Raw genomic sequence first — 56,337 nt, 5'->3', positions numbered from 1 at the left:
GTTCATCGACAATCAGCCAGCCGTCCTGATTCGGACGGAGAACCAGTTTTTTCCACCCCTTATCACTATACCCGGAAGAATCCGAATATTCCTGCTTAAACACAGCTTCCAACCCCTTTGGATGCTCACGCAAAGAAACTTTTCCAAAACCGACAGAAGAAGGACTGCGCTCTTTCCAGATGGTAATCTTATTCTTCTTAATGAAATCAGCTCCTTTCCTGCGTCCTTGCCGCGCACGGGGATCATAATGGGAAATATATTTATCCGGGTCGGCAGAAAGCCAGCTCTGCTTCCATTCATCAAGGAATTTTTGGACTCCGCCCTGTTTTGTAGCAAGATATTTCTTTTTCAGCGAACGGATAGACGGCCCGTATTCACGGCCTACGATCTTCCATTGTCCATCAACTTTCTGCCAGTAAAGACGTTTTGAGGATGAAGAGGAAAGCCTGCCGGACCGATAGTACTGGTCAAACCATGTAACCCAATAATCAGGACCACGCAGGGCGCGCAGGTTATAAATTTCAATATCAATCCATCCGGCACGGGAAAATATTCTTTTTTTCCTATTCTCAAAGGCTTTGAAAGAACGATTCTCAGACTTGGCAAACAGGTCTGGCGCATAAGCCTCAAAAAAACCAAGATCCCGCGCTTCCCAGTCTGACACCCATTTATAAACCAGTTCTTCAAGCTCACGCGAATCAGCGGACTGGGTTTCTCCGACATTATCCCAGCTGACCTTCTGCCCGATAATGACAGGAGCGCCCGGCCTGATGGTTTCGTCAAGGTAATTCATGTCATCATTAACCAGTGCCACGCATCCCTTGGTATCCATGGGCACGAGCTTCTTGCCGCGGCCATGAATCCAGATGCCGTAACCGGTCTTACCTTTGATGCGGTCCACAGGATTCGGAAAGTCGAGTGGGAAAGCCATTTTTCCATAAAGCTCAAAATCTTTTAGCCCGGTTCTTTTGCCTGTAGTGAAATAAACGCCTTCAGGTGTTTTCAGATCGCCTTCGATTTTTTTATCCCCGGCGGCCTGTCCGGTTGCGCAGGTAAAACTGGCTTCAGCGTGTAAGGGGCTTTTATGGATCAGCAGGTGAAGTTTCTGTGATTCCTTATCCACGGCAAGAATATAATCGGGAACCAGCGGGGTCGGCTCTATTACAGGCTCCCATCCCTGCGCATGCACAGTGGATGTAAAACAAGTAAGCAGAACACATACTGCAGTAAAAAATCTAAAAACATCTATCATATGAGCCCGATACCCCATCACCTGCAAAGGCAAAAGACTGAATTAAAAACATTAACAGAATTAAAACAAAACAATCTAAACGCAAAACCTGATTCATCAATCAAATCAAGCTAATTGCATTACATAAAAAAATGTTATTTCAATCAGCTTCCATACAACACTTTTCGAATATTAAAAAGAGCCTTTTTAAGGTCCTGATATTATGACAAATGATTCACAAAGAAGAAACCCCGGTGCTGCACTGAAAGCAACACCGGGGTTATAACCAATTATTAACAGCCGAACTGAAGCTGCTAGCCAAATACTCTTTCAAAAATCATCTCTTCATAGCGTGTGTAGTAGCCCATATCAAAGGCTTCATCCAGAACACCGCTATCAAGGTGAGAGTTAATGGTTTCATCCTTGCGGACTTCATCCGGGAAGGAAACCTTGTTCTCCCAACAGCGCATGGCCACTTTCTGAACCATCTCGTATGCCTTCTGGCGTTCAAGACCGGTCTCGAGCAAAGCAATGAGTACACGCTGAGAGTAAAAAAGACCATAAGAGGCCATGAGGTTGCGATCCATGTTGTCGCCGTTGATTTTCAGTCTTTTGATTACTCCGGTCATGCGGCCGAGAATGTAATCGGCAAGAATGGTGGAATCAGGCATGATAACCCTTTCCACAGAGGAGTGACTGATGTCACGTTCATGCCAGAGAGGCATGTTTTCCATGGCTACGAGTCCATTGGTACGCAGCAGACGGGAAAGACCGCAGAGGTTTTCAGCGGAAATGGGGTTCTTTTTGTGAGGCATGGCAGAGGAACCCTTCTGGCCCTTACTGAAACCTTCTTCAACTTCCAGAACCTCGGTGCGCTGCAAGTGACGGAGTTCAACACCGAGACGTTCGATACCACCGCCGAGCAGGCCGAGTGCGGTAAAGAAATCTGCGTGGCGGTCGCGCTGAACGATCTGGGTAGAGATGGGGTCCACTTCAAGGCCGAGCAGTTCACAGGTGATGCGCTCAACTTCAGGATCAAGCATGGCGTAAGTTCCGACCGCACCGGAAATCTTACCGACGCTGACGCTCTTCAATGCATCGGCGATACGCTCGCGATGACGGGAGAATTCGGCGTAAAATCCGGCCATCTTCAGGCCGAAGCTGGTAGGCTCCGCATGAATGCCGTGGGTACGGCCCATACACATGCGGCCTTTGTTGGCGTTAGCCATGTCTTTGAGCGCAACCAGAAATTCATCAAGATCGTCCAGAATCATCTTACCCGCACGACTGAGCATAACACCGTTAGCGGTATCCACAATGTCGGAAGATGTGCAGCCGAGATGGATGAAGCGGGAGGAAGGACCTACTTTCTCTTCTACTGCGGTCAGGAAAGCGATGACGTCGTGCTTGGTTTTTTCCTCGATTTCAAGGATACGATCCAGCTCGAAATCAGCTTTTTCACGGATAATTTCCATGTCTTCTGCGGGAATCCGGCCAAGTTTGTGCCATGCTTCGCAGACAGCTACTTCAACTTCAAGCCAAACTCTGAAACGGTTTTCCAGAGTCCACAGTTCACCCATTGCGGGACGGGTATATCTTTCAATCATTTTACCAATTCCGGTTAATTGTTGAGAATACGGGAATATGTTCGAAAACGCTCTGGCCTACCATATTATAAACGGCAGGCCGGGACAAGACGCAGGATTTTTTTTTAAAAGGACAGCACAAAAAAACAGACGGCCCGGAATAAACCGGGCCGTCTGGCCTCTGATCAGCTAGCTTGATGCGCTGTCGGAACTCTTTGCGGAAGAGTCCGAGGAAGTGGATGCACTGGTACCGCTTCCTGCCGGACTGGAGTTACCGGTTTTCCCGGCAGCCGAGTCGGTTTTACAGTACCCGGAAGAATACCAGCCTCCGCCCTTCAAAACAAAAGAGGAATGGGAAAGGACCTTGGTAGCTACACCACCGCAGACCGGACACTCCAGCTCTTTATCTTTAAAGCTTGTCTGCCACTCTTCAAATATCTGCTGACATTCATGACATTGGTATTCATAAATCGGCATAATACCCTCCAATAAAAAAAGGTACGCCATACCTCATATATTGAAGTTGGCGGACCTATCCCTGCCATGAGGGGAGCTGAGCCGGATCAGCCCCGCATTCGCCATCAAAAGCCAAAGCGGGAACTGAAACAGATCAGTAAAATAACTTAGCTGGCTGCTGCAGCCTTTGCTTCTGCGATACGAGCTTTAATTCTTTTAGCTCTACGATGACGTTTACGCTGAAGTTCTTTCTTTCTTTCGATCTTTTTGTGCCTACCCATTTGGAGGACCTCCTGAATATTTTTTTCGTACTTGCTGCACGATTGAATGCTGCAAAGAAAGTGTCAGTACCCTAAAAGACGGACAATTGTAAAGAACTTAAGCTAACACAATTAGCAATCATTTTCCCGGACAATCGCAAAATATTTTTTTCACAAACTAAACCACTAGGATATAGAACAAAAATTTTAGCAGTTAATTTTGGCACTTGACTACAAGCCCTATCATGAACATATAAAACATTCCCTGCCGGAATGGAGTACAAACTTCCCGGCAAAAAGCCTGTGAGGAGAAAACCATGAAAAAAGCAAAACCGAATAAAGCGTTTAACAGAGCTGTCGAAGATATAACTGAAGTATTCATGTTCGACCATTGGGCGAGATTCTACTTCATCTTTGAAGAAGGCAAAAAGCTGATGGTCAAAGTCCCTGAAGAAGTCTGTACCCAGATTGAAAAAGACTACCCCGGCCTGAAAGGACTGGTTGACCTGATGAACGATGAAGAAATCGACCAGCAGAAATCCATGAACACTGTCTGTTCGTTCATCGGCGCACGTTTTGACGGCACCAAATACAGCGACAAAATCGTACCTAAAGTTTTCGACTCCAAAGACTTCAAAATGGAGATGTATCTCTTCAACCTCTGGATCAAAGGGCACGAGTCCTATCTTGAGTCAGAAGTTATGACTTTCAATGACTGGAAAGACCTCTACGCAGGATGGCGAGAGCAGGACGAAGTGAAGAACTACGTCGAAAGACTGGGTAACGCACAAGGCGGTTCCCATATCCAGCCCCCGACCTGTTCCACTGTCCAGTAATTCAATTACAGCAATTAAAAAAAAGGAGAGCCGCTCTAAGCAGCTCTCCTTTTTTTTATTTAATGACTCTTCGCGCACCTATGTAATATTTACGCCAATAACTCTTTTCCATGGATTCCTCACGCACCCTGTGCCCGCTCTTGGGACTGTGGATAAATGAGTATCCGTTCCCGGAATAAATCCCGGTATGCAGACTCTTGCCCTGCCCCGGAATTTTGAAAATCACAATATCTCCGGCCTGAATTCTACTTCTGCTCACCGGAACCCCGACTCTGTCCTGCTGCCATGATACACGGGGAACTTCGATCCCATGCCGCCGGTAGACCCACCAGACAAGCCCGGAACAATCAAAACCTTCTGAAGGTGAAGCCCCGCCCCATTTATATGATTTGCCTATCTGAGCACGGGCGATTTGCACTACCGACCTCTTCACCGCCGAAGAACCGGACACCCCGGCAGGAACGGAAGAGGGTCCGATTACTTTTTTTCCACACCCGGAAACCAGAAACAGCAGACAGAAAAAAAATAACAGCCAAAATATCCGTTTTTTATCGATGCCCCATTTACTCATAACATAGTTTCTATCTCGAATAATCGGCATTAACAATAGATTTAACCACTACCACCAGGAGAGATGGTTAAATTTTTCACAAAATAATTTGTAATTATCAGTAATTTCTATAGGTAGATAAACCCATTCAATCTCAAATAGCTGTTGACTTTTCTTCAAATTTTGAAGACAAATTTTTACAGTTTAGGTGTTAATTGTGAAACATTTTCAAGAGTTACACAAAACCTAAAAAGATAACACGGCTGAGGCGTTTTTTTCAAAATCTGGTACAACATCGCGTTACAGTGAGGTCCGTATGTTGCCCATGATGTTAGTTCTGGCCATCTTGTTGCCCTTGGTGGCTGCTGTCGGCTGCTATTTTCTGCGCGTAAGTGCGATCAGGTCCCTGATCGTTCTCGGCACAGGTGTAGTTCTTGCCGCGGTCTCCCTTGCCCTGCTCGGTCAAGGGACTTTTACCTATTCTCCAGGTACAATTGTTGGAATCAGCTGGGATTCCCTCGTAACCCTGGCGGATTTTGCCCTGCTTTTCGTAATGCTTTATTACGCGTTCAAACTTAAAAACCAGTTGATCAAGATCCTCGTGATCTTACAGATCATCCCGCTGGCTGCGTTTGAACTGTTCTTTGTCGACCATGCTGTCGAGACTCCCGCTATTTTTGCGGACAGCCTCTCGCTGATCATGGTTGCCATCATCTCCATCATCGGATCGCTGATCTGCTTCTTCGCGATTCCGTACATGAAAGAGCATGAAGAACACCTGCACTTGGTAAAATCCCGCCAGCCGCAATTCTTTTTCTTTCTCGTTCTGTTCCTCGGAGCAATGAACGGGCTGGTCCTTTCCAACAACATTCTCTGGCTCTACTTCTTCTTCGAAGTGACCACATTCTGTTCCTTCATGCTCATCGGGCATGACCAGACACAGATTGCGGTCAAGAACGCCACCCGTGCCCTGCTGCTTAACGCACTCGGCGGTGTTGCATTCGTCTTCGGTATGATCTGGGCCTACGCTGAAACCGGTTCCCTTGACCTGCAGGTCATCATTCAGGCCGGACCCATGGGCGGCCTCATGCTTGCTCCTCTGGGCCTTCTCTGTCTCGCCGGATTCACCAAAGCAGCTCAGGTTCCGTTCCAGAGCTGGCTGCTCGGTGCGATGGTCGCGCCTACTCCGGTTTCCGCACTGCTCCACTCCTCCACCATGGTTAAAGCCGGTGTTTACATCGTGCTGAGGCTTGCTCCCGCTTACGCAGGAACTTTCCTTAGCCAGGGTATTGCATTGTGTGGTGCGTTCACCTTTCTGGCCTGTGCCGCAATTGCGATCAGCCAGAGCAACGGTAAGAAAATTCTTGCCTATTCTACTATCAGTAACCTCGGTCTGATCATCTGTTGTGCCGGTCTTAATACCAGTTGGGCCATCACCGCAGCGATCATCCTGATCATCTTCCACGCAGTCTCCAAGGCCCTGCTCTTCCTGTGCGTCGGCACAATTGAGCACGGTATCGGCAGCCGCGACATCGAAGACATGCACGGCCTGTACCTCAAGATGCCCCGCACTGCGGTTATCACCATCGTGGGCGTCCTGACCATGCTGCTGCCTCCCTTCGGCGTTCTGCTCGGTAAGTGGATGGCAATTGAATCCGCATCCGGCGACATGTTCGTCATCACCATGCTCGCTCTTGGTAGTGCAGTCTCTCTGGTCTTCTGGGCCAGATGGGCAGGTATTCTGCTGACCGCACCTCTGCGCGACAAGGTTCCTGCGGAATCACAACCGATTCTGACCAGACTCACCCTTACCGCTCTTGCCGGTATTGCAGTGGTTCTGTCTTTCTTCTCTCCCATGATTTACACCAAGCTCATTGAGCCCATGGTCGGCAAATCCTTTGAAATCACAGCTGGCGTATTCGCATCCCCCATGGGTGTTTTCGCTGTCTACCCCATTTTCATCGTACTCGCCGCCGCGTTCATCTACTCATGGATTGAGACCAAGAAGTCTGCAAGCGATAAAACCTCCCAGACTTACATGTGTGGTGCCAACGTTCCTGAAACAGGTGTTCAGTCCTTCATCGGACCCATGAACGCACCTGTGGAGCTCAAGGCCAGCAACTACTACATGACCGAGTTCTTCGGAGAAGAAAAACTCACTCTGTGGATCAACTTCGTTGCTCTTGCTCTCATCGTTCTTATGCTGGGAGGAGCTCTGTAATGAAAGCAATAATTCTCATCATACTCGGCATCGTCATTGCTCCTGTACTGGGCGGCCTTATTGCCGGTCTTGACAGACGCCTTACCGCGCGTCTGCAGTCCCGCTTCGGTCCTCCGCTCCTGCAGCCCTTCTATGATGTCGCCAAACTGTTCGGTAAAGAAAAAGTTGTCAGCAACTTCTGGCAGGTTTTCTGTGCATGGGTTTACCTCATCGCAGCAGCCCTGTCCGTGGGCCTGCTCTTCGCAGGCAGTGACCTTCTCCTGATCTTCTTTGTTCAGGCTATCGGTGCTGTATTTCTGGTTATGGGTGGTCTTTCCACTCCTTCCCCTTACAGCCAGGTAGGTTCTCAGCGTGAGCTGATTCAGGTCCTGACCTACGAACCCCTCCTCATCCTCGTTTTCGCATCCATCTTCATGGTTACCGGAAGCTTCAGGGTTGACGAGATTCTCGCATACGAACAGCCTCTGCTCGTGCAGCTGCCGCTTATGTTCGTTGTGCTCGGCTACGCGCTGACCATCAAACTGAGAAAATCCCCCTTTGACTTCTCCACCTCCCACCACGGGCATCAGGAGATCGTTAAAGGTGTGCTTACCGAGTTCTCCGGTCCTTACCTCGGCATCATCGAAATCGGCCACTGGTATGAAACCGTATTCATTCTCGGTATCTGCGCCCTCTTCTGGCATACCAGCCTGGTGGGTTGCGTACTCCTGATCGCTTCTACCTACTTTGCAGAACTGATCATTGATAACACTATGGCGCGCATGACCTGGCGCTGGATGCTGAAGTACGTATGGAGCATCGGTCTGGCCATGTCTTTCGTCAACCTCATCTGGCTGTACGCAGGTTAAGCTTATGTTCAAGAAATTCATTGGAAATTCACGCGCCAAGTCTCCGTGGATCATGCATTTTGACTGCGGAAGCTGTAACGGCTGCGATATCGAAGTTCTGGCATGCCTGACACCGCTGTACGACGTTGAACGTTTCGGCATTGTCAACGTGGGTAACCCCAAGCACGCCGATGTCCTTCTGGTAACTGGAACCGTCAACCACAGAAACGCAAAAGTACTGCGCAACATCTACGATCAGATGCCTGATCCCAAAGGTGTTATCGCTATCGGTGCCTGCGGTCTGTCCGGCGGTATTTTCCGCGAGTGCTACAACGTTCTCGGCGGTATCGACAAGGTTATCCCGGTTGACGTTTACGTTCCCGGCTGCCCTGCGAAACCCGAAGCAATCATCGACGGCGTGGTCACAGCCCTTGCCAAGTTTGAAGGCCTTAAAGGCTAAACATTACGAGGGGTAAGATCGTGATTGAAAATCAGATAGATGTAACTCTGGAAAGCCTGGTAGGCGAAGTATCCAAGATGAAGAGTGACGGACAGCGCATGGTCACCTTCTCCTGCACCACCATCGGTGAAGGCCAAGCGGATATCATCTACCACTTTGATAAAAACGAAGTACTCACCAACCTGCGCCTGACCGTGGACATGGACAAGCCCGTGCCCTCCATCAGCGGTGTTTACTTCGCAGCACTGCTCATCGAAAACGAAATACAGGACCAGTTCGATATCAAGTTCGAAGGCCTCGTGCTCGACTTCGGCCGCAAGCTGTATCTCGATGATGAAGTAACCATCGTCCCCATGTGTAACAACACAAAGGCGATGAACGTAAAAAAATAACTCGTCTTCCCGGATGAACCCAAGACGAAAACAACTATAGGGTAAATTATGGCACGTACCATCATACCTTTCGGTCCGCAGCATCCGGTTCTCCCGGAGCCGCTGCATGTGAAGCTTGTCGTGGAAGACGAGATCGTACAGGAGGCCATTCCCGCGCTCGGATACGTTCACAGGGGTCTGGAAAAACTCGCTGAAATCCGCGATTACCACCAGATGATCCAAGTTGTAGAGCGTGTCTGCGGTATCTGCTCCAACATTCACTCAATGTGCTACTGTCAGGGCATTGAAGAAATCATGGGAATTGAAGTTCCCAGAAGAGCTGAGTACCTCCGCACCATATGGTCCGAACTTCACCGTATGCACAGCCACCTGCTCTGGCTGGGCCTCTTTGCCGATGCTTTCGGCTTCGAAGCCCTGTTCATGCAGTTCTGGCGCATCCGTGAACGCATCATGGACATCAACGAAGCAACCACAGGCAGCCGTGTTATCACTTCTGTCAACGTGGTCGGCGGTGTTCGTCAGGACCTGACCCCCGAGATGTGTTCCTGGATTCTTTCCGAAGTTGATACTGCGGTTAAAGAAATCAAAGAAATCCAGAACACCATCCTTAACGACTACACTGTGTGTGCCCGTACCAAGGGCGTAGGCGTTCTGACTAAAGAACAGGCTTACGATCTCGGTGCTGCAGGACCGACCCTGCGCGGTAGCGGCGTCGCTTCCGACATGCGTCTCCTGAAATACGCAGCATTTGATAAACTCGACTTCGAACCTATCGTAGAAAACGACGGTGACTGCTACGCACGTTCCACCGTACGTTTCCGCGAAACCCTGCAGTCCGCAGAACTGGTAAAACAGGCTATCGCAGGACTGCCGCAGGGAGACATTGCAGCTCCTTGCAAGGGTAATCCCGAAGGCGAAATTATTACCCGCGTGGAACAGCCCCGCGGTGAATGCCTCTACTACATCAAAGGTAGCGGCAAGAAGTTCCTTGACAGGGTCCGCATCAGAACACCCACGTTCGCAAACGTACCGCCGCTCCTGGCGATGCTGCCGAACTGCGAACTGGCTGATGTTCCGGTTATCATTCTGTCAATCGACCCGTGCATCAGCTGCACGGAACGCTAGGAGGCCGAGACATGCTTAACATGACTCCCACAGTACTGAAGAACCTCCTTCAAAAAAGCTCCACTCGCATGTACCCTGTCGAGAAGCGCGAGCCTTTTGAACGCTACAGAGGTGAACTGTTCAACAACATTGACGAGTGCATTTTCTGCAAAAAATGCCAGATTAAATGCCCTTCACAGTGCATTACCGTCACTAAAGATAAAGATAGCGGTACCGGAACATGGATCTGCGATCCATTTTCATGTGTCTACTGCTCCATCTGCGTCGACCACTGCCCGACCAACAGCCTGTACATGAAACCTGTACACCGCGCCCCGTCCGCAGAACGCGAAATGATGGAACAGACCGGTAAAATCAAACCGCCTAAGAAAAAAGCAAAGAAGTAATTCTATAGCTTAGTTCGAACTACAAAAATCCCCGTAATCTTCGGATTACGGGGATTTTTTTGCTTATAAAATTGTGAAGACCTAAATTATTCACTTTACAGGTCAAATTTAGATAACGAATCCCCTTTAATTAAATACGATTCCACCACATTCTCATCCATACAAAGCAGTTCCTCGGCATTTAATGAAAAGGGGTCATCTATCGGAACAATATGTCTGGTTTCCACAAAGCAATAGTACTCTTCAATATCCTTAATTCTGCTGAAACCTTCTTCCAAACTAAATGCTTCTGTGCATTGGGCAACCCATGCTTTTTTTACCTTGATTTCATCCTTGGAGACCGAAATTAAGGTTTTGATATTCTTGAAGTGATCATATATCACGTTCCAGTCAGACGGATTTCCCAGCTCTGCATTCCAATTCTTAATTGCTGAAAAATCGATTCCCACCTCCAGTGAAAGCACTTCACTGCCAAGAAAATAACAATCTTTCAGATAAGTGTTAATTACGGTTCTTGTTTCGACCAACGAACTGACAAGCTTATAAAAAGTATTCAGGAGATTCAGCGCAATATCTACTCTCTGCCGGATATCCAAACCACTTCTAGGATTGTGGACATGGTCTGACAAGACTGAATAGTACTCTGAATATGCTTTTGAACGCTCAAAAACATCCAGACCGCATGCTTCATCAAAAATACTGGGACTGAGACCGCCATGTAAATAATACATAAAAACCTTAAGCCTATACGGTTTAATCCCATGCTCATCTGCATACTTACAGGCATCCTTGTTCCAGCAGCATTGCTCAACTTCTTTTCTATCAAGTGGAACCATCCTCTCAATAAGCTCACGCAAGACAGCAGAAAAACTGACATTTCCTAATATCTTGTCTTCAAAAAGCGCTAAGCAAGACATCTCAAACAAAGCCTTGGAATTTCCCTTAAGAAAGCACTCGCATTTCACATAAACATCATTCAAATCACTATATTCATTTAAGTATGCACTTAAATCCATATCAACCACCCTGTTTATTAATAAGAAAAAGAATTAACAATCAGGAGTACATATCACTCATGCCGCAAAGCATCAATTGGATTCATACGAGCTGCACGGCGGGCAGGGAAATAACCGAAAACAACCCCGACCAGCCCCGAAAAAGCAAAACTGATTGCAATAATCCGCATATCAACCACGAAAGGAATGTTCATATAATTGCAGACGAACAGCGGCACGATCAGCCCAAGTGTAATCCCCAGCAACCCGCCAAACAGGGACAACACGACAGCTTCAACCAGAAACTGAATCAGGATATCATTCTCCTGCGCTCCGACGGCCATGCGAATACCTATTTCACGGGTCCTCTCAGTCACTGAAACAAGCATGATGTTCATGATTCCGATTCCGCCTACAAGCAGGCTTATTGCGGCAATGGCACTTATAAACGTTGTAAATGTTCCGGTCTGTTTCTCTACCGTCTTGATGATCTCTTTCATGTCCTCAATAGCAAAGTTGTTTCCGTGTCCCGGCGGAACCGGACGGCGTTCCAGCATTACCTGCTTAAGCTGACGCTTAAGCGTGCTCGAATCCTGCCCCGGTCCACAACCGACCAGAATCATATCCACATCTTTGCTGCCGGAAATACGGCGTTGGAAAAGCTTGAACGGCACAAGCACTACATCATCCTGCTCTTTACCGGCCAAAGACCCGCCCTTTGATTTGAGTACACCGATAACCTGATAAGCGAAGCGGTCTATGCGGATAGAATAACCGAGCGGGTCAGCCCCTTTAAAAAGATTCTTACTGACCTTTTCACCAATTATGCAGACGGATTTGCCTACCTTTTCTTCGCGCTGATTGAAAAAGCGACCGGATTTCACCTGCCAATTCCTGATAAAAAAATAACTGGTTTCTGTACCGGTAACGGATGTCCGGCAATTATTGTTGCCGTAGACAGCAACAGCTGCGGCCTCCGCAACAGGAGCAACCCCTCCACATTCCGGGAACTCACTTTTAAGAGCTTCCACATCTGAATTCTTAAAGGGGATAAGATTGGAAGTTTCCCCGGCAAAACCGACCCCGTTCTCCTCGTCGGGATAAATCATGATCATCTTGCTACCGAGACTTGAAATCTCGTTGGTCAATTTTTTACTGGCCCCCTGCCCGATAACCACTACAGCGATAACTGCCCCAACTCCGATCACAATACCCAGCACGGTTAAACAGGAGCGAAGCTTATTGCGTAACAAGGTGCGAAAAGAAAGAAGCACTGCCTGCAAAAACATCAGTGCCCTTCCTTGATAATTCTGCCGTCACGGAACTCAACGGTACGGGACGCCCAAAGAGCCATTTCCGGTTCATGCGTAACCATAACCACGGTAATACCATGCTCTTCCTGCAGGGAAGTCAACAGCCCCATTATCTCGGCACTGCGCGCGGAATCAAGATTCCCGGTCGGTTCATCAGCCAGAAGCAGGAAAGGATTGCAGACAATCGCCCTTGCAATTGCGACCCGTTGCTGCTGTCCACCGGACATCTCAGTTGTGGTATGCATAGCCCGGTCAGCCAGCCCGACTTTTTCAAGGGCATCATAAGCCATACGCCGACGCTCTTTTTTGCTCAGGCCGCGGTAAACAAGAGGCAACTCCACATTTTCCAAGGCAGTTGTTCTGCTGAGCAGATTAAATCCCTGAAAAACAAAGCCCAGATAATTCTGCCGTAATCGTGCTTTCTGGTTGCGGTTAAGGGAAGTCACTTCAATACCCTCAAACAAATATGATCCTGAAGTGGGATTATCAAGGCAGCCCAGAATATTCATTGTTGTGGATTTTCCTGAGCCGGAACTCCCCATGACCGCAAGGAACTCTCCATTACCAATTCGCAAATCAATCCCGTCCAAAGCCCGTACTTCAGCGCCGCCTGTGTTGTAAATCCGGGAGATATCCTTAAGTTCAATCATGATTCCGGCCCCTATTCCAATGAAAAGAGCATGCTGTTTTCCACCGGAACTTCAACCCGGGAAAGCACGACTTCATCACCTGTGCGAACATTACCATGCAAAATCTCGGTAAAGCGTCCGTTGCTGCTGCCTTTAAGCACAATTACTTTTTGCGGGATACCGTCCCTGAGAACCCATATATTGGCATTTTCAGAGGAAGGAGTGTTCTCTATATCCTCAGGAACGGTATCCAGGGGAGAAAAACGGAAAGCCCCGTTCGGAACAATCAGCTTATCGCAGACCTGCCTGATTTCAACTTTTGCGGCAGCTGTCATGCCCGGACGCAAAAGCTGTTCACTGTTATTTACCGAAAATATTCCCACATAAGTAACCACACCCTGCACCCGTTGCGGAGCATAACGCAGCTTGATAAATTGCGCTGTGAACTTCTTTCCGGCATAAGCATCCACCGTGAACACAGCCCTTTGACCGGGCTTTATTTTACCGACATCAGCCTCATCAATATTCAATTCAAGGCGCATCTCCTTGAGGCTGGTAGCCAGTGTATAGAGTTCAGGGGTACTCATCCCTGATGCAACAGCCTGCCCGGCTTCCACGTGCCGGGTCAGCACCAGCCCGTCGATGGGCGAAGTCATTGAAGTCTTTTGGAGATTGGCCTCGGCTTCATTAAGATTCGCCTCGGCCCGGCGGACCATTGCCTGGGCTTCAGCAAGGTGTGCGGAGGCCATATCCCGCGCTGCTATGGCACTGTCGAGATTCTTCCGGGAAACCGCGTCCTTGCTGTGCAACTTGCCCATACGGAGGCATTCTTTCTTTTTGTCCTTCAGATCAACCTCGGCCTTCCAGACATTTGCCCGCGATGAATCGAGAGCCGCCCGCAACTGGTTGACCCGAGCCTCCAATTCGTCAGTACGCATTCGGGCCAACAATTCGCCCTTTACCACCTTGTCGTTGTAATCCTTGAAAATTTTATCAATTGTCCCGGAAATCTCGCAACCAACGATAACCTTGTTACGCGGTTGTAAAGTCCCGCTGGCTGCCACAGCAACAGTGAAATTGCCGATTTTGGCAAGGCAGGTTTTGTATTCCACCTTTTCACTGCTGCCGGTGCCGAGTGTTACAAACACAGCCCCGGCAGATACTAATAGAAGCAGTATCAGAACCGGCTTCTTCCACTTGCTCTTGCTGCCCCCGCTAAGGGAGGCCGGATCAATTGTTCTTTTCTTGATCTGATTAGCCATTTTAACTCCTCCCGCTTTTATTGATGGGAATGGCAGAACCGGGGGAGGCCGGTTCTGCCGTAGGCCGGGACAACCATAACCCAGCCTGATTAAGGGGAGTCCTTAAATATTTTAATCATCGCCTTCAGCTTTGAACTCGAGAATATCTCCGGGTTGGCATCCCAGAAATCTGCAAATAGCATCAAGAGTGCTGAAGCGGATTGCCTTGGCTTTTCCGGTTTTGAGCACAGAAAGGTTCTGCGGGGTGATCCCCACGGCCTCGGCCAGTTCTTTTGATGAAACCTTTCTTTTCGCCAGCATCACATCGAGATTAATAAGTATTGCCATATCAACCTCTTAAATTGTGAGTTCCGCTTCGTCCTGAAGCTTGCGACCTTCATCCATAACCCACGAAATAGCCAGAATCACACAGGCGACGACGATATTACCAATATTAGCGTCATCAAAGCTGACCATGATCAACCGCTCACCGACCGGATTATTCATAGTTGCAATGTAGGAAACCGCAGTCTGAGTAAACGGGTAGATAACTTCACCGATCAGCAGTGCCCATGCAGCCTTGCTGTAGCAGGAGGAATTCTCAGCCGTAAAAATATGTCCCTGAGAATACAGTCCGAAGAGCTTAAACAACTGCCAACTGCAAAACATTCCCAGCACCGCATAAGGAGCAGAAGCCAAAAGCCCAAGAAACTTCTGACCCCCTGTCAGCGGCCCTAAATACTCCGGATCAAAATCCATTAAAAACTCAGAAATAAAATATGATTCAGGGTCGCCATCGAAAAGTACCCAGCAAGCAATTTCAAAGACAGGGATTATGATCAGTGCCACCAGAAAAGCATACTTGAGAAAGATGCTCATTCTTTTAATCTTGTTCATTTGTCTCTCCGTAAATTTTGTCACCCGTTTTCTAAATCATGAATTACGGCAATAAATTATCGTTTGTCAATAACTTTTAATTGCAAATCAAGAACACAACTATGCAAAGGGCAAAAAAAAACAGCTGAACAATGTCCAACTGTCTCAATCTAAATATAAAATTTCTTGATTATTTTAAGCTTGATCGGTGAAAAAATGATCAGAAATATCAGGAATACTACCCCAGTCAGGCGCGCAGGAAGCAATAAACCACGGGGTTTCAATGCGCAGGCAGTGCAACTTCATATTCCCTTTGGATGCGCCGTATTTCACATCACCGATAATTGGAAACCCGCGTGAAGAGAGCTGCACCCTTATCTGGTGGGTGCGTCCGGTATGCAGCTTGACCATGAGCAAAGATTTATCCCTGCCGATATCCAGCGGAAGAACAGAACTTAAAGCATCTTTACCGGACCCCACCTGCATTTTCTCGCGTCCTTTCGGACCGCATTTTTCCATCTTATCACGCAGGTCTGCCCAACCCTCATGAGACCAGCATCCTTCTACCTGTGCCAGATAAAACTTTCCACCCTCACCGTGTTCAGCAAAAAAATCCGAAAGATTCTTCTGACCCTGATGGGATTTGCCGGCCAGAATCAGGCCCGAGGTATCGCGGTCCAACCGATGGGCCGGGGCCGGTTTGTAGGGAGCATCAGCAAACATGGACAGCAAGCGATCTGCCACAGAATCATCATGACCGCTACCGCCCTGAGTCGTAAGCCCTACAGGTTTGCAGACGGCCAGATAATTTTCATCTTCATAGACAATCGGCAGCGCAGGCAGTTTCTTTTGCCTAAATTCTTCCGCACGGTAAGGGGGGATGCGCACAGTCTGCCCTTCACGAACCAGGTCAAAAGGCTTACGGCGCCCCTTGTCCACGCGCACGTTGCCTTTGCGAATCCAACGCATAATCGCGGAACGAGGTACGTCACTGCCGACCCTGCGTTCAAGAAAACGAACCAGCTTCTGTCCAGCCTCGGCTTTTGTTACTTGTACAAATTCAGCAGCCATCAAACTACAATAAACTTGGTAAGAAAGTCACTGTGGCGGGAACAGCAAGCATGAGCGCAACAAGAACTACATAGGCAATCATAAAATAACTTACACCCAGAAAAACCCGGTCAATTGAAACATCCTCAGCCATAGAGGCAACAATGAACGTTGTCACACCAACCGGGGGCGTAATCGCCCCAAGCGTTGTTACGATGGTAATAAGCACACCGAACCAGACTGGATCGTAACCCATTGCACTAACGATGGGAAAAAAGATCGGGATGGTAATCAACAGCAGGGCCAATGCATCCATGACCATACCGCCGATGATATAAATCACGCAGATGAGCAGGATGATGACTGTGGGCGGAATAGGCAACGCAGCCACGAAATTTGCAGCTTCAAAAGGAATACGGGTCACAGCCAGAAAACGACCGAAGATTACCGCTCCAAGCATAACCACCATGATCATACAGGAAACCTTGAGAGTGTCACTAACAGCAGCGGCAAAACGCTTAAAAGTCATTTCCCGCGAAACGATGCTGATCAAAAGCGCAAAGGCCGAACCTGCTGCTCCTGCCTCAGTGGGGGTAAACCAGCCCGCGAAAAGACCGCCCATGACCATAATAAAAAGAATTACCATTTCAATGGAACCGGGCAATGAGGCCATCTTTTCCTTAAAGGTGGCTTCCGGTCCGGCAGGCCCCCAGTCAGGATGAGTCACACACATCATGTAGACAGTGAGCAGGAAAAGGGCACAAAGCAGGACTCCGGGAATGACACCGCCCATAAACAGCCTACTGATGGATTCCCCGGTTTGCAAACCGATGATGATCAGTACAACACTGGGCGGGATGACTACGCCGAGAGTAGCCCCAGCGGCAACCGATCCGGTAGAAAGGATAGGGTTGTATTTAAATTTCTTCATTTCAGGCAGGGCCACGGTGGACATCGTCGCTGCGGTTGCGGTATTGGACCCGCAAATTGCCGCGAATCCGGCACAGGCCATAACGGTAGCCATAGCAATACCGCCCCGGATATGCCCCATCCAGGCATAAGCAGTCTTGTAGAGCCGTTCATTGACCCCGGAATAAAAACAGATCTGGCCCATGAGGATGAATAAGGGAATGACAGTCAGTCCGTAAGAGGAAAATACATTCCATATTTCAGTACCGAGCATCCCGTATGCAGCCTTGAGATTAAGGACCTTGGCAAAGCCGATAAACCCTATGATCCCCATGGCGAATCCCACGGGCACACGCAACACAAGAATAACCAGCAGCAGGCAGAGAACGCCTACAATTCCAACAGTAATCGGTTCCATAATATTAAGCGGGTTTAAGCGGTTCCTTGCCGCGAAGAATACGTAAAATATCTAGCATAATCACAAAGGACATGGACAAGCAGCCGAAAGCAACAGCAAAGACAAAAGGATAAAAATGGATTCCCAAAGTCTCGGATATTTCTTCAAGGTCGTAAAGAAACATGCCCCATTTGTAGGTCTCGTTGGCGCAGAACAAAAAGAATACGCAAGAAACCGCACTGGATAGAGCATCCAACACAGTCTGCACCGGACCGGGGAAATGCCTGAACAATAGCCCCACAGCAATATGACTGCGGTGCAACTGTGAGAAGCCCAGCGAAAAACCGGCGGTAACCGCGCCGAGAAACCCCATCAACTCAAAAGTTCCCTTAACCGGAACCCAGACCGCACGCGAAACCATGTTCGCACAAGCCAGCAAAATCATAAGCGTCAATGCCGACCCGGCAATGACCGCCAGAATACGACAAATCCAGATCGCTATTTTTTCTAAAGATTCAATCATAATTTTTTGATGCGCTGCGCGCTTTTGAGGAACACATATGCCTCCGGCGGCCATTCCCCAGCCGCCGGAGGCATTCTTAACTATTTTTCGTATTTTACACGGGAAGCTTCGACATCGGAGAGCACTTTTGCTCCGTCAATTCCTTTGTCGGCAGCTTTTTTCTTCCAATCTTCGATCAGCGGCAGGGTCTTATCCTTGATCGCTTTCATGTCGGCATCGGACATTTTGATCATTTCAATAGCGTACTTTTCTTTAGCCCATGCGAGAGAACGATTTACATGCTCATCCATGTACTTTCCGGTCCATTCCGCCTGTTCACGTCCAAGGTCATCGAGCACCTTTTTAACATCATCAGGCAGTGCATCCCATGAACTTCTGTTCATGATGATAGCGAAGGGATAAACCGCAGTGTTGGTCTCGGTTTCGTAGCGGCAGATTTCCGCGAAGTTCAAGTCCTTGAGCACTTCAAAAGAAGAAAACAGACCTTTAACCACGCCCTTCTGCAAAGCTTCGGGAGTTGCGGACATAGGCATGGAGACCGGAGTTGCGCCGAGGGACTCAAGAATCTTGGACAGCATACCGGAGGCGCGGACTTCGAGCCCTTTCAGGTCATCAAGACTGCGGACAGGAACCTTGGTCATGATATTGGAAGGAGCGGAAGTAAACATGGTCAGCACCTTGAATTTGCGAAATTCCTTGGGCTGATATTCTGTGTAAAGATCCCAGAGAGCAAGGCTTGCGGATGTGGAAGAAGTGAACCCGAGGGGCAGTTCAAATACGGAACAGAGCGGAAATACACCCGGATGGTAAGCAAGGCTTACACAGCCGATATCAGCCTGCCCCTGCATTACACCACGCAGAGTGTTCTTTGCTCCCAGCAGCGTAGAACCGGGATAGGTTTGAACTTGAACCTTGCCGCTTGTTCTTTTTTCAACTTCCTCTTTCCAGCGCTCCATCTGGACACAGGGAAAAGTTTTAGCGGGCGGAAAGTTGGCGTAGCTGAGGCTGATATCCGCAGCAGATGCAACGGAAACAGAGCACATCAAAGACGCACAAAACATCAAAACAGCAAGAATTCCGGTAAATTTCCGGGTTCTCATCATCACTTCCTCCATTGTAAGGGCTTACTTTTTTGAATAGTCAGCGAAGCAGGGCAAGGCAACTTCGCCCAAAAGAAAGGGTTAATATATTATAAGAAAAGGCCTCCCGCAAGAAACGGGAGGCCCTACTAAACGACTTATTGGGCCAGATTCAGTTCGTAGGCCATGATCAGTGTCTTCCGAAACTTAACTCCCAAAGCCCCGGGGTAAGTATTCAGCAAACAATAAAGCTCATCATCACCGTCGTTGTCAACGTCGGCTACTCCAAAACCGGTAACGGTTCCTTTAATTCGACGAGTCTTCCATGCGAGGTTCAGGCCGACTCCATCCCAGTATTCAGAATGAATTTCACCCTGAGAAAAGGTTTTGTAGTTTGAGAAAACCTGCCCTGCAACAGAGAGATCCTTGTTCAAGAGAACCTCTTTTTTATCTTTATCCGAGATGGAAGTTACCACAACGGGGATAGGAATGAAGTAGTTATGCTCCATCCTTTCGCTCTTAACCTTTTCATTCAGTGCTCTCGGCTTGGAAACGGTATCAATCGCGACAGATGAGGAGTTGTAAGAATCTGTGCTTTCATAGATAGGCTCAAGACTCTTGTCGTACATGTTAATGCGGCCATATTTGTTCAGCACAATAACCTTGTAATCTCCATCTTTGAGAGGCAAATAGGTAAGGTTAAATACGTTGGTGAAACTGGGCACATTCATTTTACGGACCGGAATCAATTCTCCATTGGAGAAAGTGTACTCAACGAGGTGCTTGGAATAAAAAGTCCTGTTGGGGTCAAACTGCTGACCGATAATGGTTTCAGTGAAGTTCGGAGGTGTCCGGACTACAGAGAGAAAACGCTTCGCGCGGTTAAGCAGGACCTTGGGGGTCTTGTTCTTGAATGAAAGGATGTAGGATACGGGCTTTCTGTCAACGTCAGTACACAGAACAACTTCATAAACACCATCGCGGTCAACATCAATGCCGCTGACCCGCAGACCGGATGAACGGCTGCCGAAATCATAGGTGAGAACTTCTGTCAAACGCTGTCCGTCAATGGCGAGAACTTTTACGCACTTCTCACCCAGAACAACAAGATCCTTTTTACCGTCACCGGTTACGTCCTGAACAAAACCACCACGGTTGACAAATTTCATGCTCTGGCTGCGCCAGCGGCCCGGAGTTTCAGTTCCACCCTGATATCTGAACTGGGGGTTGATGTTACTTTCAACAATCTTCCCGGCACTGGCAGCTGTTACGAACTCTGGGTTCATAGGGCTGTCAGGACGTGCGGCATCACGTTTTTTCTCTGCTTCACTATCCTGCTTGCTGCCCGCTTTCTTGAAAAGCTCACCCTTGATGTCTTTTGCAATGCCGTCAATGGCGGGGATCAATTCGGAAATGGTAGTCTGGGCACTCTTGAGCCAGGTATGACCTTCTCCATTAATCATGCGTACATCAACAGAAGCCTGCTTTCCTGCAATAACTACGGAACCTACGGCAATGTAATCAACGCCGAGACCTTGAACCTTTTTAACCTCTTCTACTTTGTTCTTGGGAACATCAGCAGCTTTAAGATTGGAAGATTCAGCCATTGGCTCGAAATGACCGGTCCAGTTTAAACGTGAAATGAGCATGGTCTGAACACCACGGCTCAGGTATTTATACTGGTCAGGTCCGTTAATTTCAAAGGGAAACACAGCATATCGCTTGGCATCATTAGCAAAAGATACAGTAGCGGACAGCATGGTTACGGCGACAATGAAAAAAATCATCAAACGTCGAAACAATATCATTATTCCTCCAGACTAATTTTCGGTAAATATATTATGAAATTACAAAAAGTTATCCATCAATAAAAACATACCGGCAAAACAAACGGATGGCAGCCGGCTCTGCCCTTAATTTGAAAACGGGTTAATCGCTTGTAGCAGCTAATGCACCGGGACGCAAAGTTTAAGATGTGAACTGCAGGATGATTCACTTGTCAAACTGACCTTGCTGTTTTATCTCTCTGGCTCCTGTTTACAACGCTTATTGAGCTTTTTTATATCCCGGCCTGTCTTTCTAAAGAGATATAAGGCTAATTTTTTACATTTTTTTACTTTTTTTTGCGGACCCTGCACCTAACTTTCCTAAAAACTCCCCGACCGCAACATATTTTTATGACTACAGACTTAAGAACATTCAGGCTGGTCTGCGGCCCGAAAGACGTGGAGACAGTCGAAGAACTGCTCCGTGCACAGGGTTTTGAATTCAGACCTGAACCATTCTATTCCATGGCCCGCATTCTGGAGAAAGAACCTTTTCCGCTCGGAGAATCCGTGGCGGCAAGGTTCGGACGGATCTACATTCAGGATCGCTCCTCCATGCTGCCCCCGCTTATGCTCGCACCGGATGAAGGTGACGTGGTACTGGATATGTGTTCCGCACCCGGAAGCAAGACCGGACTGCTGGCCCGTCTGGTAGGACGCAACGGCTTTGTGCTTGCAAGTGAACCTTCCAGTGACCGACTGGCCCTGCTGCGCCAGAACATGCGCAAAGTTCAGGCCGTGAACACCGCCACAATGCACTATGAATCGCAAAAACTGCCCTTGCCACCTTCTAGCTGGAAAACAATCCAGCTAGATCCGCCATGCAGCGGCTGGGGAACGTTGAACAAGAACCCCAAGGCCATGGAAGTCTGGAAAGGAGAAAAAACAATCCCGCTGGTCAACCTGCAACGCAAGCTTCTGGCCAAGGCATACGACCTGCTGGCCCCCGGCGGACGGCTGGTCTACTCCACCTGCACCACAAACGTACAGGAAAACGAAGAGCAAACCCGCTTTGCGGTTGAAGAACTGGGGTTCGAACATTTCGCACTGCCCCACCCCGAAGGCTTCACCATCGCCGAGCCGCTTCTGCCAAATATGGACGGAGTGCTGCGTGTGGACGGCTCCGGAGGCGGGCAGGGATTCTATCTTTGCGGACTGCGCAAACCGGGCGACGAAGAGTCGCAGTTACCCGACAGCTGCAAACCTGCGGGCAAAAAAGTTAACATAAAGAAAACTGAATTTCCCGATTCTGTGGACCTTTCCGCCCTGCCGGAAGGCGAAATATACGAATTTAAGGGTAAAGCCATGTTCCTGAACAAACATGCCTTGGAAATCCTGCCTCAGGAGTTACGCTGGCAGGGATTCCATATCGGCAAGCTTAACCGGGGCAAATTCAAACCCGACCCATTCGCCCGCTGCCTGTTGCCGGAAAAACCGGGCAGCTCGGCTCTGGTAATCGAAAACCCACAGGAAATAACCAACCTGCTTTCCGGGCAGAGCCTTTCCGCCCCGGCAAAGGGCAAAGGCCCGGTAGGCCTATACTATAAAGACATGCTGCTCGGATTCACCGGCAAGAAAGGAACCCGGTATGTCTGGACAGATAAGTAATATAAGGATCAACAAGATAATGAACGGAACTAATCGCCGCCTGAAAAGGCTTTTTGATAAAGAAAGTGGCAACACCATGATTCTGGCGCTCGATCACGGTGCCAATGAAGGCATGATCGACGGACTCGGCTCTATACAGTCCATATTAGAATCACTGCCCGAATCAGGTGTGCAGGGTGTAATTCTCAACAAGGGACTGGCAAGACACTACGGACACCTGATCCCGGAGGACGTAAACCTGATCATCCAGCTCAACGCCGGAACACGCCATGGGTCCCCGTCCTACAATAAAAACATCGTCTGCTCCATTTCCGAGGCCCTGCGCCTGGGAGCAGATGCCGTGTCCATGCATGTGAATATCGGCAACGATCTGGAAGACCGCATGCTTGTGGACCTCGGCGAGATCACCGACGAAGCCCACCAGCTGGGCATCCCCGTACTGGCAACAGTACTCGCCAGAGGCAGCCAGATTGTCAACGAGCACGACTCCAGCCTTGTGGCACACTGTATCCGCATCGGTGCGGAACTGGGTCCGGATATTGTAGCAGTATCCTACCCCAGCAACGGAGATACTTTCACTAAAGCAGTCGCTGCCAGCCCGGTTCCGGTTCTCGTCACCGGAGGCCCTCTCGGACAAAATTTAGAGGGTGCTCTGAACAACACAGCAAAGGGGCTGAAAGCAGGTTGCAGAGGGTTTTGCATCGGCAGGAACATATTTCAGACCGAAAAGCCCATTGAGAGCATGAAAAAGTACGCAAAAATAGCTCACAAAAGATCAACTATTTCAGAGAATTAGAATTTATTTTAAAAATATTCAATTTTTCGTTTGACAAAAGAGGCCGACATCGGCAGTATCCCTCTTCGTGGCAGGGAGGAGCAACAACGAATGCACAGACATTCAAATTGCTTACACTAAGTCACACTGATGTGGGCGGATAGCTCAGTTGGGAGAGCATCGGCCTTACAAGCCGAGGGTCACAGGTTCGAGCCCTGTTCCGCCTACCACTTCAGATACTAAACGTTGCTTAACGCGTTTAATATATTGCGGAGCCGTAGTTAAGTTGGTTATAACGCCGGCCTGTCACGCCGGAGGCCGAGGGTTCGAGTCCCTTCGGCTCCGCCACTTTTCAAGAAAAGCCATCAATCTTACGATTGATGGCTTTTCTGCTTTTGGGCAAAAAACGACCCTTCATGGGTCTACACCAAACAAAGGGGCGCAAGCCCGATTGATCAAATTTCCAGCCGTTGATTTTCTTCTCGACTACCCGCACAAAACCCGTACACGCAGCCTGTAGTTTTCAAAGTTTCCTAAAGCTTATATTTACTTTTGCATATCAATCAGAATTTTCGTAATAAGCAATACATAGGTTTAATGACGGCCAACTCCCGAACTTCTGAACCTAAAAGACCACTCAATCCAAGAAGCCAAGCCCAGCTAGAGACTAACGCCGAGATCATGACTGTTTTTGCCGGGTTTCAGGAACGGTTACAAGTTACGATGCAGGTAAGGATATAGACATGAATAAGCAGAACAACATCATTACAAGTATTTCAGACCTGATTGAACATATTAAAGAATCTGGACAGGAAATGCTTTGGTTTCGCGGACAACGTAAATCTTCATGGCCCTTGCAACCATATATATATCGCAACTACAATCCGCTCCTTGAATCACAGATGATTCAACGGTTCATGCTGAAGGCACAAATATTTAAAGATAATTGTCCGGCAAAAACAGAATATGGAGATTGGCTGGTTTTGATGCAGCATTATGGATTACCTACGCGACTCCTCGATTGGTCTGAGTCTCCTTTGGTAGCAGCCTATTTCGCAACAATCGGCAACAAAGAAGCAGAGGACGCATCAATCAGCATGCTCAATCCCGGATTGTTAAATTCTTCATTGCACGAGTTTGAAACGCTGCCTAATTTAAGTGCGCTAAGCCCGGAACTAAAAGAAAGATGCCATAATGCCTTCAAACTCCCTAAAAACCGGACCTCTCCATTTAACCCCGTCGCAGTAATTGCCAGCCAGAACGATTTTAGAATGCTCAATCAAATGTCATGTTTCACTCTTCATGACACAGAGACGCCCCTGAATGAGTATGAACAAAGCCCATTTTTAGAAAAATTCATTATTCCAGCAAAGTACATCGACAGTATCAAAACAGAATTACTCATACTGGGCATTCGTCGTTCAATTTTATTTCCTGATATAGAAAATTACGCAAGAGAACTGAGAAGCCATCAATCAAAAGATTGATGGCCATATATGCTTCAACAACTCAATTCCTAAACCTTACTCCCCTCTGGAACAGCTCCCAGAAGAGTATACATTTCCACTGCCGGAGGGCTTGCCAATACTCCTTCAAGATTCCTTACAAGACTTTTATAATGGGCAGAAGCAAGGTGAGAATCTAAAGCTTCCTGACTTTCATATTTTTCGTAAAAGAAAAATTCACGTTCAGAGCTATCAAGTCTGTGCAGTCTGTATTCCAGTACACCATTCTCTTTAGCTGTTTCCGGGATCATACTTGAGAGCAACTTTTCCAATTCAACTTCCTTACCTTCTTTGGCCTGAAAAGATGCGCTTAAATAAATCATAATAAACCTCCATTTGTATTGATGAAGGCCGCAGGCTAGCAAAGACGGGGCCTGCTGGTATTGTAAAAATGCGTCATCCGGGACTCTGGTCCCAAAAGGTACGATGGAGGATGACCCGTATAGTTTTTAAAATCGTGTATAAAGTGGGCCTGATCATAGTATCCGTGAACAAGGGCACATTCGAGCATGCTTTGATAGCTGCCAAGCAGGCAGGCCCGGACGGTCTGCTGGAATCTAGAAAGGCACATGAACTGCTTAGGAGTCACTCCGACCTCACTCTTAAACCGCCGCTGAAACTGCCTGACCCCCAACCCCACACTTTCAGACACTGATTTCGAGTTCAGAATAGAATACCCGTAATACAGACGATCAACCGCAGCAGAAATCATCCTGCTTTCACTAGATTCACAGACAATTTTTTTGATCAGGAAATCTTCAAGCAAAGATACACGTTCATCAAAATCTCCAGCCTCAATAATACGCTCCCCTAGAACGGAAACATTTTTGCCAAACAAATCTATCCCATCTGCCAGTGTATCCTTTATTTCAAAGGGGGATACGCTGCAGAAAGACCTGAACATTCCAGCTTTGAACCTTACGGAAATAAACCCTGAAGTCTTATCTGGGGAAAAGGTGGCCACTTTTGACCGCAAACAAACCAGATGACTGGCAGTCAAAACATTTTTCACGCCCGGCTCAAATTCATATGTGAAAGGCTCTCCATAATGGAAAAACAATTCCTTCCCAGTCCCCGGCAAAACCCGCGGCAACGCCCCTCCAGAAAGAGACGAACCTGACCATTCCCAATAACGGTCAACATAAGGCTGCAACTCTTTTCGCGGAAACCGCCATCTGTTGAACTGCTTGCATTCAAACTTTTCACACATATCAAAAAAAATTATCCAGAGGTCTTAAATTCTATTATAATTTCTAACTTTCCATCAACCGCATAGCTATCAACCCCGATTCATCACGCCCCCTCAAGGTCATGGCAAATGACTTTTCCTGCCCATTTTCACGGGCAAGCATTCTGGATAAGACAATATTATTCAAACCTTGATCAAAACGGTAGCTATGAAGGTCTGTCATGCCCAATTCAAATAGAAACCTCCAATCCTTTGCGTCCGTAGCTGCTCGATTAAAAAGATAATGTCCGCGAATCTGGTCCAACTCTTTGAACGGGCGAAGCATTACATCAATGAGCCGCAGAACTTCGGCATCACCGGGATTGCTTTCATAAAGAACCATAAGACAATCAACAGCAGCATAAGGCAGATGACGATTGGCATTAAAGGGGAATCCGCCACGGAAGATACGGTTACGCCGCTTAAGCTCTTTGGCCCAGAGAATCAGAAGATCCTTAGGCGTCTTCGGCGGCAGCGCAGAAGTATTCATCATGGACTTCTGCTGACGATACCAGAATGCCTTGGCTGCACCCCAGTCATCAATACGCAGAGCCGCTGTGGAGCCTGCCAGATTCAAATCAAAAGAATCCACCATGAATTCACTGCCAAGCAAAGCCATGATGTTTTCTTCCAACATCTGATCCATTCCCGCCGCAGCCTGCAACCGCAGCATGCTTACAACAAGCGAATCATCCTGCTTAAAAAAGGCCAGCCGGGAAAAAACATCTCGGATCGGCAAATCATGCATACCGCTTTCCCACATGGCAGCAAGGGTGATAGCAAGCCATTTTCCCGCTTCCGCTCCGGTAACCCTGTTGCGCGAACCATCTTCCATGTACCCAAAAATCTTTTCAATGCGGTGGACGGCAAGGTGCTCGGACTGAACACGCTTATGCGCGGCCTGTCCCATAGCCTGAATAAGCCTGTCGTTACCAAGGTACAGCTTTAACTTTTCTTCCAGCTCAATAACATCAGCATAGGTATCAATTTCGCGCCCCGGTTCAAAAAGAGAGGACTGTTCATCCCCCAAATCCTGAGTGAGCACCAGACAGCCGCAGGCAGCACCTTCAAAAAGCCTAAAATTGACTTCTCCAAGTATGGATTCATTGGGGATAATTTTCGTGTCCTGATAAAACGCCAGCATTTCGCGGAAATCAAGAGACTGTTCAACCGGAAAGGAATATCCGCCGACTCTGCTCTCAATGAACTCAACCATCTGCTTTCGCCCAAGCCGCTGGTTATTGATCCTGCCAGCAAAACCTATATCGTTTTTGCGCCCTGCAATAGCTGGAGTAGCAAGATCATAAGCATACATGGGCAACCAGCGAACATCGGGAACCCCGGCGTCCTTCAATACGGCAACCATGGATTTCTGTGTGGAAAATGTCTGGTCAAACAAACGAGCATAAGCACTATGCCAATGCAGATTCAAGTGCGGGTCCATAGCCCAGAAAGCCGTGGGGCAATCCAGTGTTTCCACCCCCTGAAGAACAGTCCGTTTCCCAAGAAACTCAATTTGCAGCAAAAAATCAGGTTTAAATTTATTCTTCTCAAGAATTTCCGGCAGATTGCAGAACAATTCACCGCTATGCGCAATATTCAGAACCCTGTGCCCATGCTCTTGCAAAGCGGCAACGCCCGCACCGAAAGAACCAACAATGCAGATATTCAGTTTTTCATTCATCACAAAAATCCTTAACGGACGGGCACAACCCGCTGTAATTCCTTGGCAAGCAGCTTTATCTCCAGCGGCTTCTCAACATACCCGCTCATGCCTGACTCCAAAAAACGTTCTCTGTCGCCAGACATGGCACAAGCGGTAAGAGCGATTATCGGTATATTTTTATTCCGCTCCCCGCAACGCCCGGACCGGATTTCTTTAGCAGCTTCCGGCCCGCCCATCACAGGCATCTGAATATCAATAAGAACAAGGTCGAACTGCCCTTCATCAAGGGCGGAAAGAACTTTTTGACCGTTATCCACCGCATGAACCTTGCATCCCATTTTTTCCAGCAGCAATGAGGCTATCTGCCGTGACACACCATCATCATCAGCAAGAAGAATCCTGAGCCCGGCCGGAGAAAATTCTTCCTGTCCCGTTAATTTTCGTTTTTCCGGCGGAACCGCAATTTCAAATGAAAGCTCGACATAAAAAGTGGCCCCCTGTCCCTCTTCGCTTTCGAGGGCCATGTTTCCCCCCATCAAATCGGTAATCTTACGCGAAATAACCAAGCCCAAACCGGTTCCGCCAAAATTATGCTGTTCCTCATGGACCTGAACAAAGGCATCAAAAAGTTTATCCTGCACGTCAGGGGCAATACCTACGCCGGTATCAGCGACAGAAAAGAGCAACCGGCACCAGTTCTCCTTGTAAGACTCCAGCACACTGACCTCGATATCCACCCGGCCCCGGCTGGTAAACTTAATCGCGTTTCCGGTTAGATTGCTGAGCACCTGTTGCAGACGCTGGTTGTCACCTATCAGATTAATCGGAAGATTAGCGTCAAGAGACAAGCCAAGCGAGATACCTTTAGCCGCTGCCATCGGCTCGAAAAGCTGTATAATTTCATTGAGACAGATTGCAGGCTCGAACACATCGTTATTGATGGTAAATTTACCGGCCTCAACCTTCGAAAGATCCAAAATATCGGTCAACAGGCGGTTAAGCCGCCGGGTTGATTGCAAAGCGGTATTCAAATACGGGCCTAACTCACTTTGTTCATTCGACATTTCAATAAGCTGCAAAACACCCATCAACCCGTTGATCGGGGTGCGGATTTCATGGCTCATATTAGCCAGAAAAACAGACTTGGCCTGACTCGCCTTTTCTGCTGACTTCTGGGCCTCAATCAAAGCAAGTTCTGTCCGCTTACGCTCGGTCATATCAACACCGACACTGATCACTCCCGGATGTTTTCCTTCGATTCCGAGAAAAGGCGTTTTCACGAACTGATATGTTTTCTGTTCTCCTTTCTGATTCAAACCGCTAAGCTCAAAAGTCCTGCTCTGTCCGCTATCTAGAACCAGTTTATCCTCACTCTCAAAAACATCTGATATATCCTGCGTATAAATATCTTTAGTTGTCGCTCCGACAACATCATCCATGGAAACCCCGGCGGCTTTCGCATAAGCCGGATTGCAACTGAAGAAAACACCGTTTTCATCCTTCACACCTATGGAGACAGGAATTGCTTTCAAAAGATCATCAAGAAAACGCATTTCGTTATTGAGAATAGTCTCAACGCGCTTGCGCTCTGTGATGTCTGCCAGTGAACCCACAATAGCTACAGTGCGTCCATTTTCAACAACAGGAGCCTCGCGAACCTCTGTTAAAGAGACCTTTCCATTCCTGCCCTTGATTTCAAGTTCATAAGGAGGCTGGGGTTCACCGCTTGCAATGGCTTTAGCTGTATATTCATGTGCCTTCTGGTTTATAGGATTATCGGTTGTAAATTCCAACCAATTAACCTTGGCTTCATCCGGGGTACAACCGAAATAAAACTCGGACTGCGGGCTTACATAGGTCAGTTTACCTTCAACATCGTGGGAGTAAAAAAGGTTGGTGGAAGACTCCACAATAAGTCTCTGGCACTCCTCCTGCTTGGCAAGTTCCTCTTCAAGTTCCCTGCTCTTCCTTTCGGCCTTCACCTGAGCGGAAATATCCCTGATCATAGCGATCACATGCGGAACACCGTCAAGCTCCACGATACTGGCGGTCAGGGAACCATGCAAAATAGAGCCATCTTTTACAACAAACTCAGCTTCGAGTTCACGCACAAAACCGTCCTTCTGCAACCTGCCAAGCAGCAGATCCCTATCGCTCACGTCTTTCCAGATGTTCAACTCAAGAACGGACACGCCCAGGATCTCTTCCGGCTCATAACCGGTAAGATGCGTAAACCACTGGTTCACATCAACATAAATACCACCAGGCAAGGTCGTGATACTGAAAGCGTAGGGACTTGTATCAAAGGCCATGCGAAACTTCTTTTCACTGGCGGCAAGGGCAGTCTCGATTACACGCCGTTCCTTACTTTCTCTTCCAAGCCGATAGATGAGGTAAGCCCCAATAAAAATTGCCGTAAAAAGCAGTAAAAAAAGTAACTCACTGGAAACCATCAATTTATTGAGAACAATCTGCAAAAAACGCCCTGTATCTGCTGACAAAATCCTTCTCCCTATCTACACTGGCTGAGAAATATAATTTTAAAGCAAATTTCCATCCCACAGTTTACCCGCCATAATCAACCTACAAAAAACTATCCGTATTTCATAGTATAAACAATTCTGTATGCAGCTTGTTTTTTACAAATTAACCGGCCTTGGGTACACTCCGATTGACCACTGAAAATATCCCGCAAATCATGGAGAACATATGCAATTAACAGTCTTACTTGATAACAACACAATTATCGACAGATACTTGCTTGGAGAGCCCGGACTCAGTTTTCATATCGTCGCAGAAGGAAAAAATATACTTTTTGATGCCGGATACAGTGAGGCTTTTATCCGCAACGCATCCAGAATGGGAGTTGACCTCCTGAAACTGGACAACATAGTGCTTTCCCACTCCCACATGGACCACAGCTGGGGACTGGCCCCCTTATTTCAGTTGTTCACCGAGGCTATGATCGAAGGACAGGGTAATCCGAAACCGGAATTCACCGCCCACCCGGATGTATTTCTCAGCCGCACCGTGGACGGCCTTCCGGAAATAGGTTCCTTTCTCACCGAACAGACGGTATCCAATTTCTGCACCATGCGCATGTCCAAAGAACCTCTTTGGCTGACCGACAGACTGGTCTTCCTTGGCGAGATCCCCCGCAATAATGATTTTGAAGCCCTAGAATCCATGGGGCAAATCAGAACCAAGGACGGAACCAAAGACTGCTTCATCCATGAAGACTCAGCCCTCGCCTACCGCAGTGATGATGGCTTGGTAATTATCACCGGCTGCTCCCATGCCGGAATATGCAATATTATCGAGTATGCCCGCGAAGTCTGCGGAGAAGAAAGGATCAGGGGTGTGATCGGCGGTTTTCATTTGCTGAATCCCCCGCAAAAACAAATGCAGGGTACGCTCGATTATTTCAGCAAACTGCAAGCCCAACGCATTTTTGCCTGCCATTGCACTGATCTCGCTGCGAAAATCAAACTATCAGCTGTGGCAAACATCTGTGAGGTCGGAGTCGGCCTAAAAATTACCTACTAAAAAAAACTTTGTAAATTAAGCACATTAAACACTCAAAACTGCACATATGATATTTTTATAAATATTTTTAATCTTTATAATTGCGAGCGAGAGCTGTTTTACATAGAACCATCTTCACGAAACGCACTTAAGCGTTGCTTAACACGCTTAAACATATATGCGGAGCCGTAGTTAAGTTGGTTATAACGCCGGCCTGTCACGCCGGAGGCCGAGGGTTCGAGTCCCTTCGGCTCCGCCACTTTTCAGAAAAGCCATCAATCGAAAGATTGGTGGCTTTTTCGTTTTCAGCGTGCTGAAATCACAGGACACATCCATCGGACACATTTTTATTTTTAGGTAGTAATGGCGCACACTTGGAGCGCACGTTTTTTTGCAGCTTCCAGCGAAATGTGTCCAATCACTTGAATTTGTTTAGGAAGTTGGATGTGTCAGGTTTCACAGCGAATTGAAGAAATTCCCTATTTCTTCAGAATCCCCAATATAGCAGATGGTTGTTTGGTATTCTTTGTTGAATTTCAACTTTTGCAACTGAACTTTACGTTGTTTGTCTGTGATAAGCATATCAACGAAAGGCAGCATAGAGGAGATGTGTTCAACGTCTTTAACATCTCCAGAACGAATGGGCTGCTTGTCAGTAATCAATTTTGAATAGAACTCAACGCTTATCTTTTTGTTTGGTATTTGCTGATAGTAGTCGGACTTGTAAAAATCTAGAAGAGAGAGATTCTCTTTTCCGTGTTTTGGAACAAGGCTATTCCAGACTTTTAATATTTCAGAAACATTTAATAAGTTCCAAAAATAATCTTGCTTACTTAAACCTAGCTGAAACAAAGCTTGGGGGTCTGTGAGCACCTTTTTAATAACATCAAATTCAGCCATAAACTCTAATTTTTTTTGGGCTTCAAACGTAACTTTGTTGGCTACATTGCTTTCTCTGATCAGATTAAGCTTTTTGAGGAGTTCCTTCTTTGCTGATTTAACCGCATCTACCCCACCGATAAGCGGAGGGTCTATTGTGACATAAATAGGTTGGGACAGGACTTGTTCCATTTCCTTAATAGGGTCATTATAAAATAGAAGGTTGTAATCGAGTTCAACATCCTTTGTCTCGTGGACATATGCTTCAGCAAAAATCGCAAACAGTTTTTCATTCACTGCCAAAGTAGAATCTGTACTGATTCCTAATGAAAGTTCGTGGATCGTCTTAAGGCATTCTTTTCTCTCGACCCAGATTTCCTCATCTTGATCAGCCAGAGGACAAATCAGCCTCCCTTCACGCGTAGCTTTTTTGATTCCTTCGTATAATGATTCAACTCTCTGCTTTTGTGGCGAAGGAAAATTCTTCCCTAACCGAATCATAGTTATGTTGAATATTATTGAAGTATCTACCCATAAGATAGGAATCGAAGATTTATTTATATGAATATTTGGGATCATTATATCTTCTCAAACCATCCACAATCAACTTCAACTTCCTCAACCATCCGAACATTCACACCAAGCCGAAGCTTCTTAAGCATATCAACCAGATCATCCCCATCAATCAGGTCGATGGGTGACGCTCCATCCCGGATTGCTTCTTTTGCTGCATCTCTGGTGAATGTTCCGGTAGTGATGAACAAACCTTTATCGGCTCTCCCCACCATAGCTCCCCTGAAATCGCGTATGGCACTGGACCCGACTGATCCTTTGTACCGCTTGCACTGGAACACCACATGATAGCTCAGGACTTCCTGAATCTTCACGATCCCTTTACCATCTATGCCACCATCACCGGACTGTCCGGTTACTTCGACCTGAACAAATCCTACTTCGCGTAAAATTCGTTTGGTAAGTCTTTCGAACGCGCTTGGATCAAGTGAAAGAACTGTTTGATGCAAGACCTCTCGCCAATTATCAGGATCAACTGATATTTCTGGCGCATCATTCGTATTGTTTTTCTTCGGCTTCTTAAACTTCCCGCGAACAGTCTGAAGAACTTGATTTATTTCAATCTTCATTCCCCGCTTATATTTATCGGAAAATGCCCAAACACCTTTCTCGGAATTCTCAAGCAGGCCATAATTTTTCAAATATGTTCTGGCCCATGCGAGGCGATACTCAATCTCTGTCTGGCTGGACTTGTCCGGATTATGCAAATGGGAAACAACATCATCTGATAAATTCAGACATTGAATAACCCCTTCGGCAATCTCTTGGTTCGTACCGGACCCGCCAAGCTCTTCAACCACTGTCAGAACAGGCTGCATCAACTCATAGAATTTTGGTATATCCATCGATAACCCCATTATTATTCATTTTCTCAATCACATACACCTTCACAACCCTCAAGCCAAGTCGGATTCACCGCTAAAACAACAAAAAAAGCCGAAGCTCCCGCCCCGGACATTAAATAACGATCTATACATATAAAGACTAACTACAGCCCTCTTTCGACTCCGCCACTTTTTCTTTTTCGGGATCTCAAAACAGGAATTGACTATCCGCCAGCAGTACATATTTTCATATTTCAAAACACCGCTTAATAGCGGCCCGGACCCAAAGATTAAATATATTCAAAAAAAACATCATAAAATATTTTTTAAGTAGTATTAGAATGCGTAAATTAATCATTATATTATCAGCAATTATCCTTGTTTCTACATCCTTGGCCCAAGCACAGGCTGACGACATCAATATCGGCAACGATATGAGCGTCGGTTATGAATCCGGCCCCGATAATTCCTCGGTTAAAAGCAATATGGATAAACTTACCAAGCCTTACGACGATGTGAAAATCTCAGATGGAATCAGTGCAGGATTTATTTCTGAACGCGATAAGAATGTTATGGACAACAAACACCGGGATCCGACTGAAAAAAAAGGAACAGATGTAGGAGTAGGACTCAGCCTGAGCTTTTAAAGCTAATCGGCTTTTAACTTTCCTCTGACGAGGACCGCAACCGGGCAAGGGCTGTTTCAAATTTCCTGATCGCTTCAGGCTTGGTATTCACATCCAGCTTGTCGAAATCGAGGAATATTTTCATGCCCTCATTCTCGGCCCGCATAAACCTGCTCTCTTCGTCCACGTTTTTATAGACGCCGATCAGCCGATAGGGGTTGATTTTGCGATGTATGCCTTTAACGCTTATGGGATCACAAGGCTCTGCATCAATAAAATCTTTGACCAGAGCATACGTTTCATATGAAAGCATGATCCCGTCCGCATCGGAAACACGTTCAAGGCGGGCGGCAAGGTTCACTTCCCCGCCGACAATCGTATAATCCATGCGCTGGTCACTGCCGAAGTTACCGACATTGCAGAACCCGGTATTGATCCCGATACGCATCTGGAACGGCCGGGCATAGCCCATTTCAACCCACTTGGCCCTCAACCCAACCATGTGCCTCTGCATGGCAATGGCCATACGCACGCAGGTCAGAGCATCTTCCTTGACTCCCATTGAATGCGGGTCCCCGAAGAACAGAACCATGGCGTCACCGATGAATTTATCAATGGTCGCGCCATGCTTCAGGGCAATGGACGACATCTCGGAAAGATAGTCATTCAACAGATAGGTGATATCTTCCGGTTCAAGATCATCTGTTGTTGCAGTAAAATTCTTGATATCACTGAAAAGTACGGTGAGCTTCTTACGTTCAGTTACCAGCTCAACCTCGCGTGCGCCGGAAAAGATGGAATCAAAAACCTGTGGGGATAAATATTTCGAAAGCTTATTGGACAGCTCTCCAAGCTCGTGGTTGCGCTCATCCAGTTCTTTTGCAGCGCGATCACGCTCCTCATGCGCCCTGAGCTGTTCCGTAATATCCTCTTTTACCGCAACGAAATGGGAAACTTCCCCGGCAGCATCAAAAATAGGGGCAATAGTGGATTTCTCCCAATATTCTTCACCATCCTTGCGCTTATTAAGCAGCTCCCCTTTCCACGACCGGCCGGATAAAATTGTATCCCACAGCTCAACATACTTTTCACGGGGCGTTTTACCGGAATTAAGAATCTTCGGAGTTTTGCCTATAACTTCATCGTTGCAATAGCCTGTAACATCACAAAAAGCCGGGTTTACATATTCTATAGTGCCACCCCGGTCAGTAATTACAACCGAGACAGGGTTCTGCTCCACAACCATTGACAGTTTCCGAATCAATTCCTGAGCCTTACGCTGTTCGGTAACATCACGGATAGAAGCAATGACCATAGATTCGTCTTCAGAACAGATATAACTCAGGTTTATATCAACAAGAATCCGTGCCCCTGACTTGGTTACGGCCTCACAAGTCCCGTCCCGGCTCAATTCCCTATCCGCTGCCAGACTGAAAAAACTGCGCACATAACCGAAATGACGGCTGCGGACTTCCTCCGGCACAAGAATATCAATGGATTTCCCCAACAGCTCCTCTTCGGCATAACCGAACATTGTGACCGCTTTTGAGTTCACATAGGAAACAAGCCCATCCCTGTTCACTGTAAGCAGCGCATCGGGAACCCCTTCCAGAACGGCATTGATCCGCTTTTCGCTGTCACGCAAAGCAGCTTCTGTGCGCTGGCGTTCATCTATTTCCTCGGCAAGCTCCGCATTCTTGCTTGAAATAGAACGCATAAGTTCTTCTATGGAAGGCTTATCAAGCATCTTCCTGAGCTCAGCAACCGGATAATCTTCGGGGACAGTCCGTGGTTCGGGAAGGAGCATTAATCCGTGAAATGTGGGGAACGGTTCTCCTGCTGCGGGAGAACACCTACCAAATAGATTGCGAACCGTAGCAGGAACACTTAAATACCTGCCGAATCCCATGAAAAGACTTAAAGCCAGCCCCTCGTCCAACTCATGCAGTTCAAGATCAAGGACAGTGCCTAGATGCAGGTTTTCGTCCAGCCGACATAATTCTGAAAAAAAAGTCGTGAGTTTCGTGGAGTGGATTTCATCAAAGCCCAGCCCTTCGGCAAGGCGCAATAGCTTCAGGCGTGAGTGATTGAAGGAATCCGTATCATATACTGAAAGACCTCCAAGCTCGATCACAATGAATACCTCAACACCAGACAGGAACTGTCGTCATCTTTTTTGGAAAAAGAATTCATCACCCGACAAACAACATCTCTGGCTGATCCGGTTAAAAGACCGGGATGGTCATATATTTCGAAATGCTCTTTAACCCCGTCAGAGTAGAGCATAACGACATCCCCGATACGCAACTGGACTTCTTTCACCTTAGGGGTTGGCATCATATAACCGATGATCCCATCCTGCGGGATTATCCGCTGGTTCTCCTCACTGAAGATTCGGCAGGTGATATTGCCCACCCCGCAAAACTGCATCAGCCCTGTCTCCAATTCAAGCCTGCACATACTTGCCCCGCATCCCCGTGTCCCCTGAAGCTTGACGTGCAATCCCTCCATAAGATCCAGAAGCGGCAAGTCAGCATATTCTTCGAGATATGCATCTGCCAGCACGGCAACCTCATGCGCTTCCGGGCCATGTCCAAGAACATCAATCACTATACCCAGACACTCATTCCTACCGAAAGCGCATAATCCTGTATCACCGCACTCTTCATCTGCACCGGTCAGTGCCCGGCGAGTAAAAAAACAATCCGCACGAGGCATGCGCTACCCTCTCCATTTTCTAGCTGTACAGGTGGTCCCCTGACCTACTGCGGAGTCAAGATGAAACTCGTCCATCAACCGTTCCACTCCGGGCAACCCCAAGCCAAGACTGCCGCTAGTGCTGTAATTCTCCTGCATTGCCAAATCAACGTCGGCAATTCCGGGACCGGAATCCTTGGCAACAACTTCCAGACCTACCTTGTCACCATCATGAATAATCCGCAGAACCATAATCCCGTTTCCCGCATAGCGGACAACATTTGTAGCCAGCTCCGAGACGGCCGTCGCAATCAGATACTGCTCTTTTTCCCCAAAACCCGCATCCGCAGCCATGCATCGCGCAACGCCCAGCGCAATCCCGGCATCAGAGATATCAATCAATTCAACAATACTTTCCTGACTATAAAGAAACTCACTCATCCTCATTCCGGGCAGATTCCTTTAAATTGCAATTATCCGGCTCTGAATCCGTACCATCGAAACAACTTTCAGTGTCCTCGTCCTGCACTTTAATCTCCACCTCCTCTTCCGGGTCAATATAAGGTTCCGGTTCAGGAAGCGCAGGGCGAAGTTGAGCCAAAGCAGCATCGACATCTACAGCTGTGAGGATATCATCACAATCAACATTCAAATCAATGAGAGTAGAAACCACACCAGGCTGCAAACCGGCAAAGATAACCTTCGCCCCCAACAGTGTAACTGTCCGGGCCATCTCCGCCAAAAGATTATAGCTGACCGAATCAAGCACTTTAAGGGGCGAAACATCAATAAGCACACCACGTACCGAGGAAGAATGAACTTTATTGAGAACCCCGCTTTTGACAGCGCCCAGACTTTCATCACTGAAATCCTCCGGGGCCTGAACAATCAGCACGCCGTCAACAACCTGCATTCCCATATAAGCCACAAACTGAGTGCCCAGCATAAATCCCCCGGCAAAGTACAATTTACTTTTTGTCCTTCACTTCCAGATCCATTAAGGAAAAGGCATCGCCAAGAGCATCTCGCAGGCAGGAATTAGTAGCAACATCACCGAGATCAATACCCAGCTGAACCAGAGTCTCGGCAACTGCCGGGGAAATACCCGAGATGATACAACGGCAGCCCATCAGCTTAGTTGCCTTGGTTATCTTGATAAGATGATTGGCGACTGCGGTATCAACGGCAGCAACCCCCTGAATATCGAGAATTATGGTCTTAGCCGAGGTCTCTTTGATTTTTGAGAGCATGGCATTCATCATCTGCTTGGCTCGCAGGGAATCGACAACACCGAGTACAGGCAACACCACAATACCTTCCCAGAGGCTGATTGCCGGAGTAGAAATTTCCTGAATAGTCCTGCTCTGCTCGCGCAGACGCTTTTCATCACGCACACGTTCAGTGATATCCAGAACGTACTCCAAACCGCCCACAACTGTACCAGAGTCATCTTTCAGGGCTGCGGCTGTGTATTCGATGGGAATAGTATGTCCGGCGATGTTGACTTTATTTCTCGCTGTGCGGGACTCACCGGAACTCATGGCATTTTTCATCCTGCACTCATCGCTGTTACAGTGCTCAGAAGCAAAGAGATCACCACACTTTCTACCGATTACTTCCCGCCTCTCCTTGCCCAGCATTCTGTAGCCGAGTTCATTCATAAAGATAACTTCCATATCCATGTTCACAGCGAACACAGGGGTTGGAAGCTGATCCAGTACCCGGGTAGCCAAGTCATCACTCATCTTCAATTTGGATTCCATTTGTTTGTCTCCAAGAGATTATTCTGTTCACCACCGGACAAATAATGCCCACAATATGGGGACACCAAACGCAACTTTTATCACATTATAGAAATACTACGTTAATATCATTAGCGCAAGAGGGGGTTGGCTGTTTATCTTAAAGGTCAACTATCTTAAAGATTGCCGCTCTTTTCCATTAATTCTCAACAAACCGTTACCACTGCCCGCTAATTACATTTTACAAACCGGGCCAAATAGTAAATACTGCGCCCGTCCCTCTCGGGGAGACTTATTACAAACTTAAAAACGACAATATAAGAGTAAAAAGAAATGGAAAACTTACCTAATTGCCCGCAGTGCAACTCCGAATATGTTTATTCTGACGGCAGCGTTCTGATCTGCCCCGAATGCAGCCTTGAATTCCAGCCCGAAGATGCAGCTGAAAAAGTATATAAAGACGTTAACGGTGTAGTTCTGACTGACGGAGACACCGTCATCGTAACCCAGACCCTGAAAGTCAAAGGCGCTTCTTCCGATATCAAGAAAGGCACCAAAGTTAAAAACATCAGACTGGTTGAACCTGAAGACGGAGTGCATGACATCTCCTGCAAGATTCCCGGCTTCGGTTCCATGATGCTGAAGACTTCCGTAGTCAAAAAAGCATAGCTTTACAGCAAATGAAAAAGGGTACTGCTCACAATGAACAGTACCCTTTTTTTATGTCTTTGAATAAGAAGCAGTTCTAATCGTCAAGCTTCTCAAAATCTATGTTTTCAACAGTCCAGCTGTGTATCTGCTCCAGCAGGGGAAACACACTGTGCCCCAACTCCGTCAGTGCGTATTCCACCCGTGGCGGAACTTCTGGATAGACTTCGCGTAATAACAGACCATCTGCTTCCATTTCTTTCAACTGCTGGGTCAGCATCTTCTGGCTGACACCGGGAACAATCCGTTCAAGCTCCTTGTAGCGCAGCTGTTTCTCATGCAAATGCCACAAAATAAGATTCTTCCACTTGCCGCTGATTATGCCCATGCCGACCTCTACCGGGCAACGGAACTGCTTACCTTTATATTTAATCATAATTGCCTCGAAATTTTTTTTACACGCAAACCCCACATACCCCGCTATTCTTACCAAATGGTTCGCGACCGACAAAATAGTGCCTTCTTGCGCAAAGATTCTGACGGGTTACTATCTCCTTAACCCAAACAAAAAAATCACAGGAGATTAAGCATGACTTACCCCAAGAACTTTTCCCATATCGGCATTACCGTGACAAACCTTGAGCAGGCAGTCAAATTCTATACTGAAGTTATGGGCTGGTATCTGATCATGGAACCCACAGAAATCACTCAGGACGATTCCGCCATCGGCATCATGTGTAACGATGTTTTCGGCGAAGGCTGGGGCAGCTTCAAAATCGCCCACCTGTCCACCGGCGATAAGATCGGTATCGAGCTGTTCGAATTCCCCAACTCCGAACTGCGTGAAAACAACTTCGAGTTCTGGAAGACCGGAGTTTTCCACTACAGCGTGCAGGACCCGGACGTTGAAGGTCTGGCTGCCAAGATCGTTGAAAACGGCGGCAGGCAGCGTATGCCGGTGCGTGAATACTACCCCGGCGAAAAGCCCTACCGCATGGTTTACTGCGAAGACCCCTTCGGCAACATTGTTGAAATCTACAGCCACAGCTACGAGCTGACCTATTCCGCCGGAGCTTATCAGGATTAACCGAGCCGAAACAACAGCAGAAAAAAGGGTGCAGATCTTTATGATTCGCACCCTTTTTTTATATTGCTTATACAAAAACAGTACTGTATTTTTATTCCCGGTCGGCAGTTCACCAAGGCGTCGTCGCCCCTTTCGGGGAGCTAAACCTGCCAAACCATAATCCCATTCGACACTTATCCCGTGCCGAGTCGGAAGGACGACCACCGGCAATCCCTTTTCTTTGCGGTAGGCACGCAAGCAAGGATAAGATATGTCACGCACTCAGCTTCCCTTGATCATCAACGATGTTTCCGCGTTCTCACGCAACCTGCGCCGCCAGTTGGAAAGCGCGGAGCGTGTCCCCGGTCATGTGGAAATGATGAATCTTCTGGCCAAGGCCGGAGGTTACAAAAACTTCCAACATCTCAAGGCCGAACAGGACACTCCTCCGAAGCAGGAAACTGTCGTCATTGATCTGAAACGGGTGGCAAAAGCAACCCGCTATTTCAGTCTGAACGGACAGCTGGAACGTTGGCCTAAAAAGTACAACCAACGCATACTCTGCCTATGGGTACTCTGGTCCCGACTGCCGGCGCGAGCGGCAATGAGCGAACTTGAACTGAATGAAAAATTGATTTTAGCTCACAATTTCTGTGACCACGCAATGCTCAGGCGTTGGATGGTAGACGAGAAAATGCTTTCCCGCACAGCAGACGGACGCGAATACAAACGCATTGAAACCCGTCCCCCACTGGAAGCAGTGGAATTAATACGAAAGATCAGCCAATAAACATAAAGGTGCCGGACATAAAAATCCGGCACTTTTTTTATTACAATACTTACAAATTAAATTTCAGCAGCCTCAAGCTTCCCGGCGCTGCGCACGGAATAGCCGATCAATCCGAATGTGTTCAGGTTATGCAACACTGTAGCCGCAAGGGGCGCCAGCCAACCGGTAAAAGCCAACGCCAGCAGACAGGTATTGAACACCGCTCCCTGACGATAGCAATGATCCAGAATTCTGTGCTGGCGTAACGAAATTCGACGTGCGGCACAAAGAGCACGCAAATCATTATTCAGAATCACACCCTGAGCGCTCAAGCGGACCAACTCACCGCCATGCCCCATACAAATCCCCAGATCCGCTGCAACCAGAGCCGGAGCATCATTAACACCGTCACCGACCACGGCAACCGTAGCTCCCTTCGCCTTCAAATCCTGCACAATGCGGGCTTTATCTTCCGGCTTCAGTTCCCAATGAATCTCATCTATTCCCGCGATCCGCTCCTTAAACTTGCATGCTGTCTTACGGTGGTCCCCGGTAAGCACTACAACTCTTTTTATGCCGCTACGCTTAAGCTCAGCAATGACTTCTGCTGATTCCGGCCTAACCGTATCCCGCATAGCGATAAGACCACGCACAACCCCATTCTGGGTCACATAAAGCACAATCTTACCCTGCGCACGCAACTCAGCGGCCAACACATCAGCAGCCCGGCAATACACATCTTCCTCTGCCAACACAAAACTTCTGCTGCCGACCATAGCCTCAAAACCGTCGACCACCGCCCGGACACCACAGGAAACAACAAACTCAACATCGCTGACCGCATCAAGTTCCAGACCTCTGGCAAGAGCCTCCTCAACCACGGCCCGGGCCAAGGGATGCTCGTAATGCTGCTCAATGCGGGCGGCAAGATTGAGCAACTGTTCTTTGCTCCATGCGTCGACAGGTTCGATGTCTGTAACCTGCATCCGGTTTCTGGTCAGAGTCCCGGTTTTATCGAAAACCACGACATCCACCCTGGCCAATGCGTCGAGAGCATGCCCCCCGGTCAGCAACAGGCCGGAACGCCCGGCAGCATAAATGCTGCTCTTCACAGAAAAGCATGCCGGAAATTTTACCGAGCAGACGTAGTCAATGGAAGCCATGGACGCAGTTCTGGATAGATCACCGGTCAAAGCATAGGTCGCTCCGCTCAGTCCGAGAGTGATCGGAACCAATCTGTCAGCCAGCTGCTCACCCTTTATCTCCGGTAGGGATTTATCCTGAATAGTCTGTTCCAGAAAACGGTTGATGCGGTAAATCGATGTATGCGTTCCAACTTTATCTGCCCGGACGCGGACGCGCCCGCTTTCCACCACCGAACCGGAAACAACGAGAATGCCCTTTTCCAGACTGACAGGAATAGATTCCCCGGTGATCATACTTTTATTAACCACTGCAGACCCGCTAAGCACCTCACCATCCACGGCAATAAGCTCTCCGGTCCCAAATACTGCAACATCCCCGCGCTGCACACTGTCAAAAGGAATTTCAAATTCAACTCCGTCCCGCTCAATCCAGACCGCTTTCTTCCGGCTGCGCAAAAGTTCGGCCAAAAGCTTATTGGAACGGGTGTCGTTACTCTGCTTGAGGAAATCTCCCAGAATACGCATGAAACCGATAACCGATACGGTCGCATAATTCTTGAGTGCCAGACACAGGACCATACTGACCCCGTCAAGGGATTTAGCCGTAATTCCGTGTGAGAACAGATTCTTAGCCCCATCCCAGATAACCGGGAGGGCCACCCATAAGGCAACATGTAATTTTAGAATCGGAGGCAGAACAGGCGTGGCAAGCACCAGCAATAAATGGGTTCCGACAGCACTTCGAGCGATAGGGACTCTTCTCTTCCTGTCGGCAACAAAGGCTTCAGCCGGTAAAGTATTCAAAGCATGGAACAGCTCATCAAAAATATTATCAAGTCCATCGTGGCGAACGATGAGGCTTCCGCACTTTGTATTTACCCGAACCTGCAATATTCCCGGAAGGGAAGTAACATGGGCCTCGACATAATCCGGGTTCAATTCTGCAGCTCTGAACAGCCTGCTGCGTAAACGTATACGCCCGCTGATGCTATGAACCACACGCAATTCCTGCTCAGGAAAAAACATGCGCGTGTCGATCATTTGATTCATATATACTCCCCCAGTCAGCCTTCAAGCCTGAAGTATGACTGCCTCCGGTACGGATGATTATTGAATGAAAGTGGACTAAACAACATTGACTTTCATTTTCAAATTCAGGGATATATTACAACCAACCAGCTGTCAATGAGCCGTACAGGTGAAACGGATAGCTAAGACAACTATTTAAAACACAGATAATGGCTGTTAAATCCGTCTTCAGGAATATCTACCACCGCAACCCTGCTGAATCCGGCTTCCTTGCACATGGAGACAGCTTTCTCGCGGCCCCACATCATCCCCAACCCGGTACCACCGTCAACCAGCCCCACGGGCATACAATGCATCAGACTGACCGTATAAAGAAAAGAACCCATGGGATGATCCACGTTTCCGGCAATAGAAGAACTTGCTTTGATATCGATCATGGAAAAGATCCCGCCGGGCTTAAGCTGCTTATGGATATTCTGCAAAGCCTTGAAGGGCCGGGTCTGATCATGGATGGAATCAAAGGCCGTAATGTAATCAAATTGTTCCGGTTCAACAGTATCTCCGGCAGCGTCCTGAAGCTGAAATGTAATATTAGTCACCCCATTCCCGGCTACCCGTTTACGTCCGTTTTCCAGCGACTGTTCCGAAATGTCTGTCCCGGTAAACAACGATTGAGGGAAGGCCTCAGCCATAACCTCAAGAGCCACACCCTCAGCACAACCTATATCGCAAACGGAGATTCCTTTTTCCAAACGACGGACCATTTCCCCATCCATGACCGAGGGAAGAAAAGTACTCACCAGCACGCCACGGTGCTTGGCGTCCGCCAGTTCTTCCATGAAATCGTAGAACTTCGGATAGCGTTCATAGGGGATACCATCCCCGCTTTTCATGCCTTCCAGTACACCCTGCCTCGCGCAATCAGTGAGCAGGGGAATTTCCTGAGTGTAAACTCCAAGGTTTGAGTTACCCCCACTCTGGCAAAGAAACGGGATATACTCCTGCGGCAATTCAAATAGTTCAGAACCATCCGAACCAGCATGGAATTCAACAATTTCACCGCAGGTCATGACACTCAACCATTCAAGCAAATAGCGCTCGTTAACTCTGGATTCAGCAGCAATTTCAGCACATGACGCCGGCCCCCCCCATACGTGACAAGGCCTCAAAAAGACCTGCCTCATATCCGATACCCATAGCCAGATTCAATGCACCTGAATTAAGAATATCGACCATTTTTTTTGTGAAAGCCTCTGCTTTTCCGCTCATACCAACAACTCCAGTTGCAATTTATCTTAAGCAACCCCAAACAACATTGTTTCAGACTGTGAAAGGAAGCTGTTTTCAGAAGCTCTAAAATAAGCTATTAATTATTCAGAACTGTAACCAGACTAAAAGAACGCCTAAGAGGTTCCCAATGGCTCTGCCGACTGATTTTGCCCCAGCAGAGAGAACTCCGCAAGCAGACATTATACGTCTGTCTGAAAAGATTCTGCAATCTCCCATGATTGCCGCTCTGGATGCTGTGCCTGTCCCGATGACAATAATCAATCAGCACAGGCAGGTTCTTTTTTGCAATGCGGTTTTCAAATCGATATCCAAATGTAAATCAGCAAAGGAAGCTGTTGGCATGCGCCCCGGAGAAGCATTGGGCTGCATCCATTCCCACATCACCGAAGGCGGTTGCGGAACCAGCCTGTTCTGCCGGGATTGCGGCGCGGCGGTCTCCATCATAAAATCTCTGCGAGGAGCCACACACACTGAGGAATGCCGCATTCTTCGGCACGCCCCTGATTATGACGAAGCGCTTGATCTACAGGTTTTTACTTCACCATTTGAATTCGACAACCACAATCTGGTCATCTTCACCGTTATCGACATCAGCCATGAAAAACGAAGAAAAAACCTTGAGCACATGTTCTTCCATGATATTCTCAACATCGCCACCGGAGTGAAGTACGCCTCACAAATGCTTTCCAAGTCTTCCATCTCAGAATATACAAGCAGCCAGTGCCATAAAATCAACCGCGCAATCACCCAGATGACAGAGGAAATTCAAGCCCAAAAAGATTTCACAAAAGCTGAAGAAGGGACACTTAAATTAAACGTTCAACCAGCTTCATCCAATGAAATTCTGACCCGGATCTGGGATATATACACAGAACACCCTCTATGCGAAAACCGCCAGATTTCCATTTCAGAACATAGTGAAAATTTTATGTTCCACACAGATTCAACCATCCTTACCCGAATTCTGGGAAACATTGTCAAAAACGCCCTCGAAGCATCCATTCAAGGCGAAACCATCACTATAGGCAGCCGTAAAACCCCTGACTCAATCGTTTTCTGGGGACACAACAGTTATGTGATGCCAACCAAAATTCAGCGGCAGGTATTCAAACGCTCTTTCACTACCAAAGAGGAAGGACGGGGAATAGGAACCTACAGCATGAAGCTGCTGGTGGAAAAGTACCTTAAAGGTCAGATTACATTTGAATCAACAGAAGGCAAAGGAACCATATTTACAATATCCTTACCGGAAATAAACATCCAAAAATAAAAAAAGCAGGAGTATGACATGCTGGAAATCATCGACATCGGCCCCAACGTACTCGGTCTCAAGGTTCTGGGTAAAATCCAAGACGAAGATATGAAGAAAATGATAGCAGTATGTGAAGAGAAAATGCAGAGCTTTGAGCGGATCGCTATTTATGTGGAAGTTGTCGAAATGAAGGGGATCAGCATTGATGCCCTGCTTACCGACCTTAAGTTCGCCCTGCCCAACCTGAAAAGGTTCTCCAAGAAAGCAGTCGTCTCGGAAAGCAAGTGGCACGAACCACTGGCAAAGATCAGCGACAAGATTTTTTCGTCCATAGAAATTCGCCATTTCAGCCCTGAGGAGCGCGAAAATGCAAAAAAATGGGTACTTGAATAAATTTTTCCATGTTTTTTCATTTTTTGTGTTGACAACTTGAGCGAGTGTCTTTAGAACATCTCCTCACTGGGGGCGGATAGCTCAGTTGGGAGAGCATCGGCCTTACAAGCCGAGGGTCACAGGTTCGAGCCCTGTTCCGCCTACCACCTCAGATACTAAACGTTGCTTAACACGTTTAATATATATGCGGAGCCGTAGTTAAGCTGGTTATAACGCCGGCCTGTCACGCCGGAGGCCGCGAGTTCGAGTCTCGTCGGCTCCGCCATTTTTCGCGGAGAAGCCATCAATCGTAAGATTGGTGGCTTTTTCTGTTTTGGGGGGAAATTAGGGCATATCCACACTCACAAAGAAAACCATCATCCTAATTCTTCCCATATTTTACTTATCAAATATAACTTTATTCTCTAAGATGCCGTCAAGAATGAACGGGAGTATATTATGCTGAAAAATTTGACTCTTACCAACTTCACCGCTTTCTCGAAAGCTGAACTGAACTTTTCCAAAGGAATAAACGTCATCATCGGCAGGAATGGTGTCGGTAAAAGTCATTTGTTGAGAGCTGGATATGCAGCTCTGTCTACGGTGTACGAAGGAAGTAAAATTCCTACAGAACAAGTGGAAAATCAGAATCTGACTTTCCCACTTAAAATACTGAACGTTTTTAAAGTCCTTGGTGCAAGCTCACTAATTCGTAAATCTCAAGGGTCGACACAAAAAGCAAAAATTGAATTACAAGCAACTGACTGTGAGGACAATCCCTACTTGTATAAAATGGATATTAAACCGGGCAACAAAATGCATGAGGCATCTTCAATCCCTAAATTTAAAAAACACATTCAGCCAGTTTATATAACTCCCAAGGAAATCATTTCCATCTACCCCGGTCTAATTCAAGCAATCGAAGACCGAGAACTATCCTTTGACGACACCTATTACGACCTTGCCAAAGCTCTCGGAAGAAGCCCCCTAAAAGGCAAAAGACTTGAAGAAATTTCAGACATTCTCACTACCATTGAGAACGATGTCTTCGACGGCGGCAAGTTCGTTGAGAAGAACAACCGGTTCTACTTTGAAAAAGAATCCATCGGTGAACTGGAAGCCCCACTGGTCGCAGAAGGTCTGTGCAAGGTCGGTATGCTTGCACACCTGCTGCGTAACGGTTCGCTGGTGAAAGGGAGTACTCTCTTCTGGGATGAACCGGAAAGCAACCTGAACCCACAGCTCCTCAAGCTGGTGGCAAAAGCCATGACCAGCCTTGCCGACTACGGCATACAGGTTGTTGTTGCCACACACAGCCTGTTCCTCATGCGCGAGCTGGATATACTCAGCAAAAATAAATCTACCCCCCTGCGCTTCTTCGGACTTTCCGAAACTCCGACAGGAGTCGAAGTTAGTCAGGGAGATTCCATTGAAAATATTGACCATATTCAATCGCTTGAGGAGGAGCTCGAGCAAACGGATCGCTACCTTTCGCTGGAGTACGTCGATGACTAGGGTTATTATCGACAGAACTCTTGAATTTAGCTTTCCAGCCAATTGGAAATACAGCGTTTACGACGAAACAGACTGGCAGAATGAATTCAAGAGGATTCAAGGAATATGTAGTGTTGATCTTATCCTCTTAGACCCCGACAAGAAAACACTGTACCTGATTGAAGCCAAAGACTACGAGAAAGTTCCCGAAAATGAAGAGGATGAATGCAAAGCCAGAACAAAGGTCAACGGGTTGCCCCAAAAATTTTCCCAGAAGGCAGCTGGGACAATCGCCGGGCTAACCGGAGCACAAATGTGCGTCAAAGAGGACATACGAGATTTCTATAATGCTCTGCTCGACACTGAGTATACCAAACATTTCATATTATTTCTGGAACTCGGAAGACTTGCGAACGACAGAGGCGGAACAGGCAAGACAATGCTGATGAACCTCGGTATCAGGACGAAAAACTCTTTGATGCCAATATGCTCCGAAAAAGGTGTCTTCAACATCGAAACACTCCCGATAGCATACGGATGGACAGTTGCCAGAATCTAGCAATAACCAGACAACAACTTTTCGCGGAGAAGCCATCAATCGTAAGATTGGTGGCTTTTTCTGTTTTGGGGGAAAGTCTCAAAGTAGCCCCTGCTTCCATGGGCAACTTAATATTATCCTCTCCCGTAAAAAACCGCCGCAAGTTCAGCCAACTCATCCGCAAATTTTTCATCAAGCGGACCGTGACCAGTCAGCAACCGATACCACATGGCACCGAAAACGACATCCACTGACAGATCCAGTTTTCCTGCATCCAAAGACCGCCCTTCCGTATCAGCCTGTTCAAAAACAGACCGCAATACAGCACGCCGCTTAGACACAAATTTCTCCCGAAACCTGTCCCGAAACTCAGTATCTTTTTGCGCATGGGCCATCAAAAATCTCAGATGAACACCTGCTCCGTCATTTAGAGATTGCATGGAATCCCTTAAAAAACACCTAAGAGAATCAGCAAGGGGTGCTGACTCGGGAACCGGGATACTTTCGTCTGCCTCGTGCAACATGGCTTCCAGAACAATATCCGCTATCGAAGGCCACCAGCGGTAAATGGTCGGCTTACCAACCTTACCCCGCCGGGCAATGGCTTCGATACTCAAAGCACCGCCCTCATTTTCACTTAAAAGCTCTCGCGTTGCAGCAAGGACAGCCTCACGAGCTTTTTCACTTCTGGGCCGACCGGTCTTTGCCTTTGTCATTTTCACCTCTATTTTTTACCCCTTCTGCCATGCTTGACATGAATTGGCAAGTTTCGTTACGTTACGACACGTAACGAAACATTTTCTATTCTTCTAAAACATTGCGGAGCAAACAAATGAAAATCAATTCAATAACAGCAGCATATTTTTCCCCGACAGAAACCACAAAGCAGGTAGTACATAAAATCGTTGCCGGCTTTGACGGCGCACCTGTAAAACTTCTGGATGTAACAGGCCCGGAGGCACGCAAACAACAGTTGCACACAGGTAAGGATGAACTTTTGGTTATCGGTGTGCCCGTATACATGGGACGTGTTCCAGCCCTGCTGGGAGAATGGCTGTCTATGATCGAAGCAAATGTGACCCCGACAGTCTGCGTGGTCGTTTATGGCAACCGCGCTTATGAGGATGCACTTCGTGAACTCACGAAAATTCTTGCCGGACAAGGCGCAGCGGTTGTTGCCGGAGGTGCATTCATAGGAGAACACTCCTTTTCAGATGACAGCACTCCTTCATTGGGACGTCCTGACCAAAAAGACAAAAGTACGGCTATAAAATTCGGCCGAGATATCCGGGACAAAATCGAATCCGTCGTAGACTCAACAGAATTTACGGAACTGGATATCCCCGGCAACTTCCCCTATGGCGGGATTACAGAGTTATGGAATGTTGATTTCATTGCAGTTGGCGAGCAATGCACGGCTTGCGGGCTTTGCGCTGAGATATGTCCCATGGCAGCTATCGCCCCTGCTGACAGCTCAAGCATCGACATTCATAAATGTATCACCTGTTGTGCCTGCATAAAAAAGTGCCCGCAACATGCAAGGACAATGAAGCCCAGCCCGGTTAAAGATGCACAAGGACGGATCAACACCTTGTTCACCGACCGCAAGGAGCCTGAATGCTTCCTTTAGTCAGACAGAAATAAAACTGGGCGCAGCTTTGAGATGCGGCCAGTTTTATTTCCCCAGCTTACTGAAAAACAACAAAGACTCATAGATCTGTTGTAGAAAGAAAAGGATTCTTGGCTGCGACAGCGGAACGCCCCGCTTCCAAAACCATATTTTTGTAAGACTTTTCTTTACATTACCGTCAAGTTTAATGCTATATATTCCGATAAGTAAGTCATTCTGTCCCTTCCTGTGCGGTTAATGCGGGGACAGAATTCTCTATTGGTACTGATGTTACTTATTAAGAGCGGGAGGATGCTATGAATTTCAGGGACTGGAGTCTAAAAAACAAAATTATCATACCCACATTCTGCGTAGTGGCATTGATTTTAGCTACGAGTACTTGGGTAATGACCGATCAGGCCAAAGATATGGCCGTGAAACAAGCGATTCACGCTGCCGATATTGAAGCAACGGGTTACAGCAATGAAATTTCTAAAACTCTTGGAAAAGCTCTCACTGTAACAAGAACTCTGGCCGCAATGTTTGAAGTCGGTGCCAACTATAAGTATACTCCCGACCGCGAAGCGCTCGACGCAGTTCTGATCGAAGTGCTCAAACGCCATCCCGGTCTTTCCGGTTCATGGTGCACCTTTCCCGGTAAAACGAGCTATGATGACCGGGAAGAAGAATACATGGAAAAGTACAAAGGAGCTTACCGTAACTGGTACTACCGTGACGGTGGCAAAATTGCAGCTTCCTATGTAGGCGATGAGGATCTCACCGGACAGGCATGGTTTGAAAAACCAATGGCCGGTAATGTGGAAACTATTTCGGAGCCCTATCCCTGGGAAGTAGACGGTAAAACCTTCTGGCTCTGCTCCACCGGTTATCCGGTAAAAAAGAAAGGCCGTAACATCGGTATTGTCGGCGTAGACTTCTATCTCAATGATCTGCTTGATACCGTCCTGAAGATTAAACCCTTTGAGACCGGTTATGCCTGTCTCGTCACCAATCAGGGTACAATTGTTGCCCACCCAAACCCGGATTTTCAAGCAAAGAACCTTGCCGACGTCATGCGCGAGGAAAACAGGTCTGAAGTCCTCAATGCCGTAAATAACGGTCGTAACTACTCGTTCATATCCACTTCTCCCAAAACCGGGAAGCGGGAATACGTAACCTACACGCCGATCACAGTTGGTAAAACTTCGTTCCCGTGGTCAATCGCGCTGGTTATTCCCATGGATAAAGTTGAAGCACAGGCCAATGCCATAGCTCAAAACAGTATGATCGTCAGTGTTGCAGCTATTATTGTCCTGCTGGCTATCCTTTTCATGCTAGCCGGACTGATCAGTAAGCCCATCCTCAAAACAGCAGATTATACGGCTAAAGTTGCCGAGGGCGACCTTGATGCCGACCTCGCCATTTACCAGAAAGATGAGATCGGACGCATGGCGGATTCACTGCGCGCCATGGTCAAAGAATTAAAAAATACCATCCTCAAAGCTGAAGATGAAACCCGCAAAGCCGAAGATGAATCAGCAAAAGCACGCGAGGCTACTGCTGAAGCTGAAAAGGCCCGCGAAAAAGCGGATATGGCCCGGGCAGAAGGGCTGCACCACGCAGCAGGCAGAGTTGAGATGGTACTTGAACGGGTAGTCTCAGCATCCGAGCAAATGTCTGTCCAATCAAATGAAATGCTCCAAGGTGCGGAGATTCAGAGCGACCGCATTGCCTCCACAGCCACAGCTATGGAAGAAATGAATGCCACAGTACTTGAAATCGCCCGCAACGCCGGGGATGCAGCTGAAGCAAGTACAGAAGCGCAGGACAAAGCAAAAAATGGCGCTTCCGTCGTGGAAAAATCAAAATCAGCACTCGGTCAGACGGTTAATGAAGTCAACAACCTCAAAGGTAATATGGAAGAACTGGACAAGCAGGCTAAGGGCACTGAAGCTATTATCGGAGTCATCACCGATATCGCCGACCAGACCAACCTGCTGGCACTCAACGCTGCCATTGAAGCGGCAAGAGCAGGGGAAGCCGGGCGCGGCTTTGCCGTTGTTGCTGATGAAGTCCGTAAACTGGCAGAGAAAACCATGACTGCAACCGGAGAGGTATCCAATTCCATCGGCGCGATCCAAAAAGTTGCCGGGGAGAATATCAGATCTATGGAAACGGTCTACAAACGCATTGAAGACGCCAATGAGTTCTCTGAAAGCTCCGGTGAAGTTTTGAAAGAAATTGTAAGTGGAGCCGAAGAAAGTGCCGTCCAGATTCAAAGTATTGCTACTGCAGCTGAAGAACAGTCTGCCACTTCCGAAGAGATCAACTCATCTGTAGAAGAGATCAGCCGTATCACAGCGGAAACAGCTGACGGAGCAAGGGAATTCGCCATGGCGCTTGAATCCCTAGCCGAACAGGTGGCAGAAATGCAAAAGATCGTGGAAGACCTGAAAGATGAATAACTGACTAAACTATAAGATTGAACCGGGGGCCGCATTATATAATGCGGCCCTTTCTTTTTCTGCCTGGCCGACATCTATAAATATTTTTTAATTTTTTCACTTAATCCCCTTTACTTTTTTCCTGACATTGTTGAAACAACAATAAAATCTAAACACCTGTAATAAATAACAAAAACACGACACAAAGGTCTTGATAAACGCCAAAAATGTCACAAAAAAGGGGTGCTGACATGAGTTTTAAAAACTGGAGCCTAAAGACTAAAATTATCATACCCACATTCTGCATTGTAGGACTGATATTGACCACAAGCACATGGGTAACAACCTATCAGGCAAAAAGAATGGCCGTGAAACAGGCCAGCGAAGCAGCAGAACACATCGCCAGAGGTTACGGCAACGAAATCTCGGAAACCATGGGCAAGGCACTGACTGTCACCAGAACACTGGCCATCATGTTTGAGGAAGGCGCGAACTATAAGACAATCCCGGATCGAGAGTACCTTGACTCGGCATTGATCAAGGTACTGGAAAAACATCCCGGCCTGGCCGGTTCCTGGTGTGCTTTTCCCCCGGACGTTTATGATGGCCGGGAAGACGAATACACTGACAAATATAAGGGGGCCTACCGCAACTGGTACCACCGCGAAGGGGGCCGCATCGCCGAACTATTTGTGGGCAACAAAGACGTATCAAATGTAGGCTGGTTCCAGAACCCAATGTCCGGGAACGTGGAAACCGTTACCGAGCCGTACCCCTGGACCGTGCAGGGCAAGACCTTCTGGGTGGCATCCACCGGGATTCCCATCAAAAAGAACGGCCGCAATATCGGTGTGGTCGGCGTAGACTTCTATCTTAACGACCTTCAGGAAACCATCCTTGCCATTAAACCGTTCGAAACCGGCTACGCTTTTCTTGTTACCAACAAAGGTAATATCGTTGCCCACCCGGATGATGAGCTACAGGCTAAAAACCTGAATGATGTAATCAAAGACGGAAACAGGCATGAAGTGCTTTCCGCCATCAAAAAAGGGCGTACATACTCCTATGTAGCAAAGTCAGAATCAGGGGAAAAACAATACATCACCTACGCTCCCATCAAAGTCGGTAAAACTTCTTATCCGTGGTCCATCGCGATGGTCATTCCCATGGATAAGGTTGAAGCGCAGGCCAACGCCATTGCCCGCAACAGCCTGACCATCAGTGCTGTATCCATCATTATTTTGCTGGTGATACTCTTCATGCTCGCCGCGCTGATCAGCAAACCCATTCTAAAAACTGCCGCCTATACTGCCAAAGTAGCTGATGGCGACCTTGATGCGGATCTTGATATCAACCAGACAGACGAAATCGGACATATGGCGGAATCCATGCGTGCCATGGTCGGGGAATTGAAAAAAACAATCCGCAAAGCGGAAAACGAAACCCATAAAGCGGAAGAAGAGTCCGCAAAAGCACGTGAGGCTACAGCCGAAGCGGAAAAAGCACGCATCAAAGCAGACATGGCCCGCGCAGAAGGTCTTCGCCTCGCTGCCAACAGGGTTGAAATCATACTGGAACGGATTGTCTCAGCCTCGGAACAGATGTCCGTTCAATCCTCCGCAATGCTTGACGGTTCAGAAAAACAGAGTGACCGCATCGCTTCCACAGCAACAGCCATGGAGGAAATGAACGCCACAGTACTGGAAATTGCCCGTAACGCAGCCGACGCAGCGGGCGAAAGCACCGAAGCACATGAAAAAGCCAACGCCGGAGCTACTGTTGTTGAAAAATCAAAAAATGCACTGGACCAGACCGTAACAGAAGTAAACAACCTCAAAGCCAACATGGAAGAGCTGGATAATCAGGCCAAGGGAACCGAAGCCATAATCGGCGTGATTACCGACATTGCCGACCAGACCAACCTGCTGGCTCTGAATGCTGCCATTGAAGCAGCCCGCGCAGGGGAAGCCGGACGCGGGTTCGCTGTTGTGGCCGACGAAGTCCGCAAACTTGCTGAAAAAACCATGACAGCAACAGGCGAGGTATCAGACTCCATCGGTGCCATTCAACGGGTTGCCGGGGAAAATATCCGCTCCATGGAAACGGTCAACCAACGTATCGAAGACGCCAATGACTTCTCGGAAAGATCCGGTATGGTTTTAAAGGAGATCGTAACAGGCGCAGAAGAAAGCACCGTTCAGATTCAGAGCATCGCAACCGCAGCGGAAGAACAGTCAGCCACGTCTGAAGAAATTAATAATTCTGTGGAAGAAATCAGCCGCATCACATCAGAAACAGCCAACGGCGCGAGGGAATTCGCCATGGCACTGGATTCGCTTGCCGAGCAGGTGGCTGAAATGCAACAGATTGTAGAAGATCTGAAAGCTGAATAAGCAACAGGAATCAGCCTAAAATAAAATCCCGGAACGATCGATAACGTTCCGGGATTTTTCTTTACTAATATTCTTCGTAATAAGCCGGATGCTGGTCCTTCCGCCTTCCATCAGGCCTGTCCAGACTGTTGATCGCAGCCATATCATCGCTACTGAGTTCAAAATCAAAAACACTCAGGTTCTCCTGCTGCCGGGCCGGAGAAGTTGCCTTGGGGATGGGCAGCGCGCCAAGCTGTACGTGCCAGCGCAAAATCACCTGTGCCGCACTCTTTCCGTGAGCGGCAGCGATGTCGTGGATCAACAATTCATGCATGGCGGAATTATCACGGCCCAGCGGACTCCATGACTGGGTAATAATTCCGTGCTCATCATGCCAGCCGCGCTGTTCCTTCTGGATGAAATACGGATGCAGCTCAATCTGGTTCACCGCCGGAGTCACACCGGTTTCATCAATCAACCGCTGCATGTGCTCCGGCAGGAAGTTGCTGCAACCGATTGAACGGACCAGCCCCCTCTTCCGGGCTTCGATCAAAGCCTGCCATGCTTCCACATAGAGGTCCTGACTGGGATTGGGCCAGTGGATGAGGTAGAAATCATAATAATCAAGCCCGGCCCGGTAGAGGGACTCCTCCACGGAATAAAGGGCTTCATTGTAGCGGTGGCGCAGTCCGGGGACCTTGGAAGTAACCAGAATTTCTTCACGGGGCACACCGCTGCGCCGGATGGCTTCACCGACAGCCCCTTCATTCTCATACTTGAAAGCTGAGTCCAGCAGCCTGTAGCCTGCCTTCAAAGCGTTGACCATGGTTTCCACACCGGCAGAACCATTAAGCTTGTATGTTCCGAATCCCAGCGCAGGGATGGAATTGCCGTCATTCATCTTCAAATCAGGTATGGAAATATTACTCATGAAATCCTCCATGCTGTTTTCAGCCGGACAGGTTGATCACTAAGGACACCAGAGATAGGTCTCAAGATCTATGCGTCCATCAAAATCGAATTCAACGCCTTCCTTTTCCAACAACTCGCGCTGTCTTTCGTAGCCCTGACCTTTTTTTAATGAAATGCAGCCTTCTCTGTTGACCACCCTCTGCCACGGCAATTGTTCCTTTTCACCGCTGCTGTGCAGAATGCGCACAACCTGCCGCGCACCACGGGAATTCCCGGCCAGTGCGGCGACCCTGCCGTAGGAGCAGACCTTTCCCTCCGGAATAGCCTTGATCACTTCAATTACTTTTTCAGTAAAAACGGTCCTGCCCATGACAGCTTCCTCAAAGGTTTAATGCTCAATCAATTAAAAACAAAATATATTTTCCGCGCAAGCTGTCCATATTATAATTTTACGCAATACAGTCTAAACTAAAGGAGCAATATTTTACAAGACAGTCCGCGCGATGCTGGTTAGCTTGTCTTCCAAGGACGTTTATGCAAAGCTTTTGCTGCGTGGTAAAAATTATGAAAAAAGGGACAAT

Annotated in this window: 56 protein-coding genes and 5 tRNA genes (2 of these 61 cut by a window edge); 28 read left to right on the top strand and 33 right to left on the bottom strand. The window is 47.7% G+C overall.

What is annotated here, in order from left to right:
* The 3 genes from ACNI29_RS10885 to ACNI29_RS10875 form a co-directional block, all read right to left on the bottom strand.
* Positions 1-1,252: the 5' portion of a L,D-transpeptidase family protein gene (locus ACNI29_RS10885; protein WP_419778401.1), read on the bottom strand. 17 nt of this gene lie to the left of the window's left edge; only the first 1,252 of its 1,269 coding nucleotides appear in the window; it begins with the start codon at positions 1,250-1,252; the stop codon falls past the left edge of the window.
* A 293-nt stretch (positions 1,253-1,545) separates the two neighbouring features.
* Positions 1,546-2,838, bottom strand: coding sequence for an adenylosuccinate lyase (purB, locus tag ACNI29_RS10880; protein ID WP_419778400.1), 1,293 nt, complete (start codon positions 2,836-2,838; stop codon positions 1,546-1,548).
* A gap of 168 nt (positions 2,839-3,006) precedes the next feature.
* On the bottom strand, positions 3,007-3,294 hold the full coding sequence (locus tag ACNI29_RS10875) for an FmdB family zinc ribbon protein (protein WP_419778399.1): 288 nt from the start codon (positions 3,292-3,294) through the stop codon (positions 3,007-3,009).
* A gap of 556 nt (positions 3,295-3,850) precedes the next feature.
* Here ACNI29_RS10875 and ACNI29_RS10870 point away from each other — a divergent pair.
* Positions 3,851-4,369: a hypothetical protein gene (locus tag ACNI29_RS10870; RefSeq protein ID WP_419778398.1), complete on the top strand. Its 519-nt coding sequence runs from the start codon at positions 3,851-3,853 to the stop codon at positions 4,367-4,369.
* 55 nt (positions 4,370-4,424) lie between these two features.
* Here the strand turns inward: ACNI29_RS10870 and ACNI29_RS10865 are convergent, their stop codons facing one another.
* Entirely contained in the window at positions 4,425-4,940 is a 516-nt protein-coding gene (locus ACNI29_RS10865) for a C40 family peptidase (RefSeq protein ID WP_419778397.1), read from the bottom strand.
* A 295-nt stretch (positions 4,941-5,235) separates the two neighbouring features.
* Here ACNI29_RS10865 and ACNI29_RS10860 point away from each other — a divergent pair, with 295 nt between their 5' ends.
* The 6 genes from ACNI29_RS10860 to ACNI29_RS10835 are packed head-to-tail and all read left to right on the top strand — an operon-like array spanning position 5,236 to position 10,330.
* A complete protein-coding gene (locus ACNI29_RS10860) occupies positions 5,236-7,140 on the top strand; it encodes an NADH-quinone oxidoreductase subunit 5 family protein (RefSeq protein ID WP_419778396.1) in 1,905 nt (634 codons plus the stop codon).
* Positions 7,140-7,988 (top strand): respiratory chain complex I subunit 1 family protein, encoded by an 849-nt coding sequence (locus tag ACNI29_RS10855; RefSeq protein WP_419778395.1) that lies wholly within the window; start codon positions 7,140-7,142, stop codon positions 7,986-7,988. Before ACNI29_RS10860 ends, ACNI29_RS10855 begins: the two co-directional genes overlap by 1 nt.
* A gap of 4 nt (positions 7,989-7,992) precedes the next feature.
* Positions 7,993-8,427, top strand: coding sequence for an NADH-quinone oxidoreductase subunit B family protein (locus tag ACNI29_RS10850; protein WP_419778394.1), 435 nt, complete (start codon positions 7,993-7,995; stop codon positions 8,425-8,427).
* A gap of 20 nt (positions 8,428-8,447) precedes the next feature.
* The gene (locus ACNI29_RS10845) at positions 8,448-8,819 is read left to right on the top strand and encodes an NADH-quinone oxidoreductase subunit C (RefSeq protein WP_419778393.1); all 372 of its coding nucleotides are present in this window, start codon (positions 8,448-8,450) and stop codon (positions 8,817-8,819) included.
* 48 nt (positions 8,820-8,867) lie between these two features.
* Complete coding sequence (locus ACNI29_RS10840; protein ID WP_419778392.1) at positions 8,868-9,944, top strand: hydrogenase large subunit; 1,077 nt, start codon at positions 8,868-8,870, stop codon at positions 9,942-9,944.
* An 11-nt stretch (positions 9,945-9,955) separates the two neighbouring features.
* Complete coding sequence (locus tag ACNI29_RS10835) at positions 9,956-10,330, top strand: 4Fe-4S dicluster domain-containing protein (RefSeq protein ID WP_419778391.1); 375 nt, start codon at positions 9,956-9,958, stop codon at positions 10,328-10,330.
* 95 nt (positions 10,331-10,425) lie between these two features.
* Here ACNI29_RS10835 and ACNI29_RS10830 read toward each other — a convergent pair whose 3' ends face one another.
* The 11 genes from ACNI29_RS10830 to ACNI29_RS10780 form a co-directional block, all read right to left on the bottom strand.
* A complete protein-coding gene (locus ACNI29_RS10830) occupies positions 10,426-11,346 on the bottom strand; it encodes a hypothetical protein (RefSeq protein WP_419778390.1) in 921 nt (306 codons plus the stop codon).
* A gap of 53 nt (positions 11,347-11,399) precedes the next feature.
* Positions 11,400-12,614 (bottom strand): ABC transporter permease, encoded by a 1,215-nt coding sequence (locus tag ACNI29_RS10825; protein ID WP_419778389.1) that lies wholly within the window; start codon positions 12,612-12,614, stop codon positions 11,400-11,402.
* Entirely contained in the window at positions 12,614-13,288 is a 675-nt protein-coding gene (locus ACNI29_RS10820) for an ABC transporter ATP-binding protein (RefSeq protein WP_419778388.1), read from the bottom strand. The genes ACNI29_RS10825 and ACNI29_RS10820 overlap by 1 nt, the downstream gene beginning before the upstream one ends.
* Positions 13,289-13,299: 11 nt before the next feature.
* Positions 13,300-14,529, bottom strand: a complete 1,230-nt coding sequence (locus tag ACNI29_RS10815) for an efflux RND transporter periplasmic adaptor subunit (RefSeq protein WP_419778387.1) — start codon at positions 14,527-14,529, stop codon at positions 13,300-13,302.
* Between the two features lie 111 nt (positions 14,530-14,640).
* Complete coding sequence (locus ACNI29_RS10810; protein ID WP_419778386.1) at positions 14,641-14,856, bottom strand: helix-turn-helix domain-containing protein; 216 nt, start codon at positions 14,854-14,856, stop codon at positions 14,641-14,643.
* Positions 14,857-14,865: 9 nt separating this feature from the next.
* Positions 14,866-15,405, bottom strand: a complete 540-nt coding sequence (locus ACNI29_RS10805) for a DUF2975 domain-containing protein (RefSeq protein ID WP_419778385.1) — start codon at positions 15,403-15,405, stop codon at positions 14,866-14,868.
* A gap of 174 nt (positions 15,406-15,579) precedes the next feature.
* On the bottom strand, positions 15,580-16,455 hold the full coding sequence (locus tag ACNI29_RS10800; protein ID WP_419778384.1) for an RluA family pseudouridine synthase: 876 nt from the start codon (positions 16,453-16,455) through the stop codon (positions 15,580-15,582).
* Between the two features lie 4 nt (positions 16,456-16,459).
* Positions 16,460-17,761: a TRAP transporter large permease gene (locus tag ACNI29_RS10795; protein WP_419778383.1), complete on the bottom strand. Its 1,302-nt coding sequence runs from the start codon at positions 17,759-17,761 to the stop codon at positions 16,460-16,462.
* A 4-nt stretch (positions 17,762-17,765) separates the two neighbouring features.
* On the bottom strand, positions 17,766-18,263 hold the full coding sequence (locus ACNI29_RS10790; RefSeq protein WP_419778382.1) for a TRAP transporter small permease: 498 nt from the start codon (positions 18,261-18,263) through the stop codon (positions 17,766-17,768).
* 80 nt (positions 18,264-18,343) lie between these two features.
* Positions 18,344-19,363, bottom strand: coding sequence for a TRAP transporter substrate-binding protein (locus ACNI29_RS10785; RefSeq protein ID WP_419778381.1), 1,020 nt, complete (start codon positions 19,361-19,363; stop codon positions 18,344-18,346).
* Positions 19,364-19,500: 137 nt separating this feature from the next.
* Positions 19,501-21,150: a VCBS repeat-containing protein gene (locus ACNI29_RS10780; protein ID WP_419778380.1), complete on the bottom strand. Its 1,650-nt coding sequence runs from the start codon at positions 21,148-21,150 to the stop codon at positions 19,501-19,503.
* Between the two features lie 369 nt (positions 21,151-21,519).
* Between ACNI29_RS10780 and ACNI29_RS10775 the strand changes: the two genes are divergently transcribed.
* The 5 genes from ACNI29_RS10775 to ACNI29_RS10755 all read left to right on the top strand — a co-directional run bounded on the left by ACNI29_RS10775 (position 21,520) and on the right by ACNI29_RS10755 (position 25,038).
* On the top strand, positions 21,520-22,776 hold the full coding sequence (locus tag ACNI29_RS10775; protein WP_419778379.1) for an RsmB/NOP family class I SAM-dependent RNA methyltransferase: 1,257 nt from the start codon (positions 21,520-21,522) through the stop codon (positions 22,774-22,776).
* Entirely contained in the window at positions 22,757-23,572 is an 816-nt protein-coding gene (locus tag ACNI29_RS10770; RefSeq protein WP_419778378.1) for a class I fructose-bisphosphate aldolase, read from the top strand. Before ACNI29_RS10775 ends, ACNI29_RS10770 begins: the two co-directional genes overlap by 20 nt.
* Before the next feature lie 133 nt (positions 23,573-23,705).
* Positions 23,706-23,781, top strand: a tRNA-Val gene (locus ACNI29_RS10765).
* Between the two features lie 41 nt (positions 23,782-23,822).
* Positions 23,823-23,899: transfer RNA gene (locus ACNI29_RS10760), tRNA-Asp, on the top strand.
* Positions 23,900-24,294: 395 nt separating this feature from the next.
* Positions 24,295-25,038: an FRG domain-containing protein gene (locus ACNI29_RS10755; RefSeq protein ID WP_419778377.1), complete on the top strand. Its 744-nt coding sequence runs from the start codon at positions 24,295-24,297 to the stop codon at positions 25,036-25,038.
* A 29-nt stretch (positions 25,039-25,067) separates the two neighbouring features.
* Here ACNI29_RS10755 and ACNI29_RS10750 read toward each other — a convergent pair whose 3' ends face one another.
* From ACNI29_RS10750 to ACNI29_RS10735, 4 genes are read right to left on the bottom strand one after another with little or no spacing between them, the layout of a single operon-like run.
* Positions 25,068-25,379, bottom strand: coding sequence for a putative quinol monooxygenase (locus tag ACNI29_RS10750; RefSeq protein ID WP_419778376.1), 312 nt, complete (start codon positions 25,377-25,379; stop codon positions 25,068-25,070).
* Positions 25,380-25,414: 35 nt separating this feature from the next.
* Positions 25,415-26,266, bottom strand: coding sequence for a helix-turn-helix domain-containing protein (locus tag ACNI29_RS10745; protein WP_419778375.1), 852 nt, complete (start codon positions 26,264-26,266; stop codon positions 25,415-25,417).
* A 43-nt stretch (positions 26,267-26,309) separates the two neighbouring features.
* On the bottom strand, positions 26,310-27,968 hold the full coding sequence (locus ACNI29_RS10740; protein ID WP_419778374.1) for a CgeB family protein: 1,659 nt from the start codon (positions 27,966-27,968) through the stop codon (positions 26,310-26,312).
* A gap of 11 nt (positions 27,969-27,979) precedes the next feature.
* Positions 27,980-30,451 carry a PAS domain-containing hybrid sensor histidine kinase/response regulator gene (locus ACNI29_RS10735; RefSeq protein WP_419778373.1) on the bottom strand — a complete coding sequence of 824 codons (2,472 nt, stop codon included), beginning with the start codon at positions 30,449-30,451 and terminating at the stop codon, positions 27,980-27,982.
* Between the two features lie 208 nt (positions 30,452-30,659).
* On the opposite strand from ACNI29_RS10735, the gene ACNI29_RS10730 reads away from it, so the two are divergent.
* Both ACNI29_RS10730 and ACNI29_RS10725 read left to right on the top strand, forming a co-directional pair.
* Positions 30,660-31,496: an MBL fold metallo-hydrolase gene (locus ACNI29_RS10730; RefSeq protein ID WP_419778372.1), complete on the top strand. Its 837-nt coding sequence runs from the start codon at positions 30,660-30,662 to the stop codon at positions 31,494-31,496.
* Between the two features lie 161 nt (positions 31,497-31,657).
* Positions 31,658-31,734 (top strand) — tRNA-Asp (locus ACNI29_RS10725).
* A gap of 197 nt (positions 31,735-31,931) precedes the next feature.
* Here the strand turns inward: ACNI29_RS10725 and ACNI29_RS10720 are convergent.
* Positions 31,932-32,933 carry a hypothetical protein gene (locus ACNI29_RS10720; protein ID WP_419778371.1) on the bottom strand — a complete coding sequence of 334 codons (1,002 nt, stop codon included), beginning with the start codon at positions 32,931-32,933 and terminating at the stop codon, positions 31,932-31,934.
* Positions 32,933-33,772 carry a restriction endonuclease gene (locus tag ACNI29_RS10715; RefSeq protein WP_419778370.1) on the bottom strand — a complete coding sequence of 280 codons (840 nt, stop codon included), beginning with the start codon at positions 33,770-33,772 and terminating at the stop codon, positions 32,933-32,935. Before ACNI29_RS10715 ends, ACNI29_RS10720 begins: the two co-directional genes overlap by 1 nt.
* A gap of 320 nt (positions 33,773-34,092) precedes the next feature.
* Here ACNI29_RS10715 and ACNI29_RS10710 point away from each other — a divergent pair, with 320 nt between their 5' ends.
* Complete coding sequence (locus tag ACNI29_RS10710; protein ID WP_419778369.1) at positions 34,093-34,398, top strand: hypothetical protein; 306 nt, start codon at positions 34,093-34,095, stop codon at positions 34,396-34,398.
* A gap of 13 nt (positions 34,399-34,411) precedes the next feature.
* On the opposite strand, the gene ACNI29_RS10705 is transcribed toward ACNI29_RS10710, so the two are convergent.
* Genes ACNI29_RS10705 through ACNI29_RS10685 form a run of 5 tightly spaced genes read right to left on the bottom strand, consistent with a single transcriptional unit; the run spans position 34,412 to position 38,837 of the window.
* Entirely contained in the window at positions 34,412-36,511 is a 2,100-nt protein-coding gene (locus ACNI29_RS10705; protein WP_419778368.1) for a PAS domain S-box protein, read from the bottom strand.
* Complete coding sequence (locus ACNI29_RS10700; RefSeq protein ID WP_419778367.1) at positions 36,508-37,095, bottom strand: SpoIIE family protein phosphatase; 588 nt, start codon at positions 37,093-37,095, stop codon at positions 36,508-36,510. Before ACNI29_RS10700 ends, ACNI29_RS10705 begins: the two co-directional genes overlap by 4 nt.
* 3 nt (positions 37,096-37,098) lie before the next feature.
* The gene (locus tag ACNI29_RS10695) at positions 37,099-37,515 is read right to left on the bottom strand and encodes an anti-sigma regulatory factor (protein ID WP_419778366.1); all 417 of its coding nucleotides are present in this window, start codon (positions 37,513-37,515) and stop codon (positions 37,099-37,101) included.
* Positions 37,508-38,020, bottom strand: a complete 513-nt coding sequence (locus ACNI29_RS10690; protein ID WP_419778365.1) for an STAS domain-containing protein — start codon at positions 38,018-38,020, stop codon at positions 37,508-37,510. Before ACNI29_RS10690 ends, ACNI29_RS10695 begins: the two co-directional genes overlap by 8 nt.
* Before the next feature lie 22 nt (positions 38,021-38,042).
* On the bottom strand, positions 38,043-38,837 hold the full coding sequence (locus tag ACNI29_RS10685) for a PAS domain-containing protein (RefSeq protein ID WP_419778364.1): 795 nt from the start codon (positions 38,835-38,837) through the stop codon (positions 38,043-38,045).
* A 312-nt stretch (positions 38,838-39,149) separates the two neighbouring features.
* Here ACNI29_RS10685 and ACNI29_RS10680 point away from each other — a divergent pair, with 312 nt between their 5' ends.
* On the top strand, positions 39,150-39,485 hold the full coding sequence (locus tag ACNI29_RS10680; protein WP_419778363.1) for a zinc ribbon domain-containing protein YjdM: 336 nt from the start codon (positions 39,150-39,152) through the stop codon (positions 39,483-39,485).
* Between the two features lie 76 nt (positions 39,486-39,561).
* On the opposite strand, the gene ACNI29_RS10675 is transcribed toward ACNI29_RS10680, so the two are convergent.
* Complete coding sequence (locus ACNI29_RS10675; protein ID WP_419778362.1) at positions 39,562-39,900, bottom strand: winged helix-turn-helix transcriptional regulator; 339 nt, start codon at positions 39,898-39,900, stop codon at positions 39,562-39,564.
* A 153-nt stretch (positions 39,901-40,053) separates the two neighbouring features.
* Between ACNI29_RS10675 and ACNI29_RS10670 the strand changes: the two genes are divergently transcribed.
* Both ACNI29_RS10670 and ACNI29_RS10665 read left to right on the top strand, forming a co-directional pair.
* The gene (locus ACNI29_RS10670; RefSeq protein ID WP_419778361.1) at positions 40,054-40,551 is read left to right on the top strand and encodes a lactoylglutathione lyase family protein; all 498 of its coding nucleotides are present in this window, start codon (positions 40,054-40,056) and stop codon (positions 40,549-40,551) included.
* A 250-nt stretch (positions 40,552-40,801) separates the two neighbouring features.
* Positions 40,802-41,320 (top strand): DUF2087 domain-containing protein, encoded by a 519-nt coding sequence (locus tag ACNI29_RS10665; protein WP_419778360.1) that lies wholly within the window; start codon positions 40,802-40,804, stop codon positions 41,318-41,320.
* 56 nt (positions 41,321-41,376) lie between these two features.
* Here the strand turns inward: ACNI29_RS10665 and ACNI29_RS10660 are convergent, their stop codons facing one another.
* The 3 genes from ACNI29_RS10660 to ACNI29_RS10650 form a co-directional block, all read right to left on the bottom strand.
* Positions 41,377-43,494 (bottom strand): heavy metal translocating P-type ATPase, encoded by a 2,118-nt coding sequence (locus tag ACNI29_RS10660; RefSeq protein WP_419778359.1) that lies wholly within the window; start codon positions 43,492-43,494, stop codon positions 41,377-41,379.
* 170 nt (positions 43,495-43,664) lie between these two features.
* A complete protein-coding gene (locus tag ACNI29_RS10655; RefSeq protein WP_419778358.1) occupies positions 43,665-44,564 on the bottom strand; it encodes a class I SAM-dependent methyltransferase in 900 nt (299 codons plus the stop codon).
* A 34-nt stretch (positions 44,565-44,598) separates the two neighbouring features.
* A complete protein-coding gene (locus ACNI29_RS10650) occupies positions 44,599-44,742 on the bottom strand; it encodes a hypothetical protein (RefSeq protein WP_419778357.1) in 144 nt (47 codons plus the stop codon).
* A 148-nt stretch (positions 44,743-44,890) separates the two neighbouring features.
* Between ACNI29_RS10650 and ACNI29_RS10645 the strand changes: the two genes are divergently transcribed.
* The 6 genes from ACNI29_RS10645 to ACNI29_RS10620 all read left to right on the top strand — a co-directional run bounded on the left by ACNI29_RS10645 (position 44,891) and on the right by ACNI29_RS10620 (position 48,440).
* Positions 44,891-46,033, top strand: a complete 1,143-nt coding sequence (locus tag ACNI29_RS10645) for a sensor histidine kinase (RefSeq protein WP_419778356.1) — start codon at positions 44,891-44,893, stop codon at positions 46,031-46,033.
* An 18-nt stretch (positions 46,034-46,051) separates the two neighbouring features.
* On the top strand, positions 46,052-46,408 hold the full coding sequence (locus ACNI29_RS10640; protein ID WP_419778355.1) for a SpoIIAA family protein: 357 nt from the start codon (positions 46,052-46,054) through the stop codon (positions 46,406-46,408).
* A 70-nt stretch (positions 46,409-46,478) separates the two neighbouring features.
* A tRNA-Val gene (locus ACNI29_RS10635) sits at positions 46,479-46,554 on the top strand.
* Positions 46,555-46,596: 42 nt separating this feature from the next.
* Positions 46,597-46,673: transfer RNA gene (locus ACNI29_RS10630), tRNA-Asp, on the top strand.
* Positions 46,674-46,846: 173 nt separating this feature from the next.
* On the top strand, positions 46,847-47,902 hold the full coding sequence (locus ACNI29_RS10625) for an AAA family ATPase (protein ID WP_419778354.1): 1,056 nt from the start codon (positions 46,847-46,849) through the stop codon (positions 47,900-47,902).
* Positions 47,895-48,440 carry a hypothetical protein gene (locus ACNI29_RS10620; protein ID WP_419778353.1) on the top strand — a complete coding sequence of 182 codons (546 nt, stop codon included), beginning with the start codon at positions 47,895-47,897 and terminating at the stop codon, positions 48,438-48,440. The genes ACNI29_RS10625 and ACNI29_RS10620 overlap by 8 nt, the downstream gene beginning before the upstream one ends.
* Positions 48,441-48,553: 113 nt before the next feature.
* Here the strand turns inward: ACNI29_RS10620 and ACNI29_RS10615 are convergent, their stop codons facing one another.
* On the bottom strand, positions 48,554-49,135 hold the full coding sequence (locus ACNI29_RS10615; protein ID WP_419778352.1) for a TetR/AcrR family transcriptional regulator: 582 nt from the start codon (positions 49,133-49,135) through the stop codon (positions 48,554-48,556).
* A 116-nt stretch (positions 49,136-49,251) separates the two neighbouring features.
* On the opposite strand from ACNI29_RS10615, the gene ACNI29_RS10610 reads away from it, so the two are divergent.
* From ACNI29_RS10610 to ACNI29_RS10600, 3 genes are all read left to right on the top strand, one after another.
* Positions 49,252-50,049: an EFR1 family ferrodoxin gene (locus tag ACNI29_RS10610; protein ID WP_419778351.1), complete on the top strand. Its 798-nt coding sequence runs from the start codon at positions 49,252-49,254 to the stop codon at positions 50,047-50,049.
* Positions 50,050-50,345: 296 nt separating this feature from the next.
* Positions 50,346-52,493, top strand: coding sequence for a methyl-accepting chemotaxis protein (locus tag ACNI29_RS10605; protein ID WP_419778350.1), 2,148 nt, complete (start codon positions 50,346-50,348; stop codon positions 52,491-52,493).
* A 230-nt stretch (positions 52,494-52,723) separates the two neighbouring features.
* A complete protein-coding gene (locus tag ACNI29_RS10600) occupies positions 52,724-54,865 on the top strand; it encodes a methyl-accepting chemotaxis protein (protein ID WP_419778349.1) in 2,142 nt (713 codons plus the stop codon).
* A 64-nt stretch (positions 54,866-54,929) separates the two neighbouring features.
* Here the strand turns inward: ACNI29_RS10600 and ACNI29_RS10595 are convergent, their stop codons facing one another.
* Together ACNI29_RS10595 and ACNI29_RS10590 are read right to left on the bottom strand one after the other, a co-directional pair.
* Positions 54,930-55,775: an aldo/keto reductase gene (locus ACNI29_RS10595; protein ID WP_419778348.1), complete on the bottom strand. Its 846-nt coding sequence runs from the start codon at positions 55,773-55,775 to the stop codon at positions 54,930-54,932.
* Between the two features lie 39 nt (positions 55,776-55,814).
* On the bottom strand, positions 55,815-56,126 hold the full coding sequence (locus ACNI29_RS10590; protein WP_419778347.1) for an MGMT family protein: 312 nt from the start codon (positions 56,124-56,126) through the stop codon (positions 55,815-55,817).
* A 194-nt stretch (positions 56,127-56,320) separates the two neighbouring features.
* On the opposite strand from ACNI29_RS10590, the gene ACNI29_RS10585 reads away from it, so the two are divergent.
* Positions 56,321-56,337 carry the beginning of an AraC family transcriptional regulator gene (locus tag ACNI29_RS10585; RefSeq protein WP_419778346.1) on the top strand. It continues 799 nt past the right edge of the window, so only the first 17 of its 816 coding nucleotides appear in the window; it begins with the start codon at positions 56,321-56,323; its stop codon lies off the right edge, out of view.

The organism is Maridesulfovibrio spiralis (SeqCode), assembly GCF_048571135.1.
Classification (GTDB): Bacteria; Desulfobacterota; Desulfovibrionia; order Desulfovibrionales; family Desulfovibrionaceae; genus Maridesulfovibrio; species Maridesulfovibrio spiralis.
This window is presented reverse-complemented; position numbering and strand designations above follow the sequence as displayed.

Bases quoted from the DNA above. Each gene is read 5' to 3' on its own strand.
- ACNI29_RS10800 (WP_419778384.1), bottom strand. From the start codon at position 16,455: ATGGCTGCTGAATTTGTACAAGTAACAAAAGCCGAGGCTGGACAGAAG.
- ACNI29_RS10795 (WP_419778383.1), bottom strand. From the start codon at position 17,761: ATGGAACCGATTACTGTTGGAATTGTAGGCGTTCTCTGCCTGCTGCTG.
- ACNI29_RS10755 (WP_419778377.1), top strand. From the start codon at position 24,295: ATGAATAAGCAGAACAACATCATTACAAGTATTTCAGACCTGATTGAA.
- ACNI29_RS10745 (WP_419778375.1), bottom strand. From the start codon at position 26,266: ATGTGTGAAAAGTTTGAATGCAAGCAGTTCAACAGATGGCGGTTTCCG.
- ACNI29_RS10730 (WP_419778372.1), top strand. From the start codon at position 30,660: ATGCAATTAACAGTCTTACTTGATAACAACACAATTATCGACAGATAC.
- ACNI29_RS10775 (WP_419778379.1), top strand. From the start codon at position 21,520: ATGACTACAGACTTAAGAACATTCAGGCTGGTCTGCGGCCCGAAAGAC.
- ACNI29_RS10740 (WP_419778374.1), bottom strand. From the start codon at position 27,968: ATGAATGAAAAACTGAATATCTGCATTGTTGGTTCTTTCGGTGCGGGC.
- ACNI29_RS10640 (WP_419778355.1), top strand. From the start codon at position 46,052: ATGCTGGAAATCATCGACATCGGCCCCAACGTACTCGGTCTCAAGGTT.
- ACNI29_RS10710 (WP_419778369.1), top strand. From the start codon at position 34,093: ATGCGTAAATTAATCATTATATTATCAGCAATTATCCTTGTTTCTACA.
- ACNI29_RS10715 (WP_419778370.1), bottom strand. From the start codon at position 33,772: ATGGATATACCAAAATTCTATGAGTTGATGCAGCCTGTTCTGACAGTG.
- ACNI29_RS10660 (WP_419778359.1), bottom strand. From the start codon at position 43,494: ATGAATCAAATGATCGACACGCGCATGTTTTTTCCTGAGCAGGAATTG.
- ACNI29_RS10675 (WP_419778362.1), bottom strand. From the start codon at position 39,900: ATGATTAAATATAAAGGTAAGCAGTTCCGTTGCCCGGTAGAGGTCGGC.
- ACNI29_RS10685 (WP_419778364.1), bottom strand. From the start codon at position 38,837: ATGGAATCCAAATTGAAGATGAGTGATGACTTGGCTACCCGGGTACTG.
- ACNI29_RS10610 (WP_419778351.1), top strand. From the start codon at position 49,252: ATGAAAATCAATTCAATAACAGCAGCATATTTTTCCCCGACAGAAACC.
- ACNI29_RS10670 (WP_419778361.1), top strand. From the start codon at position 40,054: ATGACTTACCCCAAGAACTTTTCCCATATCGGCATTACCGTGACAAAC.
- ACNI29_RS10790 (WP_419778382.1), bottom strand. From the start codon at position 18,263: ATGATTGAATCTTTAGAAAAAATAGCGATCTGGATTTGTCGTATTCTG.
- ACNI29_RS10805 (WP_419778385.1), bottom strand. From the start codon at position 15,405: ATGAACAAGATTAAAAGAATGAGCATCTTTCTCAAGTATGCTTTTCTG.
- ACNI29_RS10855 (WP_419778395.1), top strand. From the start codon at position 7,140: ATGAAAGCAATAATTCTCATCATACTCGGCATCGTCATTGCTCCTGTA.
- purB (WP_419778400.1), bottom strand. From the start codon at position 2,838: ATGATTGAAAGATATACCCGTCCCGCAATGGGTGAACTGTGGACTCTG.
- ACNI29_RS10825 (WP_419778389.1), bottom strand. From the start codon at position 12,614: ATGTTTTTGCAGGCAGTGCTTCTTTCTTTTCGCACCTTGTTACGCAAT.
- ACNI29_RS10650 (WP_419778357.1), bottom strand. From the start codon at position 44,742: ATGAGCGGAAAAGCAGAGGCTTTCACAAAAAAAATGGTCGATATTCTT.
- ACNI29_RS10820 (WP_419778388.1), bottom strand. From the start codon at position 13,288: ATGATTGAACTTAAGGATATCTCCCGGATTTACAACACAGGCGGCGCT.
- ACNI29_RS10780 (WP_419778380.1), bottom strand. From the start codon at position 21,150: ATGATATTGTTTCGACGTTTGATGATTTTTTTCATTGTCGCCGTAACC.
- ACNI29_RS10605 (WP_419778350.1), top strand. From the start codon at position 50,346: ATGAATTTCAGGGACTGGAGTCTAAAAAACAAAATTATCATACCCACA.
- ACNI29_RS10615 (WP_419778352.1), bottom strand. From the start codon at position 49,135: ATGACAAAGGCAAAGACCGGTCGGCCCAGAAGTGAAAAAGCTCGTGAG.
- ACNI29_RS10810 (WP_419778386.1), bottom strand. From the start codon at position 14,856: ATGGCAATACTTATTAATCTCGATGTGATGCTGGCGAAAAGAAAGGTT.
- ACNI29_RS10870 (WP_419778398.1), top strand. From the start codon at position 3,851: ATGAAAAAAGCAAAACCGAATAAAGCGTTTAACAGAGCTGTCGAAGAT.
- ACNI29_RS10600 (WP_419778349.1), top strand. From the start codon at position 52,724: ATGAGTTTTAAAAACTGGAGCCTAAAGACTAAAATTATCATACCCACA.
- ACNI29_RS10785 (WP_419778381.1), bottom strand. From the start codon at position 19,363: ATGAGAACCCGGAAATTTACCGGAATTCTTGCTGTTTTGATGTTTTGT.
- ACNI29_RS10770 (WP_419778378.1), top strand. From the start codon at position 22,757: ATGTCTGGACAGATAAGTAATATAAGGATCAACAAGATAATGAACGGA.
- ACNI29_RS10620 (WP_419778353.1), top strand. From the start codon at position 47,895: ATGACTAGGGTTATTATCGACAGAACTCTTGAATTTAGCTTTCCAGCC.
- ACNI29_RS10830 (WP_419778390.1), bottom strand. From the start codon at position 11,346: ATGGATTTAAGTGCATACTTAAATGAATATAGTGATTTGAATGATGTT.
- ACNI29_RS10695 (WP_419778366.1), bottom strand. From the start codon at position 37,515: ATGAGTGAGTTTCTTTATAGTCAGGAAAGTATTGTTGAATTGATTGAT.
- ACNI29_RS10645 (WP_419778356.1), top strand. From the start codon at position 44,891: ATGGCTCTGCCGACTGATTTTGCCCCAGCAGAGAGAACTCCGCAAGCA.
- ACNI29_RS10840 (WP_419778392.1), top strand. From the start codon at position 8,868: ATGGCACGTACCATCATACCTTTCGGTCCGCAGCATCCGGTTCTCCCG.
- ACNI29_RS10595 (WP_419778348.1), bottom strand. From the start codon at position 55,775: ATGAGTAATATTTCCATACCTGATTTGAAGATGAATGACGGCAATTCC.
- ACNI29_RS10750 (WP_419778376.1), bottom strand. From the start codon at position 25,379: ATGATTTATTTAAGCGCATCTTTTCAGGCCAAAGAAGGTAAGGAAGTT.
- ACNI29_RS10680 (WP_419778363.1), top strand. From the start codon at position 39,150: ATGGAAAACTTACCTAATTGCCCGCAGTGCAACTCCGAATATGTTTAT.
- ACNI29_RS10835 (WP_419778391.1), top strand. From the start codon at position 9,956: ATGCTTAACATGACTCCCACAGTACTGAAGAACCTCCTTCAAAAAAGC.
- ACNI29_RS10720 (WP_419778371.1), bottom strand. From the start codon at position 32,933: ATGATCCCAAATATTCATATAAATAAATCTTCGATTCCTATCTTATGG.
- ACNI29_RS10590 (WP_419778347.1), bottom strand. From the start codon at position 56,126: ATGGGCAGGACCGTTTTTACTGAAAAAGTAATTGAAGTGATCAAGGCT.
- ACNI29_RS10625 (WP_419778354.1), top strand. From the start codon at position 46,847: ATGCTGAAAAATTTGACTCTTACCAACTTCACCGCTTTCTCGAAAGCT.
- ACNI29_RS10875 (WP_419778399.1), bottom strand. From the start codon at position 3,294: ATGCCGATTTATGAATACCAATGTCATGAATGTCAGCAGATATTTGAA.
- ACNI29_RS10865 (WP_419778397.1), bottom strand. From the start codon at position 4,940: ATGAGTAAATGGGGCATCGATAAAAAACGGATATTTTGGCTGTTATTT.
- ACNI29_RS10850 (WP_419778394.1), top strand. From the start codon at position 7,993: ATGTTCAAGAAATTCATTGGAAATTCACGCGCCAAGTCTCCGTGGATC.
- ACNI29_RS10700 (WP_419778367.1), bottom strand. From the start codon at position 37,095: ATGCCTCGTGCGGATTGTTTTTTTACTCGCCGGGCACTGACCGGTGCA.
- ACNI29_RS10815 (WP_419778387.1), bottom strand. From the start codon at position 14,529: ATGGCTAATCAGATCAAGAAAAGAACAATTGATCCGGCCTCCCTTAGC.
- ACNI29_RS10665 (WP_419778360.1), top strand. From the start codon at position 40,802: ATGTCACGCACTCAGCTTCCCTTGATCATCAACGATGTTTCCGCGTTC.
- ACNI29_RS10860 (WP_419778396.1), top strand. From the start codon at position 5,236: ATGTTGCCCATGATGTTAGTTCTGGCCATCTTGTTGCCCTTGGTGGCT.
- ACNI29_RS10690 (WP_419778365.1), bottom strand. From the start codon at position 38,020: ATGCTGGGCACTCAGTTTGTGGCTTATATGGGAATGCAGGTTGTTGAC.